Annotated in this window: 55 protein-coding genes (1 of these 55 only partly in view); 24 read left to right on the forward strand and 31 right to left on the reverse strand. The window is 69.6% G+C overall.

Features of this window, described 5'->3' with window-relative positions:
• Positions 1-552 (reverse strand): reactive chlorine resistance membrane protein RclC (gene rclC / locus ACTJK8_RS24930; RefSeq protein ID WP_440762684.1); only part of this gene is annotated, 552 nt, incomplete at its 3' end.
• 395 nt (positions 553-947) lie between these two features.
• On the opposite strand from rclC, the gene ACTJK8_RS24935 reads away from it, so the two are divergent.
• Positions 948-2,330, forward strand: a complete 1,383-nt coding sequence (locus ACTJK8_RS24935) for a mercuric reductase (RefSeq protein ID WP_024830646.1) — start codon at positions 948-950, stop codon at positions 2,328-2,330.
• A gap of 27 nt (positions 2,331-2,357) precedes the next feature.
• Here the strand turns inward: ACTJK8_RS24935 and ACTJK8_RS24940 are convergent, their stop codons facing one another.
• The gene (locus ACTJK8_RS24940) at positions 2,358-4,880 is read right to left on the reverse strand and encodes an MFS transporter (RefSeq protein ID WP_024830647.1); all 2,523 of its coding nucleotides are present in this window, start codon (positions 4,878-4,880) and stop codon (positions 2,358-2,360) included.
• Positions 4,881-5,209: 329 nt separating this feature from the next.
• Between ACTJK8_RS24940 and ACTJK8_RS24945 the strand changes: the two genes are divergently transcribed.
• The 5 genes from ACTJK8_RS24945 to ACTJK8_RS24965 all read left to right on the forward strand — a co-directional run bounded on the left by ACTJK8_RS24945 (position 5,210) and on the right by ACTJK8_RS24965 (position 8,381).
• Positions 5,210-5,872, forward strand: a complete 663-nt coding sequence (locus tag ACTJK8_RS24945) for a response regulator transcription factor (protein WP_053621789.1) — start codon at positions 5,210-5,212, stop codon at positions 5,870-5,872.
• 327 nt (positions 5,873-6,199) lie between these two features.
• The gene (locus ACTJK8_RS24950) at positions 6,200-6,571 is read left to right on the forward strand and encodes a response regulator transcription factor (RefSeq protein WP_012318258.1); all 372 of its coding nucleotides are present in this window, start codon (positions 6,200-6,202) and stop codon (positions 6,569-6,571) included.
• 180 nt (positions 6,572-6,751) lie between these two features.
• Positions 6,752-7,492, forward strand: coding sequence for a sensor histidine kinase (locus ACTJK8_RS24955; protein ID WP_440762685.1), 741 nt, complete (start codon positions 6,752-6,754; stop codon positions 7,490-7,492).
• A 246-nt stretch (positions 7,493-7,738) separates the two neighbouring features.
• Positions 7,739-8,032 carry a hypothetical protein gene (locus ACTJK8_RS24960; RefSeq protein ID WP_012318256.1) on the forward strand — a complete coding sequence of 98 codons (294 nt, stop codon included), beginning with the start codon at positions 7,739-7,741 and terminating at the stop codon, positions 8,030-8,032.
• A 64-nt stretch (positions 8,033-8,096) separates the two neighbouring features.
• Complete coding sequence (locus ACTJK8_RS24965; RefSeq protein ID WP_429402974.1) at positions 8,097-8,381, forward strand: hypothetical protein; 285 nt, start codon at positions 8,097-8,099, stop codon at positions 8,379-8,381.
• 30 nt (positions 8,382-8,411) lie between these two features.
• Here the strand turns inward: ACTJK8_RS24965 and ACTJK8_RS24970 are convergent, their stop codons facing one another.
• The 8 genes from ACTJK8_RS24970 to ACTJK8_RS25005 form a co-directional block, all read right to left on the reverse strand.
• Entirely contained in the window at positions 8,412-8,624 is a 213-nt protein-coding gene (locus tag ACTJK8_RS24970) for a hypothetical protein (protein WP_440762686.1), read from the reverse strand.
• 67 nt (positions 8,625-8,691) lie between these two features.
• Positions 8,692-10,011 (reverse strand): lipopolysaccharide biosynthesis protein RfbH, encoded by a 1,320-nt coding sequence (gene rfbH, locus ACTJK8_RS24975; protein ID WP_012318253.1) that lies wholly within the window; start codon positions 10,009-10,011, stop codon positions 8,692-8,694.
• A 146-nt stretch (positions 10,012-10,157) separates the two neighbouring features.
• On the reverse strand, positions 10,158-10,697 hold the full coding sequence (locus ACTJK8_RS24980) for a dTDP-4-dehydrorhamnose 3,5-epimerase family protein (RefSeq protein WP_043343568.1): 540 nt from the start codon (positions 10,695-10,697) through the stop codon (positions 10,158-10,160).
• Entirely contained in the window at positions 10,697-11,605 is a 909-nt protein-coding gene (locus ACTJK8_RS24985; protein WP_012318251.1) for an NAD-dependent epimerase/dehydratase family protein, read from the reverse strand. Before ACTJK8_RS24985 ends, ACTJK8_RS24980 begins: the two co-directional genes overlap by 1 nt.
• The gene (rfbF, locus tag ACTJK8_RS24990; protein ID WP_024830654.1) at positions 11,590-12,360 is read right to left on the reverse strand and encodes a glucose-1-phosphate cytidylyltransferase; all 771 of its coding nucleotides are present in this window, start codon (positions 12,358-12,360) and stop codon (positions 11,590-11,592) included. Before rfbF ends, ACTJK8_RS24985 begins: the two co-directional genes overlap by 16 nt.
• A 58-nt stretch (positions 12,361-12,418) precedes the next feature.
• Positions 12,419-13,513 (reverse strand): CDP-glucose 4,6-dehydratase, encoded by a 1,095-nt coding sequence (gene rfbG, locus ACTJK8_RS24995; RefSeq protein ID WP_058607245.1) that lies wholly within the window; start codon positions 13,511-13,513, stop codon positions 12,419-12,421.
• Positions 13,514-13,549: 36 nt separating this feature from the next.
• Positions 13,550-14,518, reverse strand: a complete 969-nt coding sequence (locus ACTJK8_RS25000) for a glycosyltransferase family 2 protein (RefSeq protein WP_012318248.1) — start codon at positions 14,516-14,518, stop codon at positions 13,550-13,552.
• Positions 14,519-14,729: 211 nt separating this feature from the next.
• The gene (locus ACTJK8_RS25005) at positions 14,730-15,068 is read right to left on the reverse strand and encodes a hypothetical protein (RefSeq protein WP_012318247.1); all 339 of its coding nucleotides are present in this window, start codon (positions 15,066-15,068) and stop codon (positions 14,730-14,732) included.
• 63 nt (positions 15,069-15,131) lie between these two features.
• Here ACTJK8_RS25005 and ACTJK8_RS25010 point away from each other — a divergent pair, with 63 nt between their 5' ends.
• Positions 15,132-15,464 (forward strand): hypothetical protein, encoded by a 333-nt coding sequence (locus tag ACTJK8_RS25010; protein ID WP_012318246.1) that lies wholly within the window; start codon positions 15,132-15,134, stop codon positions 15,462-15,464.
• Here the strand turns inward: ACTJK8_RS25010 and ACTJK8_RS25015 are convergent.
• The 9 genes from ACTJK8_RS25015 to ACTJK8_RS25055 all read right to left on the reverse strand — a co-directional run bounded on the left by ACTJK8_RS25015 (position 15,449) and on the right by ACTJK8_RS25055 (position 23,252).
• The gene (locus ACTJK8_RS25015; RefSeq protein WP_234741545.1) at positions 15,449-15,895 is read right to left on the reverse strand and encodes a hypothetical protein; all 447 of its coding nucleotides are present in this window, start codon (positions 15,893-15,895) and stop codon (positions 15,449-15,451) included. The genes ACTJK8_RS25010 and ACTJK8_RS25015 overlap by 16 nt on opposite strands.
• Positions 15,896-16,026: 131 nt before the next feature.
• Positions 16,027-16,359 carry a hydroxyisourate hydrolase gene (locus tag ACTJK8_RS25020; protein WP_012318244.1) on the reverse strand — a complete coding sequence of 111 codons (333 nt, stop codon included), beginning with the start codon at positions 16,357-16,359 and terminating at the stop codon, positions 16,027-16,029.
• On the reverse strand, positions 16,356-17,789 hold the full coding sequence (locus tag ACTJK8_RS25025) for an amidase (RefSeq protein WP_440762687.1): 1,434 nt from the start codon (positions 17,787-17,789) through the stop codon (positions 16,356-16,358). Before ACTJK8_RS25025 ends, ACTJK8_RS25020 begins: the two co-directional genes overlap by 4 nt.
• The gene (locus ACTJK8_RS25030; RefSeq protein ID WP_012318242.1) at positions 17,786-18,538 is read right to left on the reverse strand and encodes an aspartate/glutamate racemase family protein; all 753 of its coding nucleotides are present in this window, start codon (positions 18,536-18,538) and stop codon (positions 17,786-17,788) included. The genes ACTJK8_RS25025 and ACTJK8_RS25030 overlap by 4 nt, the downstream gene beginning before the upstream one ends.
• Before the next feature lie 18 nt (positions 18,539-18,556).
• A complete protein-coding gene (locus ACTJK8_RS25035; protein WP_012318241.1) occupies positions 18,557-19,375 on the reverse strand; it encodes an ABC transporter permease in 819 nt (272 codons plus the stop codon).
• 29 nt (positions 19,376-19,404) lie between these two features.
• The gene (locus ACTJK8_RS25040; protein WP_012318240.1) at positions 19,405-20,310 is read right to left on the reverse strand and encodes an ABC transporter permease; all 906 of its coding nucleotides are present in this window, start codon (positions 20,308-20,310) and stop codon (positions 19,405-19,407) included.
• Complete coding sequence (locus ACTJK8_RS25045; RefSeq protein WP_029361475.1) at positions 20,307-21,350, reverse strand: ABC transporter substrate-binding protein; 1,044 nt, start codon at positions 21,348-21,350, stop codon at positions 20,307-20,309. Before ACTJK8_RS25045 ends, ACTJK8_RS25040 begins: the two co-directional genes overlap by 4 nt.
• A gap of 52 nt (positions 21,351-21,402) precedes the next feature.
• Complete coding sequence (locus ACTJK8_RS25050) at positions 21,403-22,497, reverse strand: ABC transporter ATP-binding protein (protein ID WP_024830659.1); 1,095 nt, start codon at positions 22,495-22,497, stop codon at positions 21,403-21,405.
• Positions 22,494-23,252, reverse strand: coding sequence for a maleate cis-trans isomerase family protein (locus tag ACTJK8_RS25055; RefSeq protein WP_440762688.1), 759 nt, complete (start codon positions 23,250-23,252; stop codon positions 22,494-22,496). Before ACTJK8_RS25055 ends, ACTJK8_RS25050 begins: the two co-directional genes overlap by 4 nt.
• Positions 23,253-23,419: 167 nt before the next feature.
• Between ACTJK8_RS25055 and ACTJK8_RS25060 the strand changes: the two genes are divergently transcribed.
• On the forward strand, positions 23,420-24,148 hold the full coding sequence (locus ACTJK8_RS25060; protein WP_024830661.1) for a GntR family transcriptional regulator: 729 nt from the start codon (positions 23,420-23,422) through the stop codon (positions 24,146-24,148).
• A gap of 114 nt (positions 24,149-24,262) precedes the next feature.
• Here the strand turns inward: ACTJK8_RS25060 and ACTJK8_RS25065 are convergent, their stop codons facing one another.
• From ACTJK8_RS25065 to ACTJK8_RS25080, 4 genes are all read right to left on the reverse strand, one after another.
• Positions 24,263-24,511: a PilZ domain-containing protein gene (locus ACTJK8_RS25065; protein ID WP_012318235.1), complete on the reverse strand. Its 249-nt coding sequence runs from the start codon at positions 24,509-24,511 to the stop codon at positions 24,263-24,265.
• Positions 24,512-24,717: 206 nt separating this feature from the next.
• Complete coding sequence (locus tag ACTJK8_RS25070; protein ID WP_440762689.1) at positions 24,718-26,250, reverse strand: sensor domain-containing diguanylate cyclase; 1,533 nt, start codon at positions 26,248-26,250, stop codon at positions 24,718-24,720.
• A 127-nt stretch (positions 26,251-26,377) separates the two neighbouring features.
• Positions 26,378-27,784, reverse strand: a complete 1,407-nt coding sequence (locus ACTJK8_RS25075; protein WP_440762690.1) for an ATP-binding protein — start codon at positions 27,782-27,784, stop codon at positions 26,378-26,380.
• Complete coding sequence (locus ACTJK8_RS25080; RefSeq protein ID WP_440762691.1) at positions 27,777-28,454, reverse strand: response regulator transcription factor; 678 nt, start codon at positions 28,452-28,454, stop codon at positions 27,777-27,779. The genes ACTJK8_RS25075 and ACTJK8_RS25080 overlap by 8 nt, the downstream gene beginning before the upstream one ends.
• A 302-nt stretch (positions 28,455-28,756) precedes the next feature.
• Between ACTJK8_RS25080 and ACTJK8_RS25085 the strand changes: the two genes are divergently transcribed.
• From ACTJK8_RS25085 to ACTJK8_RS25100, 4 genes are all read left to right on the forward strand, one after another.
• Entirely contained in the window at positions 28,757-28,954 is a 198-nt protein-coding gene (locus ACTJK8_RS25085; protein WP_012318231.1) for a polyhydroxyalkanoate synthesis regulator DNA-binding domain-containing protein, read from the forward strand.
• Between the two features lie 76 nt (positions 28,955-29,030).
• A complete protein-coding gene (locus ACTJK8_RS25090) occupies positions 29,031-30,386 on the forward strand; it encodes an efflux RND transporter periplasmic adaptor subunit (RefSeq protein WP_024830665.1) in 1,356 nt (451 codons plus the stop codon).
• Positions 30,387-30,394: 8 nt separating this feature from the next.
• Entirely contained in the window at positions 30,395-33,568 is a 3,174-nt protein-coding gene (locus ACTJK8_RS25095) for an efflux RND transporter permease subunit (protein WP_440762692.1), read from the forward strand.
• Between the two features lie 116 nt (positions 33,569-33,684).
• Positions 33,685-33,912 (forward strand): hypothetical protein, encoded by a 228-nt coding sequence (locus ACTJK8_RS25100; protein ID WP_012318228.1) that lies wholly within the window; start codon positions 33,685-33,687, stop codon positions 33,910-33,912.
• 19 nt (positions 33,913-33,931) lie between these two features.
• Here ACTJK8_RS25100 and ACTJK8_RS25105 read toward each other — a convergent pair whose 3' ends face one another.
• Positions 33,932-34,207, reverse strand: coding sequence for a hypothetical protein (locus ACTJK8_RS25105; RefSeq protein ID WP_440762693.1), 276 nt, complete (start codon positions 34,205-34,207; stop codon positions 33,932-33,934).
• Between the two features lie 206 nt (positions 34,208-34,413).
• Between ACTJK8_RS25105 and ACTJK8_RS25110 the strand changes: the two genes are divergently transcribed.
• Complete coding sequence (locus tag ACTJK8_RS25110) at positions 34,414-34,704, forward strand: hypothetical protein (protein ID WP_116656880.1); 291 nt, start codon at positions 34,414-34,416, stop codon at positions 34,702-34,704.
• A gap of 459 nt (positions 34,705-35,163) precedes the next feature.
• Here ACTJK8_RS25110 and ACTJK8_RS25115 read toward each other — a convergent pair whose 3' ends face one another.
• Positions 35,164-36,345: a type II toxin-antitoxin system HipA family toxin gene (locus ACTJK8_RS25115; protein WP_440762694.1), complete on the reverse strand. Its 1,182-nt coding sequence runs from the start codon at positions 36,343-36,345 to the stop codon at positions 35,164-35,166.
• A 761-nt stretch (positions 36,346-37,106) separates the two neighbouring features.
• Here ACTJK8_RS25115 and ACTJK8_RS25120 point away from each other — a divergent pair.
• The 3 genes from ACTJK8_RS25120 to ACTJK8_RS25130 all read left to right on the forward strand — a co-directional run bounded on the left by ACTJK8_RS25120 (position 37,107) and on the right by ACTJK8_RS25130 (position 42,493).
• A complete protein-coding gene (locus tag ACTJK8_RS25120; RefSeq protein ID WP_440762695.1) occupies positions 37,107-37,994 on the forward strand; it encodes a hypothetical protein in 888 nt (295 codons plus the stop codon).
• A gap of 568 nt (positions 37,995-38,562) precedes the next feature.
• A complete protein-coding gene (locus tag ACTJK8_RS25125; RefSeq protein WP_440762696.1) occupies positions 38,563-40,287 on the forward strand; it encodes an AAA family ATPase in 1,725 nt (574 codons plus the stop codon).
• A 1,081-nt stretch (positions 40,288-41,368) separates the two neighbouring features.
• On the forward strand, positions 41,369-42,493 hold the full coding sequence (locus ACTJK8_RS25130; RefSeq protein ID WP_440762697.1) for a hypothetical protein: 1,125 nt from the start codon (positions 41,369-41,371) through the stop codon (positions 42,491-42,493).
• A gap of 746 nt (positions 42,494-43,239) precedes the next feature.
• Here the strand turns inward: ACTJK8_RS25130 and ACTJK8_RS25135 are convergent.
• From ACTJK8_RS25135 to ACTJK8_RS25150, 4 genes are all read right to left on the reverse strand, one after another.
• Complete coding sequence (locus ACTJK8_RS25135; protein WP_440762698.1) at positions 43,240-43,569, reverse strand: hypothetical protein; 330 nt, start codon at positions 43,567-43,569, stop codon at positions 43,240-43,242.
• 10 nt (positions 43,570-43,579) lie between these two features.
• The gene (locus ACTJK8_RS25140; protein ID WP_440762699.1) at positions 43,580-44,332 is read right to left on the reverse strand and encodes an FkbM family methyltransferase; all 753 of its coding nucleotides are present in this window, start codon (positions 44,330-44,332) and stop codon (positions 43,580-43,582) included.
• Positions 44,333-44,350: 18 nt separating this feature from the next.
• A complete protein-coding gene (locus tag ACTJK8_RS25145) occupies positions 44,351-44,713 on the reverse strand; it encodes a hypothetical protein (RefSeq protein ID WP_440762700.1) in 363 nt (120 codons plus the stop codon).
• A 138-nt stretch (positions 44,714-44,851) separates the two neighbouring features.
• The gene (locus tag ACTJK8_RS25150; protein ID WP_440762701.1) at positions 44,852-46,267 is read right to left on the reverse strand and encodes a phosphomannomutase; all 1,416 of its coding nucleotides are present in this window, start codon (positions 46,265-46,267) and stop codon (positions 44,852-44,854) included.
• Between the two features lie 243 nt (positions 46,268-46,510).
• Between ACTJK8_RS25150 and ACTJK8_RS25155 the strand changes: the two genes are divergently transcribed.
• The 5 genes from ACTJK8_RS25155 (at position 46,511) to ACTJK8_RS25175 (ending at position 51,084) form a co-directional block, all read left to right on the forward strand.
• Complete coding sequence (locus ACTJK8_RS25155) at positions 46,511-46,933, forward strand: DUF4214 domain-containing protein (protein WP_287080725.1); 423 nt, start codon at positions 46,511-46,513, stop codon at positions 46,931-46,933.
• Positions 46,934-47,166: 233 nt separating this feature from the next.
• On the forward strand, positions 47,167-48,168 hold the full coding sequence (locus ACTJK8_RS25160; RefSeq protein WP_331314229.1) for a GHMP family kinase ATP-binding protein: 1,002 nt from the start codon (positions 47,167-47,169) through the stop codon (positions 48,166-48,168).
• Between the two features lie 67 nt (positions 48,169-48,235).
• A complete protein-coding gene (locus ACTJK8_RS25165; protein WP_029360390.1) occupies positions 48,236-49,168 on the forward strand; it encodes an NAD-dependent epimerase/dehydratase family protein in 933 nt (310 codons plus the stop codon).
• 79 nt (positions 49,169-49,247) lie between these two features.
• Positions 49,248-49,835, forward strand: coding sequence for a D-sedoheptulose 7-phosphate isomerase (locus tag ACTJK8_RS25170; RefSeq protein ID WP_071000651.1), 588 nt, complete (start codon positions 49,248-49,250; stop codon positions 49,833-49,835).
• Between the two features lie 10 nt (positions 49,836-49,845).
• Positions 49,846-51,084 (forward strand): HAD-IIIA family hydrolase, encoded by a 1,239-nt coding sequence (locus ACTJK8_RS25175; RefSeq protein WP_245295916.1) that lies wholly within the window; start codon positions 49,846-49,848, stop codon positions 51,082-51,084.
• A gap of 56 nt (positions 51,085-51,140) precedes the next feature.
• On the opposite strand, the gene ACTJK8_RS25180 is transcribed toward ACTJK8_RS25175, so the two are convergent.
• Both ACTJK8_RS25180 and ACTJK8_RS25185 read right to left on the reverse strand, forming a co-directional pair.
• The gene (locus ACTJK8_RS25180) at positions 51,141-51,290 is read right to left on the reverse strand and encodes a hypothetical protein (protein ID WP_199825833.1); all 150 of its coding nucleotides are present in this window, start codon (positions 51,288-51,290) and stop codon (positions 51,141-51,143) included.
• 98 nt (positions 51,291-51,388) lie between these two features.
• Positions 51,389-51,934, reverse strand: coding sequence for an NUDIX hydrolase (locus ACTJK8_RS25185; RefSeq protein ID WP_245295915.1), 546 nt, complete (start codon positions 51,932-51,934; stop codon positions 51,389-51,391).
• Between the two features lie 233 nt (positions 51,935-52,167).
• Here ACTJK8_RS25185 and ACTJK8_RS25190 point away from each other — a divergent pair, with 233 nt between their 5' ends.
• The 3 genes in view from ACTJK8_RS25190 to ACTJK8_RS25200 are tightly spaced (at most 2 nt apart) and all read left to right on the forward strand, a layout consistent with a single transcriptional unit that may run on beyond the window.
• Complete coding sequence (locus tag ACTJK8_RS25190) at positions 52,168-53,406, forward strand: class I SAM-dependent methyltransferase (RefSeq protein WP_440762702.1); 1,239 nt, start codon at positions 52,168-52,170, stop codon at positions 53,404-53,406.
• A 2-nt stretch (positions 53,407-53,408) separates the two neighbouring features.
• The gene (locus ACTJK8_RS25195) at positions 53,409-54,386 is read left to right on the forward strand and encodes an NAD-dependent epimerase/dehydratase family protein (protein WP_440762703.1); all 978 of its coding nucleotides are present in this window, start codon (positions 53,409-53,411) and stop codon (positions 54,384-54,386) included.
• Positions 54,373-54,795, forward strand: partial view of an NAD-dependent epimerase/dehydratase family protein gene (locus tag ACTJK8_RS25200; protein WP_440762704.1) — the beginning only. 504 nt of this gene lie beyond the right edge of the window; only the first 423 of its 927 coding nucleotides appear in the window; it begins with the start codon at positions 54,373-54,375; the stop codon falls past the right edge of the window. The genes ACTJK8_RS25195 and ACTJK8_RS25200 overlap by 14 nt, the downstream gene beginning before the upstream one ends.

Here is a 54,795-nt window from a genome sequence, read left to right on the forward strand (position 1 = left end):
GGCGCTGTCGGCGAGGACGAGCCAGGCGCCGGCCATGAGGGTGACGTCCTTGAGGACGAGGCGGCCCGCGCCCGACAGGTAGGGGAAGCCGTGCTGGGCATCGCCGAGCGCGGCGACCCAGGCCTCGGGGGTGGTGACGAGGAACGACAGGGTCACCACCGGGGTGAGGAAGGCGAGCACCGCCCCGGCCAAGCCCAGCCGCCGCGACACCAGGCCGGCGAGGACGAGCAGGCCGATCAGCAGCTCGACCGTGCCGAGGCCGCGGGAGAACGCGTAGGTGTGGTTGGCCGTCTGCCACGCGCGGGCGGCGAGGTTGAGCTCGCCCTCGTGGGTGAGGTGCTGGGCGTACTGGTCGGGGTGGGCGTAGAAGAACGCCATGACCGGGCTGTTGGCGACGAAGGGCGTGATGCTGTCGGCCTCGTAGGGCACGAACTTGAGCGCGCCGATCCAGAGGAAGACGACCGCGATGGCGACCCGCATGGCCTGGAGGCCGAGGCGGTTCGAGCCCGGCCCGGAGACGAGGCCGAGGACGCGGCGAACCTGCGTGTTCATGGATCTGATCCTTCGAAGCTGAGGGCGCGGGACGGCTTGAGGCCTCCCTGCAGAGGCGCCGGCCGGGACGGATGATCGCGCGGCGGCGATGGGAGGAGCTTCGATGATGGGCCGATCCGGCTCAATCATACGCAGGTTTGGGTCTGATCATCCGATATTCGTCCGGAACGCGGCCGCGGGTTCGGCAAGACATCTGTGTTCCGAGGTCGAGCGCAGGCATGAGCGTCCGTGATCGACTTGCCGCCGGAAGCGATCGCGCCACGCGGCGCGGCCGCGGGCGCACCAAATCTGCGCGCCGGCCGGTCAGGGCCGGTCTATCATACCGACGCATGATATCCGGCCGATCGCGATGCCTTTACGTGTTTCCGAAATCTCGGATCCGCGGAGGATGGACGATGGACGACCACTACGATGCGCTCGTGATCGGCAGCGGCGAGGGTGGCAAGTTCCTGGCCTGGCACTTAGCCAAGGCCGGGCAGCGGGTCGCGGTGGTCGAGCGCCGCTGGATCGGGGGCTCCTGCCCCAACACCAACTGCCTGCCGAGCAAGAACGAGATCTGGAGCGCCGAGATCGCCCATCTCGCCCGGCACGCCGACCGGTACGGCATCGAGACCGGCCCGGTCGCGGTGGACATGGCCCGGGTGGTCGAGCGCAAGCGGGCGATGGTCCGCGGCCTCGTCGACATGCACCTCGACCGCTACCGCGACAGCGGCGCGGAGCTCATCATGGGAACGGCCGCCTTCACGGGTCCCAGGGCGCTCACGGTCGCGCTGAACGCGGGCGGGTCGCGCGCGCTGACGGCCGAGCGGATCTTCCTCAACCTCGGCACGCGCCCGACCATCCCCGACGTCCCGGGCCTGCGCGACGCGGAACCGCTGACGAATATCGAGGCGCTCGAACTCGACGCCGTGCCCGCCCACCTCGTCGTCCTCGGCGGCGGCTACGTGGGCCTCGAACTGGCCCAGGCCTACCGCCGGTTCGGCAGCGCGGTGACGGTGATCGAGCACGGGGCGCAGATCGCGGGCCGCGAGGATCCGGACGTGGCCTCCGCGCTCGCGCAGCTCCTCGAGGCCGAGGGGCTGGCCATCCGCACCGGCACGGAGGTCGTGCGCGTGCGCGGCCGTTCGGGCGACGCCGTGGAGATCACGGTGCGCGGCGGCGACGGCGAGGCGGTCATCGCCGGAAGCCACATCCTCGTCGCGGCGGGCCGGGCGCCGAACACCGGCGGGATCGGCCTCGACCGCGCGGGGGTGGACCTCACCGAGCGGGGCGTGATCAAGGTCGACGACCGTCTGCGGACGAGCGCGCCGGGCGTCTGGGCCATCGGCGAGTGCGCGGGCAGCCCGGCCTTCACCCACGCCTCCGCGGACGATTTCCGCGTGATCCGCGACGATCTCGCGGGGATCCCGCGCTCGACCGCGGGGCGGCTGATGCCCGCCTGCCTGTTCACGGACCCGCCGCTGGCGCGGGTCGGATCGACCGAGACCGAGGCGCGCGCCCGCGGCGATGCCGTCCGGGTCGCCAAGCTGCCGATGGCGGCCGTGCTGCGCACGCGGACGACCGGGCAGACCGAGGGCTTCATGAAGGCCGTCATCGGACCGGACGATCGGATCCTCGGCTTCACGATGCTCGGCGCGGAGGCCGGCGAGGTCATGGCCGCGGTCCAGGTCGCGATGCTCGCCGGCCTGCCCTACACGGCCTTGCGCGACGCGATCCTCGCCCACCCGACGACCGCGGAGGGGCTGAACAGCCTGTTCTCGGCCGTGCCCGCCCCCTGACCCACTCCCTGACCCGCTCTCCGCGGTTCAGGCGCTCGCCGCGGCGGGTTCCGCCGCGCGGCTCTCTCGGTCCGGCTCGGCCGCCGGAAGATCGACCGCGAAGGTCGCGCCGGGACCGTCGTTGTTCCGAGCGGTCAGCGTCCCGCCATGGGACTCGACGATGGTCCGGCAGATCGCGAGGCCGATGCCCATCCCGTCGCGCTTCGTGGTGAAGAACGGGCTGAACAGCTTGGGCAGCTGCTCCGGATCGATGCCGGTGCCGCTGTCGGACACCGCGATCCGAAGCCGACCGGGCGCCGGAGCGCTGAGCGCGATCCGCAGCTCGCGGCGGGTCTCGGGCGCATCGCGCATGGCGTGCAGGCCGTTCGTCACGAGGTTGACCACGACCTGCTGCATCTCGACGCGATCGGCCAGGACGCGCGCCTCGGTCGCGGCGATCCGAGTCCGCACCGTCGCCCCGGCCGCCAGGATCTCCCGATCGAGGAGCGCCACGACCTCCGCGAGGAGGGGCTGAAGGTCGACGATCTCGGGCTGGCTCCGGTCGCGGCGGAGCTGCTCGCGCGTCCGCTGCACGATCCGGCTCGCCCGCATGCCGTCGCGGACGGCGCGCTCGGCCGCCCGCGCGGCCGCCTCCAGATCCGGCGTCTCGCGCCGCAGCCAGCGCAGGCAGGCCTCGGCGCTCATCACCATGGCGCCGATCGGCTGGTTGACCTCGTGGGCGATGGAGGCGGAGATCGCCCCGACGGTCGAGACCCGGCCCGCGCGGGCCAGCTCGGCCTGGGCGGCGAGCAGCGCCTCCTTCGCGCGCTCCCGCTCGGTCACGTCGATCATCGCGCAGGCGACGCGGTCGAAGGCCGCCGGGTCGTCCGGCAGCGCCACGACGAGGATCACGGTCACCTCCCGCCCGTCGGCGCGAACGAGGCGGCCCTGCGCCTCGAACCGGCCGCCCGCCCGCTCGAGCCGCTGCAGGAGCGGCAGGACGAGATCGTTGCCCGGCGGCAGGAAGCGGCTCATCGAGCCGAGGACCGCGTCGCGGGACCGGCAGCCGAGGAGCTGCACCGTGGCGTCGTTGACGTCGACCAGCGCGATCTGCCGCGCGCAGGCGGCGGCGAGCGCGGCATCGGCCTGTCCGCGGAGGTCGGTCCCGGGCCCCCCGGCGGCCCGCGCCTCGGCGAGGTGGGCCTGCGCCCCGGAGAGATCGACCTCGCACAGCGCGACGTGGCTCTGCTCGAACAGCGCGCGGTAGCGCCGCTCGCTCCGCGCCAGTGCCCCCAGCGCGCGCTGGCGGGCGCTCGTGTCGAAGGCGATCAGGCTGATCCCGCCGGTCAGCGCGAGGTAGAAGCCGACCGCGGTCAGGCCGCTGCGCTCGGCGAGCGCCTGCGCGATCATCGGCGAGAAGGCGCCCCCGATGATGCCGCCGACGTTGAACGCCACGGAGGTGCCCGTGTAGCGCACCTGCGGCGGGAACAGGCTCGGCAGCCACGCGCCGAGCGGCCCGTTGACGAAGCCCATCACCCACAGGGCGAAGGCCAGGAAGACGAAGATCGTCACGAGGGAGCCGCTGCCGAGCATCGGCGCCAGCAGGATCCCGGAGGCGATCGTCCCGGCGCAGCCGACGATCAGGACGCGGGCCGGGTCGAGCCGGTCGGACAACCAGCTCGCGACGACGATGGCGGCGGCCATGAACAGGATCGCGCCGAGCTCGACCGTCAGGAACGAGGCCCGGGAATAGCCGAGCGTCGTCGTGCCGTAGCCGAGCGCGAAGGCGGTGGCGGTCCAGAACAGCGAGAAGCACGCGACGACGCCGAACATCCCGGCGACGACCTGCCCGGCATGGTGGCGCATCAGCGCGACGAAGGGGACGCGCGGGGGCTGCGCGTCCTTCACGGCGGCGGTGAACTCCTCGGTCTCGCCGAGATTGGTGCGGACCCAGAGCCCGAGCCAGACGAGCGGCACGCTGAGCAGGAACGGCACCCGCCAGCCCCAGTCCGCGAACTGCTCCGCGCTGAGGGTCAGGGTCAGGACGAGGAACAGGCCGTTGGCCACGAAGAAGCCGAGGGGCGCCCCGAGCGGCGCGAACATCGCGTAGCGCGCGCGCCATCCCGGCGGGGCGTTCTCCAGCGCCAGCAGGGCGGCGCCGCTCCACTCGCCGCCGAGCGCCAGCCCCTGCCCGAACCGGAGGAGGCAGAGCAGGACGGGCGCGAGCCAGCCGGCCAGCGCGAAGGTGGGCAGCAGCCCGATCGCCGAGGTCGAGAGACCCATCAGCAGGAGCGAGGCGACAAGCGTCGCCTTGCGCCCGACCCGGTCGCCGAAATGCCCGAAGACCGCGCCGCCGATCGGCCGGGCCACGAAGGCGAGGCCGAAGCTCGCGTAGGCGCTGATCAGCTCCGCCGATTGCAGCGCCGCCGGGAAGAACAGCGGCCCGAAGATCAGGCTCGCCGCCGTGGCGTAGATGTAGAAGTCGTAGAACTCGACCGTCGTGCCGATCAGGCTCGCGAGGAGGACGCGCGCCGTCTTTTGTCTGGGAGGCGCGTTGCTCACCGCAATCATCTCCGCGCCTCGCTCCGCAGCCTGCCATACGGGTGCACGGCCGGACGGGGCGCCCGCGAGCCCGGGAGCCGGGACATGCTGATCGCGTTGGAGGTTGAGCCAGTCCCGGGGGCAGTGCAACCGCTCATAGCCACAAGCTTGGCCGCAAGTCGATAGGTTCGGCCGGGTGCGGCCCCTGCGTCCGGCCTCTGCGCCCGGCCTTTGCGTCCGGCCTCTGCGGACCGGCTGTGCCGTCCGAAGACGGTCGGCTTGATCGGGCGCGGATTCAACCTGTAAGCACTGTCCTCGCGGACAGCCTGGCAGGGGCGCGCGGGGGCTCGTCGATCACGATGTCAGGCAACGTCCGGGGTGGCGCGGCGAAAGCCGGCGCCGACACGGCCTCACCGCTGGTTGTCATCGTCGAGGACGACGAGGGCGTCCGAGAGGGGCTCCAGGATCTCCTGCGCTCCGTCGGCCTCGACACCCTCGCCTACGGCGCGACGAGCGAGCTCCTCGCGGCGACGCTGCCGGACCGCCCGGGCTGCCTGATCCTCGATGTGCGGCTGCCGGGATCCAGCGGTCTCGACCTGCAGGCGAAGCTGGCCGCGCTGGGCAACCGCATGCCGATCATCTTCATGACCGGCCACGGCGACATCCCCATGACCGTCCAGGCCATGAAGGCGGGCGCGCTCGACTTCCTGACCAAGCCGTTCCGCGACCAGGACATGCTCGACGCCATCGCGGTCGCGATCGAGCGGGACAGGACCCGGCGCGCCTCGAGCGCGGGGGTCGCCGAACTCGAGGCGCTGGCCGCGACCCTGACGGCGCGGGAGGCCGAGGTGATGGCGCACGTCGTCAAGGGGCTGCTCAACAAGCAGATCGCCTACGCCCTCGGCATCAGCGAGATCACGGTCAAGATCCACCGCGGCAACGTCATGCGGAAGATGGAGGCCGGCTCCGTGGCCGACCTCGTGCGCAAGACCGAGCTGCTCAAGGCCCGGGCGACCGTCTGAGCCCGAAGCCCCCCGCAGTCGCCGGCCCGGGCCGGGCCGATCGGCGCGGAACGATGCCGGGCATCACCGCGTTGGCACCCGCACGGGACAGATTTCGTCGGCACGTTCGAGTCGGGAGTCGACGGAAAAGTCCTGACTAGACTCGCCAAACCCGTGTCTACCGGCTCGCGTCGTGGCGCTCCGAGGCCTGCTTTGCTGTGGTGGGACTCGGTTCATCAGGATGTGCGTCCGTCGCGCGCATCAAACCATCGTATAATATCGTCGGCGCGGCCGCTGGCCCACACAGGTGGGATCGACGCGCCTCCGAGAGGCTCCGGAGGGAGATTCGTGCCGGTCGGGAAGAAAGCGGTCGCGGTCGTGGACGACGACGAGGCGGTTCTGGACGCGACGTCCAGCTTCCTCGAAGCGTTGGGCTACGACGCGCGGGCCTTCAACTCGGGCGAGGCCTTCCTGGCCTCCATGGCCGGCAGCGATGTCTCGTGCCTGCTGACGGACGTGAATATGCCGGGGATCAGCGGCATCGAGTTGCAGGACCGCGTCCGGCAGCAGCGCCCTGCCCTGCCGGTCATCATGATGACGGCGCTGACCGACGACGCGCTCCGGCGTCGGGCCCTCGCCGGCGGCGCCCGCGATCTCCTGCGCAAGCCCCTCGTGGCCGACGAACTGATCCGCTGCCTGGAAGAGACGATCGGCGCCTGAGGATCGGCCGCCTGAACGTCGGCCGGGCTGCGCGCGGCCGTCACGCGCCTGCGCGCCCGGACGATCCGATTAGGACATCAAACCTCCGTATGATTCCGGCGCGAACGGCCACGGTGCAAGGTCGCGCCATGGAAGGGGCGCCGCACGCGCGCCGCACGCGGGCCGGACGAGGAGGCGGGGATGGGACTGACGATGGCGAGCCGGAGCGGTGCGGGGTCGGACGAGGCCGTGCTGCGCGCGGAGACCGCCCGCAGCGCCATGGCCCGGCTCCTCGCCGTCGCCGGACACGATCTCAAGCAGCCCCTGCAGGTGGCCCTCATGGCCATCGACCGCGCGGTCTCGGACGGCGTCGGTCCCCGGGCCGCGGCCCGGCTCGGCCTCGCCAGCGACGCGCTGGTGCGGCTGGGCCGCGAACTCGACGACTTGGCCCGCTCCTCCCAGACCGGCGCCGTGCCGCCCCGGCTCGGTCCCGTCGCCCTCGTCCCGCTCCTGGAGGCGGTGGCGGCCGAGTGGCAGCCCTACGCCGACGCGGTCGGAGTGCGGGTGCAGGTCTGCGCCACGGCGCTGACGGTCCAGAGCGAGGCCGCCATGCTGACGACCATCCTGCGCAACCTCGTCGGGAACGCCGTGAAGTATGCGGGCCCGGGCGGCCGCGTCGTCGTCGGATGCCTCCGCCGGCAGGGGCGGGTCACGATCGAGGTACACGATGACGGTCCCGGCATCGCGCCCGAACGGCTGGCGGGCATCTTCGACGCCTTCGACCGCGCCGGGCGCCGGGACGGGGGCGGTCTCGGGCTCGGCCTGCACATCGTCCGGCAGACCGCCGCGGCGCTCGATCACCCGATCACCGTGCGATCCCGGCGCGACCGGGGCTCCGTCTTCGGCGTGACCGCGCCCCGTCACTGTCCGGCATCCGCGTAGATTTCCCGGGTCGATCCCGACGGCGCTGCCGCCGCGGAGCAGGTCCGCCGTCCCGGCACTGGAGGCCGCGAAACGCCCGGACCGCGTGCGCAGCCCACCGAAATCCGCGGCGTCCACGGCGACGCAGGCGTGCCGCGCCCGCACGGCTTGCTCGCCAGGGTTGCTTGTGGAACCGTGTCGGCCTGAGACCCCGAAGAGGCGACGGATGCTCCGCACCGTGCTTTCGCAGACGGAGCGTGACCTGACATGACGGCTGGCGATCCGCCCAACAAGATGGCCGAAGTCGCCGGACTGGCGGCCGCGATCGCCGACCACATCCTCGCGCAGCACGAGGCAGGGACGACGATCCCGCCAGACCAGTTCCGGATGCTGGTGAGCGCCGCCCGGATGCTCCTGGACAACGGCGTGCCGTGGCCGCCGTCGGTGACCTACCTCGTCATGGAGGTCGCCCGGCGGGTCGAGGAGGCCGAGCCGCCGCCCAAGGGCGACGAGGTCGTGGAACAACTGACGCAGGCCCTCGACGCGGCCAGACCCACCTGAGACCCACCTGAGGCGGACCGTCACGCCGCGGGCGCGCCGATTTCCCGCGGGATCCGCGCCCTATATGGGCCCTATGCCCACACTCGGCCTCAAGCTCCCGCTCCGGATCTGCGTCCTCGAGAACGCCGCCTGCGTCGAGGATGCCGGCGGCCGGCGCACCGGCTACGTCTACTGGGACGAGGGCCGGCCGGGGGGCGGCGACAGGCCCTTCACCCGCGCCGAGGCCATCGAGCAGGTCCGGATCATCGCGGGCGCCTGGGCCGGCGCCCTGGTCCACAGCGGCACCCTCGACACCGGCCCGGCGCCCGAGCCGGGTGCCGCCGCCGCCGAGCCGTCTCCGGAAGGCTGACCCGCCGCCCCTCGCGGAGAGGGATCGCCGCTACAGGCCGGTGCCGCTCGCGTACGGGACCGGCGCGCCCGGGCCCGAGCTCGTCGCGGAGGCCGCGACGGTGGCGGCGATCCAGTCCCCGTCGCTGGTCCCGGACACCCGGCACGCCCGCGCCAGGGCCCGCACCTGGCGGCGCCAGAGCCAGAGGCGGAGGTTGTGGATGAAGTCGTACATGGTCGGCCCCGCGCTGTCGCTCTCGTCCATGTGGGGCGCGCGCGCGGCCCGCTCAAGCGCGCGGCCCGCGCGCGCGGCCGCCGTGGCCGGAGGGGCGTCAGCCGGCGCCGAGTTCCCGCGTCACCGCCGCCAGCGTGTCGGCCATGTAGTCGAGCATCGGGTCCGTCAGGCCGGGCCAGACGCCGATCCAGAAGCTGTCGCGCATGATCTTGTCGGTGTGGGTCAGCGCGGCGTGAACCCGGTATGTCACGTCCCGGAAGGCGGGCTGCCGGGTCAGGTTGCCGGCAAACAGCAGCCGTGTTCCCACGCGCTTCTCTTCCAGGCGCGCGACGAGGGCGTTCCGATCGATGCCGACGCCGTCCCGCACCGTGAGGAGGTAGCCGAACCAGCTCGGCTCCGAACCCGCGGTCGCCCGCGGCAGATGGAAGAGCCGGTCGAGGCCGCGCTCCCGCAGGCGCCGCTCCAGGCCGACGAAGTTCGCGCGGCGGCGCGCCACGAAATGGTCGAGCTTGGTCAGCTGGCTCACCCCCAGGGCGGCCTGCATGTCGCTGACCTTCAGGTTATAGCCGATGTGGGAGTACGTGTACTTGTGATCGTAGCCGCGGGGCAGGTCCCCGAGTTTCCAGCCGAAGCGGTTGCCGCAGGTGTTGTCGGTGCCGGGCTTGCAGTAGCAGTCCCGCCCCCAGTCCCGGAACGACTCGACGATCTTGGCGAGCGGACCCTTGTCCATCAGCACCGCGCCGCCCTCGCCGGTGGTGATGTGGTGGGCCGGATAGAAGCTCAGGGTGGCGACGTCGCCGAAGGTCCCGACTCCCTGCCCGCCGATGGTCGCGCCGAATGCGTCGCAGCAATCCTCGACCAGCCAGAGGCCGTGGCGGCGGCAGATCTCGGCCACCCGGACCACGTCGAAGGGATTGCCGAGCGAGTGCGCGATCATCACCGCGCGGGTCTTCGGCGTCACGGCCGCCTCGAGCAGGTCGACATCGACGTTGTGCGTCTCGACGTCGACGTCGACGAAGACCGGCACGCAGCCGTGCTGGACGATCGGCGCGACGGTGGTCGGGAAGCCCGCCGCGACGGTGATCACCTCGTCGCCCGGCCGCAGGCGGCGCGCGCCGTGCTTCGGCGAGGTCAGCGCCGCGAAGGCCAGGAGGTTCGCGGCCGAGCCAGAGACGGTCAGCCGCGCATGCTTCCGTCCGAACGCCGCCGCGAGTTCCCGCTCGAACCGGTCGGCGTAGCGCCCGGCCGTCAGCCACATGTCGAGGGAGGCGTCGACGAGGTGGGCGCAATCCTCCGCGTCCATGACCTTGCCGGAGGGCGGGATGTAGGTCTCGCCCGGCACGAAGGCCGGCCTCCCGCGCGCCTCGAAATGCGCCCGGGCGAGGCTCAGGATCTCGGTGCGCAGGGCATCGGTCATGGGGGCGAAACACCGTTGTCCGGTCGGGGGGCTCCGGCAGCTATACCGCGGGATCCGCCGGGTGTGAGACTGCCATCGGCGACGAGGCCCGGCACGATCGGGGCCGCCGCCCTGTCGGAGCGCCTGTCGTCGACCGGGCCCATGGCTCAGAACGGCGTGGCGAACGCGTCGAGGCCGGGATGCAGGCGATCCCGGTCCGACAGGGTCGGGTGCGGGATGCCCCAGTCGAAACCGAAGCTGTCCCAACGGATGCCGGCATCGGCGGCGGGGGCGTGGACCGACGTGACGAGGTAGAGCAGCGTCGCCGCGCCGGAGCGCACGGCGAAACCGTGGGCGCAGCCCTCCGGGATGTAGACGCCGGCGGGCGCCTCCTCGTCGAGGTCGAAGGCGACGGCGCGGCCGTAGCCGGGCGAGTCCCGGCGCAGGTCGAGGACGACGTCTGTCACCGCGCCGCACAGGCACCAGACGAGCTTCGCGTGCTGGTGGGGCGGCACCTGGAAATGCATGCCGCGGATCACGCCCCGCGCCGAAGTGGAGCAGTAGACCTCGGCGAAATCCGTCCTGAGACCAGCGGCAGCGAGGCTCGGCGCGTGCATCAGCTTGTGGAAGCTGCCGCGGGCATCGCGGCTGCCGGGCGCGCGGAGGGCCAGTACACCCGGAAGATCGCTGGTTCGGATCTCGAACATCACTGGGCCGCTATCAACTCGGTGAGGCCGCGATCCAGGCCGATGGCGGCGGACCAGCCGGGCAGGAGCGATCCGATCCACGGCCGCATCACCTCCCGGGGCCTGTAGGGCCGCGCGCCCCAGGCGACCGGGACGGGCCGCGCGCCGAGGCGCTCGATCCGCGCCACGAGATCGCGCAGCGACAGCGTCTCGGGGCCGCGGAGGGCGAAGGCCTCCCGCGTATGCGGCGGCACCGCGCGGATCCTGTCCAGAGCGGCGCGGCTGCCCGAGAGGACGTCGTCGACGTGGAGCAGGTTCAGGGTCTGCTCGCCCGGGGACAGGTCGAGCCGTCGTCCCTCCCGCTGGGCTTGGAGCAGGGCCGAGACGAGCTTGCCGCGGCGATCCGCCGGTCCGTAGGTGTCCGTCAGCTTCAAGGTCAGGACCGTGAAGCCCTCCGCCTCGGCGTAGTAGGCCGCTATGTCCTCGAAGGCCTGCTTGGTGGCCGCGTAGAGGCTCGCCGGATTGTAGCGATCGTCCGCGAAATGCTGCCAGCTCGTGCCGAAATTGACCATGTGCCGGACCCCGCAGCGCGCCATCGCGTCGAGGAGCTGCGTGCCGAACAGCAGGTTGGCCTGGATCAGCGGTGCGACATGGTCCGGCCCGTGCACGCCGACGAAGTGGGTGGCGGCGTGGATCACCGCCTCGGGCGCGAAGGCGCGCATCGCGGCGTGCAGCGTGTCCGTCGCGCCGTCGTGGCGCAGGATCGTCGCGCGCGGGTCGAGGAACTCGGTGGCCGAGCCCGCCCGCACCAGGGCGCCGACGGCGATGCCGGCCTCGGCGAAGCCCCGCGTCAGGCGTCCGCCGACGAAGCCGGTCGCGCCGGTGATGAGCAGGCGGCCGAAGGGCGGCGGCGCTACCACGTCTTCCACGGTGCCCGTCCCGACGCCCAGAGCGCCTCGAGGTTGGTCTTGTCCCGGAGCGTGTCCATCGCCTGCCAGAAGCCGTCGTGGATGAAGGCCTGCAGGTCGCCTTCCCGGGCCAGGCGCTCCAGGGGCTCCCGCTCCCAGACCGTCTCGTCGCCCGTCACCGTGTCGATCACCGACGGCGCGAGGAGGAAGAAGCCGCCGTTGATCCAGCCGCCCTCGTTGTCGGGCTTCTCCTCGAAGGCCGTGACCCGGTCGCCGTCGAGGGCGAGGTAGCCGAAGCGCTTGTCGGGCCGCACCGCCGTCACGGTGGCGCGCTTGCCGTGGGCGCGGTGGAAGGCGATCTGCGCGGTGACATCGACGTCGCTGACGCCGTCGCCGTAGGTGAGCGCGAACATCTCCTCGCCCTCCAGGTGATGCCGGACGCGCTTCAGGCGGCCGCCCGTCATGCTCTGGTCGCCCGTATCGACCAGCGTCACGGTCCAGGGCTCGGCGGTCTTCCGGTGGATCTCCATCCGGTTCTCGGCGATGTGCATGGTCACATCGCTCATGTGTAGGAAGTAGTTCGCGAAGTATTCCTTGATGATGTACCCCTTGTATCCGAGGCAGATCACGAAGTCGTTGATGCCGTGGTGGCTGTAGCCCTTCATGATGTGCCACAGGATCGGCCGGCCGCCGATCTCGACCATCGGCTTCGGCCGCGTGGCGGTCTCCTCGGACAGGCGCGTGCCGAGGCCGCCCGCCAGGATCACGGCCTTCACCGGCCGTTTCCCCGGCCCGCGGGGCGGGAGCGGAGGGAGGGGCGACGTGCGTGCATGGTCAGGCGCTGTCCTCGTCTGCGTGGCCGGAAGCGGCCGCGATCCGGGCGTATTCCGCGATCTGGGCCTCGACGAGCGCCCGGGCGTCGGTGGGACGCGCGCTGTAGTCGCGATACCACTCCATGGTCAGGCGCACCGTGCGGGCGAAGCCGAGCCGGGGGCGCCAGCCCAGCTCCGCCTCCGCCTTGGCCGCGTCGAGCTTCAGGATCCCGGCCTCGCGCAGGGCCGAGGCCTCGATCTGGACCGGGATGGGGTCGCCGCCCCAGGCGGCCAGCGCCTGCTCGACCAGCCGCCGCACCGCGACCTCGCTGGCGCGGGCCGGGCCGAAATTCCAGGCGCCGACCGCCGCGTCGTCGGCGGCGAGGAGTCGCGCGCCGAGCAGCAGGTAGCCGTGCAGCAGTTCGAGCACGTGCTGCCAGGGCCTGACCGCGTCCGGGTTCCGCAACACGAGCGGCGCGCGGCTCCGGATGGCGCGGACGAGGTCGGGCACGAGCCGATCCTCGGACCAGTCGCCGCCGCCGATCACGTTGCCGCCGCGGGCGGTGGCGAGGCGCAGGCGCGATCCCGGCATCAGGGCCTGCCGGTAGCTGCCGGCCACGATCTCCGCGGCGGCCTTGCTGGCGCTGTAGGGATCCTTGCCGCCCATCGGGTCGGATTCGCGGTAGCCCCAGACCCATTCGCGGTTCTCGTAGCACTTGTCCGACGTGACGCAGACGACCGCGCGGACCGAGTCGGTGTGGCGCGCCGCCTCCAGCACATGGGCGGTGCCCATGACGTTGACCGCGAAGGTCTCGAGCGGGTCGGCGTAGGAGCGCCGGACCAGCGCCTGGGCCGCGAGGTGGAAGACGATTTCCGGACGGAACGCCGCGACGGCCTCGCGCACCGCCTCGGCGTCGCGGATATCCACGACGGCGGACCGCATCCGGTCGGCGAGCGCGAGATCGCGGAACAGGCTCGGCCTGTCGGTGGGGGGGGCCAGGGCGAGGCCCATCACCTCGGCGCCCTGGTCGAGCAGCCAGGCGACGAGCCACGCGCCTTTGAAGCCGGTATGACCCGTGACGAGGACACGGGTGCCGCGATAGCGCGCGAGGGTCATCTCAACGGTCCGGACCGGTTGGGCATCGATCGGGGCTCACGCGACGGCCGGATCCGCCGGCCGCATCCGGGCCAGATCCGGCGGCCCCGCCGCGCCGGCCTCCGGGGGTGAGGGACGGCTCAGCGCGTCCCAGAAGAACCCGTACAGGTCGGGCGCGCTGATCTTCTGCTCCGTCGCGAACGGACCGCACGCGTTGAAGAACATCATCAGGACATACCGGATGAGCGCGGATTTGAGCGCGTCCGAATGGGCAAGATCGCCGAGCTTCGGCTTCAGCTGCTCGAAGAACTGGAACATGCCCGCATAGGCCTGCTTCGCCGCCGCGGTCGCCTGATGACTCTCCTGATTCTGGTGCAACCGATACAGGAAGACCGCCTCGGGCGCGTAGAACACCTTCGACGCGCGGTTGAGAACGCCGACGAACGGGATCGTGTCGGAGAAGTAGGAGCCCGACAGCGTCGGCTGCCCGCCGGCATCCAGCCAAGCGGAGCGCCTGTAGAAGGTCGAGAAGACGGTGTTGATCTGGGTGTGGGCCGTCGGACTGGCGAAGTACCGCGTCAGCCACGGCTCCGCGGCCTCGATCTGGGCGCCCGCGGAGAGCGGCTCCGCCTGATGCAGGATCTGGCTCGCGCCGTCGATCAGGACCCGGCGCCCCAGCCCGACCTGAATCGCGTCGTCGGCCTCGAACGCCGCCACCATCGTCGAGACGTAGGTGTTCGAGATGAGATCGTCGTCGCTCAGCAGCAGCATGTACTTGCCGCGCGCGTGCTGGACCGCGTCGGTGACGTTCGCCTCCATGGGCAGCGTGAACGACCGGGTGAGGACCGTGAGCCGATCGTTCCGGAGCTGCGCCAGGAAAGCGCCCGTGGCATCGGTGCTGGCGTTGTCGCTGATGATCAGCTCCAGGTTGCCGTAATCCTGCGCCGAGACGGAGCTCAGGGTCTGCGCCAGCAACTCGAGACGGTTCAAGGTCGGCACGATCAGGGAAACGAGCGGCAGCGGCATCGAACGGCTCTCTGACTGGGTCGACCGAGGCGCCGGGGCCGGGCGGCTCGGCTGCGCGCCGCGCGGTTCGGACGGATCAGACCGGGAACGGCGTGACGCTGGGCAGACCTGCCAGAATCGAAGACCTGTGTCGATCAGGGCGCATGGATTCCGCCGACCCGGGGCGTGATCCTCCATCGGCCGGCGCCGCGCTCCTTCGGGGGACGAACCCTCACGCCCCCGCCCCGGGCAGCCCGGTCCAGGCCTCGCGGACGAGCGCGAGGCGCCGCTCGGCCCGCGCCGCGTCGGCGTCCGCGACTTGGTGGAGGACCGCCTCCAGCGCCTCGGACCCGCCGAGCGCCGCGGCCGCCTCGCCCTGGCGGCGCATCGCGGAGCGGTGCGCCCGCATCGCCGGTCCCGCCTTCGGCCCGGCCTCGATCGCCTCCAGGGTGGCGATCAGGGCGGCCGCGAGCGGGGCGACGTCGCGCCAGGACGCCGCGGGCGCCGATTCGGGCGGGCGGGCCTGCTCCGGCGGCGGCGCGGAGAAGCTGGTGGTGAGCGGGCGCTTCATGACGAACCTCCACGGGCGCGGTATAGGGGGCCATCGGCCGGCGCGGAGCTGTACGAGGAGCGCATGGCCGAAAGGCGGAAGGCCACCGGATCCGGCGAGGATAGCCTGTCGCGCCACATCCTCCCCAGTGCCGGCACGATGGTCGGCGTCTGCACCACGCTGATCGGCCTCGTGAAGATCGCCGAGGGCTGGATCGGGCCGAGCCACGTCGACGAGGCCGCCGCCCTGACGGCGATCCTGTTCCTGGTCAGCGCGATCGCGTCGTACCTGTCGATCCGCCTGGGCGACGGCGGCGACCTCCCGGTCAGCCTGGAGCGCTGCGCCGACGTCTGCTTCGTCATCGGGCTGATCGGCCTGACGCTGATCGCGGTCCTGTTCGCCTACGAGACGATCTGACGGCGCGCCGCGCGGCGCCGGTCGGGCAGGGCTTCGCGGTCGGTCAGCGCCGCCGCGAGGACCGCGAACAGGCCGAGATGCAGGCCGAGCGCCGCCGGCCCGGGATCGCGCAGGGACCACAGGCCGGCCGCCCCGAGCGCCATCAGCGGCGGTCCGGCCACGTAGACGAGGCTGCGCCATCCGGCGGGCCGGCCGAGACGCCAGAAGCAGCCGGCCAAAGCCGCCAGGGCGAAGCCGCCCTTGAGCAGCGCCATGAAGCGGATCACCCGCACGAGGTCGGGGTCGACGGGCGCCGCGGGGACCCGCCCGGCCGCGAGGAAGGCCAGCGGAAGCGCGAGGATCGTCAGCGCGGCCAGCAGCAGGCGCGCCGGCGGGGCGCCGCGATGCGCGCGGCCGGCCGCGGCCGGGATCGTCATCGCCTGAACCCGCATCGGCTTCCTCCTGCGCGTGCCGCGACGGGGCCGAGTCTAGGCCCTCCGGAGGCTCCGGTCACCGCGCGGGGGAGGGCGGCGGCCGGGCCGCGCCGTCGCAGGGCGGGCCGGTCCCAAGGGCGGCCCGCGGCTCAGCAGCCTCGGAACAGCGCCACGCCGAAGGCGGTGAACTTCAGCGGCAGGTGGCAGTGGCGGTCGGGGTCGTCGAGCCGGAAGCGGATCGCGGCCTCCTCCAGGAACCCCTCCCCCGCGGCCCCGACGAAGTCCCCGATGACGAACACGACCTCGTAGAGCCCGGCCTCGAGCCGCGTCCGCACGACCGGATGGTCGAGGGTCCCGTCCGCCCCGAGGCGGCCCTCGGCGATCACCCGCCGCCGTCCTCCGGCCGTCAGGACGCGCACGCGCATCCCCTCGGCCGGCCGGCCCGTGGCGGCGTCGACGGCGTGGAGGGACAGGCCGGTCACGGGGCCTTGCCCTCCCAGACCATCCGCCAGGGATGGGCCGCCTCGTAGGCCGCCGCCATCGCCACCAGGGTCTCGTCGCCGCCCCAGGGCGCCACGAGCTGGAACCCGATCGGCAGCCCGGCGCTCGACGGTCGGCAAGGGATCGAGATCCCCGGACAGCCCGCAGCGTTGACGAAGCCCGTGAAGGTCGCCGAGCCGCGGGGCCCCACCGGCACCCCGGCGATGCGCGGCGGATGGGTGTCCTCCGCCCGCCAGGGCAGCGCCGCCGCGGCGGGCGTCATCAGCAGGTCGTGGCCGGCGAACAGGGCGGCGAGGTCCCGGCGCAGCGCCAGCGCCATCCGCTGCACGTCGAACAGGTCGGCCGCCGAGAGGGCCGCCCCGGCCTCCGCCAGGGCGCGGATGTCCGGGCCCAGGTCGTCGTTGCGGCCGGGATGCGCGCGCATCAGCCACGCGATGCCCGCTTGGCCGAGGACCGGCCACGCCTCCGTGATGGCCGTCGCCGCGTCGAAGCGGCCGGTCTCGACCCGGTGGCCGAGGCCGGCGAGGCGCCCGGCCGCCTCGGCGACGCTGTCGGCGATCTCGGGATCGACCGGGGCCGTCCCGAAGGCCGGGACGTGGAGGATCCGCATCGGGCGCTCCGGCACGGCTTCGCGCCCGAACGGGCCGAAGCCGTGCGGCGCGACGGAATCCGGGTCGGCCGCCCCGAGGACCCGCATCGCCGCCGCGAGATCCTCGACGGTGCGCGCCATCGGCCCGACCACCTCGAGGTCGAGCATGATCGGCGGCAGCCCGCCTTTCCGCGGCACCCGGCCGGCGGTGGGTTTCAGGCCGATGAGGCCGGTATGGGAGGCGGGGCGGCGGATCGAGCCGCCCGCGTCGGTCCCGAGCGCCAGGGGGCCGATCCCGGAGGCCACGGCCGCGACGGCGCCGCCGCTGGAGCCCCCGGGCGTCAGCGCCGGATCCCACGGGTTCCGGGTGACCCCGTGGACCGGGTTGCCGGTGTAGCCCTGGACGGTCAGCTCCGGGACGTTGGTCTTGCCCAGGATCACCGCCCCGGCCGCGCGCAGCCGCGCCACCGGCGTCTCGTCCCGGTCGACCGCGCGCGCGGTCCCCTCCCCCGCGTAGAGCCGGCTGCCCCAGCCGGTCGCGAACCCGGCGACGTTCAGGCTGTCCTTGACGGTCAGCGGCACGCCGTCGAGGGGCCCGAGCGGGCGTCCCGCCCGCCAGCGCGCCGCGCTCGCGGCGGCGGCGCGCTCCGCGCCCTCGGGATCGACGGCGACGAGGGCGTTGAGCGTGGGGTTCACGGCCTCGGCCCGCTCCAGGCAGGCGCGGGCGGCCGTGACCGGGCTCGCCGTCCCGGCGGCGTAGCGGCGGCCCAGGGCCGCGGCCGAGAGGGTCCAGAGCGGGCCCGCCGCGTCGATCCGGGTCATGACTCCTCCTCGCGATGCGCGATCCAGCGGGCGAGCGGCCCGGTCAGGCCCGTAGCGGGCTTCGCGGGCGGCCGGGCGAAGCGGCCGGCCCGGGGCGGCCGCGTCCCGAGCCGCACCAGGGCCTGCGCCTGACCCAGGGCGGCCGCGAGCGGGTCGACGAGCGGCACCGGCACCGCGTCCCGCAGGGTCGCGGCGAGGCCGGCGAGCGGCGCCCCGGCCAGGATCACGACGTCGGCCCCCTCCCCGACCGCCCGCTCGGCCAGGGCCAGGATCTCGGGCCGCAACTCGTCCTGCACCTCGGTCACCGCCGCGAACGGCCGGCGCACCGCGTGGAGGCCGGCGCAGCGGGCCGACAGGCCGGCTAGGGCCACCGCGTCCTCGTACCAGGGCAGCAGGGCGGGCGCGAAGGTGACGATCGCGAACCGCGCCCCGAGCTGGCAGGCGGTCAGCATCGCGGCCTCGGCCATGCCGACCACCGGCAGGTCGAACAGCTCCCGCGCGGCGACGAGCCCGGGATCGCCGTAGGCCGCGATCACCGCGGCGTCGTGGCCGGAATGGTGCGCCGCCAGCGTCTCCAGCACCGCCGCCCCGGCGAGCTGCGCCTCGGCCCGGCTGGCGATGTAGGGCAGGCCCGTCGCCGCGGTGAGCGCGGTGATGTGCGCGTCGGGGGCGAGCGCCGCCGCGGCGGCCCGGGCCATGCGCGCGGTCATCGCCGCCGAGGTGTTGGGGTTGAGGAGCAGGATCCGCATGCGAGGGCTCCGGGCACTTCAGCCGGCCATCCGGCGGGACAGGCCGGCGGCCCGCTCCATCACGGCGGCGAGCACCACGGTCGCGAGGATCAGCAGGCTGGAGGCCGCCGCCACCGTGACGTCGAGGCGGCCCTCCAGGTCCTGCCACATGCGGATCGGCAGCATGTCGGTGGCGGCGTCGCGCAGGAACAGCGAGACCGGGACGTTGTCGAAGCTCGCCATGAAGGCGATGAAGCCCCCGGCCAGGATCCCGGGCCGGATCAGCGGCAGGGTCACCCGGCGGAACGTGTAGAGGCGCGAAGCGCCGAGGGAGGTCGAGCTCTCGAGGAGCACCGGGTCCATCTGCGACAGGGCCGCCACGGTGGTGCGGACCACGTAGGGCACGCAGACCACGGTGTGGCCGAGGACGAGGGTCAGCGGCGAGACCGGGATCCCCGCGAGGCTGAACAGCATCAGCGCCGCGAGCCCGAAGGCCAGGGCCGGCAGGACCAGCGGCGACAGGAACAGGCTGTCGAGGAGCCGCGCGGAGAGCCGCCGCGACCGGGCGATGGCGAGCGCCGCGGCGGTGCCCAGAACCACCGACAGCAGGGTCGTCCAGCCCGCCACCACGAGGCTGTTCCAGGCGGCGGCCTGCAACTGCTCGGCCTCCGCGAGCGCCGCGTACCAGCGCAGGGCGTAGCCGGGCGGCGGGAAGCGCAGGGAGAAGCCGCTGGTGAACGACACCACCACGACGATCACGGTCGGCGCCGCCAGCAGGACGAGGCAGAGCCCGGCGAGCAGCAGCACGGCGCCGTGGAAGCTGAACCAGTCGAGATCGCGCCGCAGGCTCGTCCGCATGGTGACCTCCCGGTGACCTCCAGGTGACCTCAGGCCTGCGCGTAGCCGCGCGACAGGCGGCCCGCGAGGTTGAGGAGCGTGACGCAGGCGAGCACCGCCACGAGGAAGACGATCGCGATCGCCGCCGCGAACGGCCAGTTGTTGAGCGATGAGGCCTGCTGGTACAGGTACATGGGCATGAACAGCATCTGCCCGCCGCCGATCAGCGACTGGGTGATGAAGGCGGTGATCGCCGCCGCGAAGGTCAGCAGGCAGCCCGCCACGATGCCGGGCAGGCAGAGCGGCAGGGTCACCCGCACGAAGGTGCGCCACGCCCCCGCCCCGAGCGCCGCCGAGGCGTCGGCGAGGTTGGGGTCGATCCGCGACAGGGCGGTGACCAGGGGCAGGACCATCAGCGGCAGCTGCACCTGCGCCAGCGCCAGGACGAGGCCGCCCTCGGTGTAGAGCAGCTTCAGCGGCGCGTCGGTGAGGCCGAGGCCGAGGAGCGCGGCGTTGACGATGCCCTGGCGCCCCAGGATCACGATCCACGCGAAGGTCCGCACCACCACGCTCGTGAGCAGCGGCAGCAGCACGATCAGGGTCAGCAGGCCGCGCAGCCGGCCGGGCGCCCAGGTCAGGAGCAGCGCCAGCGGCAGGCCGAGCAGGAGGGTCAGCGCCGTGACCTCGGCGCCGAGCCACAGGGTCGCGCCGAGCACCCGCAGAGAGAACGGGTCGAGCAGGAACCGGGCGTACTGGTCGAGGCCGAACCGGGTCATGGCCGGATCGGCGTAGAAGCTCACGAGCAGCAGCAGCGCCAGCGGCGCCAGGAAGAAGACGAGGAAGAACGCCCCGAGCGGCAGCGCGAGGCGGATGTCGTAGGCCGCCGTCCAGGCGCGGCCCGGGCGGAGGGGCGCGGCGACCGGGCCCGCCGCCGCGATGGCCGGCCCGGCCGTCACACCCGGATCTCGCGGTTGAAGCGCTCGATCCAGGCCGGCCGGCCGCGGTTGATCGCGGCCCAGTCCTGGAACACCGACTTGCGCTTCAGCTCCTCGGCGTCCTTCGCCAGGACCTTGGCGACCTCGCCCTCCATCGCGACCTTCCGGTTGGTCGGCACGATCAGGTAGGGGCTCTGCATCAGCTTGGCCTGCACCTCCGGCGACAGGGCGGCCTCGATCAGCTTGAAGGCCAGCTCCTTCACCGGGGTGTTCTTGACGATGTGGATCGTCGTCTTGAAGGCGATGATGCCCTCCTTGGGCGCGGCGAACTCCACCGGCACGCCCCGGGCCTTCAGGATCTGGATCGCGTTGAAGTTGCCCGGCCCGATGTCGACCTGCTCCTGCTGGTAGAGGGCCGCCAGGGCGCCCGGGTTGGCCGCGACGGCGGCGAGGTTCGGCTTGAGCGCCTCCAGCGCTTTGAAGCCCGGCTCGACGTCGGTCTCCGAGCCGCCGTGCATCCGGGCGATCTCCACGAGGAAGCCGGTGCCGAGCGTCGAGTTCAGGTTGGTGATGCCGACCCGGCCCCTGTACTCGGGCTTCCACAGGTCGGCCCAGGAGGTCGGCGGCGTCTTCACCTTCTCGGGATTGTAGGTCAGGCCGACGATCTGGAAGAACGGCGCCGGGCCCATCGGCTCCTGCGCGTCGGCGATCAGGTCGCCGTAATGGGCGGACTGGGCCGTTGGGTAGGGCTCGACGAGGTCCTGGGCGATGGCCGTGAGGGCGGGGCCAGGATCGTGCAGCATCACGTCGATCGGCGGGTTGGCGCGGGCGGCCTGGACCTTGGCGATCTGGTCGACCGAGAGCATCGGATCGAGGATGACGTCGCCGCCCGAGCTCTTGCGGAAGGCCGGCACCAGCACGGCCCGGTGCGCCTCCTCCCAGCTCCCCGTGAAGGTCGCGAAGACGAGCTTGCGCGCCTGCGCGTGGGACAGGCCCGGGAAGGCCTGGGCGGCGCCGAGAGTCAGGGCGCCGGCGAGGAGGCTGCGGCGGTGCAGGGTCATGGTCGGCTCTCCTGGCTCGGTGTCGACTGGCGCGGCTGCGGCGGGCGCGGCCTCAGTGGCGGGGATCGGGGAAGACGCTGACCCGCTCGGGGGCGGTCGGGCGCAGGCGCACGCGGGTTCCGGGCGGCCGGGGCCGGGCGCCCGCCGCGCGCGGCTCGGCGGTCTTCAGGCGGGCGCCGCCGTCGAGGCGGATCTCGTGGACCAGGGTGGCGCCGAGCGGCAGGCCGACCTCGACCGCGCCGTCGAGCCCCTCCCCGTCCCCGGACCCCGCTCTCTCTTCCGCGAAGGCGACGTGCTCGGGTCGCAGGCAGGCGGCGACCCGGGTCCCGTCCGGCAGGGACGTGGCGGCGGGGAGCAGGCCGCCCGCCTCCAGGGCCACCACGCGGGCGCCGCCCGGCTCCGTCGCGAGCCGGCCGTGCAGGACGTTGGCCGTGCCCACGAAGGTGTTGACGAACAGCGTCTCGGGGCGGTCGTAGACGTCGGTCGGGGGGGCGAACTGCTCCAGCCGGCCGGCGTTGAGCACGGCGACCCGGTCGGCCATCGACAAGGCCTCTTCCTGGTCGTGCGTGACGATCAGCGTGGTGGTGCCGGCGCTGCGCTGGATGCGCTTGATCTCGATCTGCATGTCGAGGCGCAGGTTCTTGTCGAGGGCCGCGAAGGGCTCGTCGAGGAGCAGGATCGACGGGCGCACGGCGAGCGCTCGGGCCAGCGCCACCCGCTGCTGCTGGCCGCCCGACATCTCCCGCGGGTAGCGCCCGGCGAGGTGCTCCAGCCGCACCAGCGCCAGCATCTCGGCGACCCGCGCCCTCTGCTCGGCCCGACCGACGCCCCGCGCCGCGAGGCCGTAGGCAACGTTGTCGGCGACGCTCATGTGGGGGAACAGGGCGTAGTTCTGGAACACGATGCCGACGGTGCGCCGGTTCGGCGGCAGGTGGTCGACCGCCTGACCGCCGATGATGACGCGCCCCTCCGTGGGCTTCAGGAAGCCCGCCACCGCCCGCAGCAGGGTGGTCTTGCCGCAGCCCGAGGGCCCGAGCAGGGCGACGAGTTCCCCGCCCCTGATGTCGAGGGTCACGGTGTCGACGGCGAGGGCCGAGCCGTAGCGCTGCGTGATCCCGTCGAGGATCAGGGTGGTCCCGGCGCTCACGGACGGCCCTCCCCGCCCGCCGCGAAGGCGCGGCCGTGCGCGGCGAGGTGCGCGGTCGGGCAGCCGGCGAGGTCCAGGCCCTTCCACAGGGTCACGGCCACCGAATCGACCACCGGCACGCCGAGTTCGGCCTCCAGGGCCGGGGCGAGCGCGGCGCCCGCGAGGTTCGTGCACACGATCGCCACCGCGTCGACGCCCTCGGACGCCACCGCGCGGACCATGCCGGCGATGGCCTCCGGACCGGCTTCCGCGAAGGCGAAGTTCTCCGACAGGCCGAGATGGCGCTCGGCGCCGCAGTCGAGACCGGCCGCGCCCCAGTTGGCCTGGATCCGGCGCTGCACGTCGCCGGTATAGGGCGTGACGAGGCCGATCCGCCGGAAGCCCCGGGCGCGGAACAGGTCGCGGAAGGCGAGCGCGGCGGTGGAGGCCGGGCATCCGGTCCGGTCAGTGATCGCGGCGCTCAGGCGCTCGTCCGCGTCGAAGCCGAGCCACGCGCCGGAGGTGCCGTTCCACAGGATCGCGGCGACCCGGGCATCGGCGAGCAGGTCGGCCGCCACCAGGATCGGCTCGGGGTCGAACTGGTCCAGGGCCGCCGGCGACAGGCCGATCTCCGTCACGCGGAAGCGGGCGAAATGGGCGCTCACGCCCGCGAGCCCGGCCAGCAGATGGGCGGTGGCCGGCTCGAGGACGCTGTTCGACGAGGGCGTCAGCATGCCCAGACGCGTCGTGCGGTTCGGTCGTTCCATCGCATCCATCCCCGATGCACCGAGCATCCGACAGGCCCGGACGGGCGACAAGGTATTTTCTGCATGTTGCATGCAATTTGCGCAACTGCATGATATGACACCGCAACAGGCTAAAAAATGGATCACCGATCGGGTGGCCGGACGCGCTAGGCTGGCGCGGTGGAACGGGAGGATCGATGGACGTGGTGGCACGCCGCCGGGGCCGGCCCCGCAAGGCCCTGGTCGTCCCGGCCGCGCAGGTGCCGCGGACCGCGCTGCACGCGCAGGCGGCGGCCCGGCTCAAGGACATGATCGTGCGCGGCGCGCTGCCGGCCGGCGCGACCCTGGTGGAGACGGACCTCTCCGCGGCGCTCGGGATCTCCCGGACCCCGCTGCGGGAGGCCCTCAAGCTCCTGGCGGCGGAGGGGCTGGTCGAGCTGCACCAGAACCGCAGCGCGCGCGTCCCGGACTGGACGCCGGAGGAGATCCTCGAACTGTTCGAGGCGCTCGCCGGGATCGAGCGGCTGACCGCCGAACTCGCGGCGCCGCGGATCTCCGAAGACCTGATGGACCTGCTGCGCGGCAAGCAGGCGCAGCTCGACCGGATGCACCGGGACCAAGTGCTCGACGCCTATTTCGCCCTGAACCAGGAGATCCACCGGACGATCGTCACGGCCGCCCGGAACCGCCCGCTGGCGGAGGCCCACGCGCCGCTCCAGGCCCGGGCCCAGTGGGCCCGCCTGCGCGCGCTCTCCAGCGGCAGCCGCTGGGAGGAATCGGCGCGCGAGCACCGGGACCTGTTCGAGGCCCTCGCCGCGCGGGACGCCGCCGCGGCCGGATCCGTCGCCCATCGCCACGTCCTGCGGACCGGCGTGGTGATCGCCGAGACGCTCCAGGCGCGGCGCGCGGACCCCGCGGCCCGGTAACGAAGCGTTAACCCTGTCGCCGCATCGGTGGGTCACCAGCCGGACGCTGGCCTTCCACGCCCATCCGATCCGCCCCTCAACACGGGTGGGCGTGGAAGCCTCGGCCGCCGCCCGTCAGGCGTCGCCGAACGCGACCCCGAGCTCGGTCTCCTGGCGCCACGTGACGCGCGCCGGCCGCCGCTGGCCGTCGGCCCCGTAGGCCAGCACGAACGCGTCGGGCACGCCGATCACGCTGACGACCCTGAGGCGGGCGCCCCCGTCCGACATGTTGCGGATCGTGCAGTCGATCACGCCGCCTCCGGCGAGTTCGATATGGCCCTCGAGCAGGGTCCGTCTGCGGGGCGCGGCGCGTCTGTCGTCCATCCTCGTTACCCTATGGTTGCGGGCCGGACCCCACCGGATCCGCGCGCGCTCCGCAGGTCCGCGGCACGGAGGGTCGCCACCCGCCCGCCTCGTCCCGACGCGACGACGTCGGGCCCTCTCCGGGCCGGCCGCCATCCCGCCCAGGAGACCACGGAGTTCGTGTCGATTCCGTCAAAGCGCTCCGCGAAAGCGCGCCGGCGCGCGGGTCAGGACGTCCGCACCAGTTGAAGGGCTCCCCGCGGGGGCGGGGGCGCGACGCTGCGGGTCTGATTGCGGCCGCCGTTCTTGGCCTCGTACAGGGCGCCGTCCGCCAGCCGGTACGGGTCCGGCAGGGGCGCGCTCCGGTCGCTGCCCGGTCGCACGGAGGCGAGCCCGATGCTGACCGTCACGGTCCCCGCCCCGAGTCCGGCCGACTCGACGGTCAGCTTCGCCACCTCGGCATGGACCGTGTCGGCGACCCGAAGGGCGCCGGCCTCGTCCGTCTCGGGCAGGAGCAGGGTGAACTCCTCGCCGCCGATGCGGCTGACGAGATCCTGGGGGCGGTGCACGCTCGCCGCGAGGCAGCGCGCCAAGCCCTGCAGGATCGCGTCGCCCACCGGGTGCCCGTAGCGGTCGTTGAAGCGCTTGAAATGGTCCGCGTCGACGATGAGCAGCGACAGGGGCTGACCGTCGCGCCGGGCCGCGTCCAGGTTTCGCCGGAGGGCGTCCTCGAAGCAGCGGCGGTTCGGCAGGCCGGTCAGGGCGTCGGTGCGCGACAGTGCGGCCATCTCGGCCCTCAGCGCCTCGCGGCGGCGCAGCTCCCGCCCGAACAGGAGCGACAGCGCGATCGTGAGGCCGCACAGGGCCAGCACGATGCCGCCGATGATGGCCGCCTTCGCGGCCCAGTCCGCCTCCACGTCCTTCGTGGACAGGGCGACGTTCAGGATCAGCGGCAAGGTCCCGATCCGCGTGAACGTGTAGCTCCGCTCGACGCCGTCGCGCACGGAGACGCTGACGAAGCTGCCCCGCCCGTCCCGCAGGAATCGCCTGAAGGTCGGCGCCTGCGCGATGTTCGCCCCGATGTCAGCCTCCACGTAGGGATAGCGCATGATGCGGGTGCCGTCGGTCAGGTATAGGTTGATGGCCCCGCCCGGCCCGAGGTCGATCTCACTGAACAGGTGCGTGAAGTAGGACAGCTTCACGGTGCCGAGAACCACGCCGCCGAAGCTGCCGTCGGGCTTGTCGATGCGGCGGCTGAACAGCAGCATCCGCTCGCCGTTCAGCCGCGACACGATCGGGCGCCCGACGTAGAGGCCGAGCCCGGCGCTCGCTTGGTGGACCTGGAAGTACTCGCGATCCGCGTAGTTGCCCTTGCGGGGCGGGACGGCCGCGATGTCGGCGACGACGTCGCCCCGCTCGTCCAGGATCAGCATCACGCCCATGTCGCGGGCGGTCGCGGCGCGGTCGAACAGGATGAGCTGGCGCAGGCGCGGATCGGCCTCGGTCAGGCCCGGCACCTTCAGGTTGTCGACGGCGGCGCGGATCGAGAGATCGTACATCTCGATGTTGCGCGCGATGTCGCGTTCGAGGACCTGCAGGAGGTTCCAGGATGTCTGGTCCGCGCTGGCCCAGGCGTCACGCCGCAGGTCGGCCAGCATCAGGCCGGACGTCACGACCATGCCCAGCGGGGCCAGGATGCCGAGGGCGATCCAGGTGCGCGCCGAGCGGAACCACGGGGCGACGCGTCGCCAGACGTTCATCGGCCCTCCGCGGACGGCGTTTCGTCGCCGCGCTCTGGCATGGAGAGCCTTAACCGCGGCTTTCGCGGTTTTCCGGCCGAGGCCGATGGGTGCGAATCGCGGTGGACGGCGGCAATCCGCGCCGCGGTCATCGCGCCGCCGCCCCCTCGAGATCGGCGCCGGCCGGCGGGAAGCGCAGCGTGACCAGACAGCCGCCGCCCGCCGCCTCGGCGATGGTCACGGGGGCCCCGTGGAGGTCGGCGATCGCCGCCACGAGGCTCAGGCCGAGGCCGTGGCCGGCGGTCCGGCGCGCCGCCTCCGCGCGGTAGAAGCGGCGGAACACCTGGCTGCGCTCCCCCGGCGGCAGTCCCGGGCCGGTATCGGCGACGGTCGCGACGATCGCGGTCTCGGTGCGCTGCAATCCGACCGCGACGCGGCCGCCGGGCGGCGTGAACTTCAGGGCATTGTCGAGGAGGTTCGAGAAGGCCTCGAAGCACAGGTCGCGGTCGCCGTGGACGGGATGCGGCCCCGGCGGCGCTGCGAGCGCGAGGTCGATGTCCTTCTCCTCGGCGAGCGGCGCGTGGAACTCGACCGCCACGGCCGCCACCTCGCCGAGATCGACTCGCGCGAACGCGCCGCGGCGCCGGCCGTCCTCCATCTCGCCGATCCGCAGGACGGCGGTGACCATGGCGAGCGTCTGGTCGATCCACACGAGCCCCTGGTCGATGGCCTCGTGAAATTCCGCGACGGTTCGGGCCTGGGACCGGGTGCGCTCGAGCCGGGCGCGCAGGCGGGTGAGCGGGGTGCGCAGGTCGTGGGCGACGGCGTCGCCGACGCTGCGGACCTCGCCCATGAGGTGCTCGATCTCGTCGAGCATCCGGTTCACGGTCCGGGTCAGCCGGTCGAACTCGTCGTCCCGCGGTCCGACCGGCAGGCGCTTGCCGAGATCGCCGCGCATCACCTCGGCCACGGCGGCCTCGGTGGCGGCGAGGCGGCGGCGGGCGCGGCTCGTGAGCAGCAGGCCGCCCAGCAGGGAGAGCGCAAGGGTCGGGACGAGCCCGAGGCCGAGGGCGCGCAGGGTCGTGGCCCGCACCCGGTCGATCTCGTCGGTGTCGTGCGCGATCACCACGGTGCTGCCGTCCGGCAGCTTGAGCGCGGCCGCCCAGATCTCGTCCTGGAGCCGGCGCCCGGCGAGGTCGACCGTCGCGCTCACCCGGTACGCGTCGCCGTCACGCGCCAGGCGATCCGGGATCGCCCCGAGATTGCCGACCCGGCGCGCCCCGTCCGGGGCGAACAAGCCGCCGTAATGGGTGGCGTGGACATCCATGGCGATCCACGTGTCGACCCGGTTCGCCGCGGCGGCGGGGTCGGCCGCGGCCGACCGCACCTCCAGCCGGAGCGTCTCGGCGAGTTCCTCGCGCAGGTAGTCGGCCGTCTGCCAGTAGACGAAGGCGAACATCGCCAGGGCGAGCAGGGCCGACCACAGGGCGATGCCGAGCGCCCACCGCAGCGCGGTGGAGCGCAGCAGGTCGGCCGGGCGGGGCAGGTCAAGCATCGGGCGACAGCGTGAACCCGGTGCCGCGCACGCTGTGGATCAGGGGCGGCTCGCCGGCCGCCTCCAGCTTCCGGCGCAGGCGCCCGACATGGACGTCGATCAGGTTGGACTTGGGCGTGAAGCGGTAGTTCCAGACCTCCTCGAACAGCATCGCCCGGGTCACGATCTGGCCGGGGCGGCGCATCAGATATTCGAGGAGCTTGAGCTCGCGCGGCAGCAGCTCCAGGTCGCGGGCGCCGCGCCGGCCCGTGCCGGCGATCAGGTCGATCGCGAGGCTGCCCACGTGCAGCACGGTCTCGCGGCTGTCGACCGGGCGCCGCAGCAGCGCCTCGATGCGCGCCGCCAGTTCGCCGAGCGCGAAGGGCTTGGCGAGGTAGTCGTCGCCGCCGGCCCGCAGGCCGCGGATCCGCTCGTCGACGTCGCCCAGCGCGCTCAGGACCAGGGCCGGGGTCCGGTCCCCGTCGCGGCGCAGATCCTGGAGCACGCCCAGGCCGTCCTGCCCGGGCAGCATCCGGTCGAGGATGATCGCGCCCCAGCCGCCGTCCCGGGCCGCCCGGGCCCCGTCCGGTCCGGTCGCGGTCCAGACGACGTCGTGGCCGCGCCCGCGCAGGTCGTCGCGCACGTCCGCGGCCGTCTCCGAATCGTCCTCGATCAGCAGCAGCTTCGCCACGCGCGGCCCCCGCTTCGGTGCGTGCTTCGCCCCGATGCCCCGCCCCGATGCCCCGACGCGGGTCACCGACGCGCTTCCCTTGTGCCGGACTTCGCCGCGCAAATCGCCCCGGGCGGGCCACCATGAACCCGAATTTAATGGCACCGCATCGGCTTGGCCCCCTTTATTGGAATGACTCTATCCCGTACCGGCGCCCCCCTCGGCCGCCGGACGGCGCGCCTGCCGGATACCCCCGATGCCGACCCGGTCCCGCCGCCCCTGCCCGCCTCGCGGCCGCATGCCCCTCGCGCGGATGGCGGCGCATGCCTAGGAAGCGGCGCCCCCGGCGCCTGATCAACCGCTACGCCGGAAGCCGCCTCTACGATGTCGAGACCGGGACCTACGTCACCCTCGACCGGCTCAAGGAGATGCGCGGCGCGGGCTACGAGGTCGTGGTCCGCGAGGTCGAGACCGGCCGCTTCGTGACCGAGGACGTGCTCCGGCCGGGCCTCGACGCGTGAGCGGGCGCGGCACGAGAGCGCGCGCGCGGCGGCCCGGGGGAGCCGCCGGCGGCAGGAAATCCCGGCGGTCGTGCCCATGGCGCTGACCACCGAGACGGATGCCGGCGACCGTGACGTCGACTGCCGCGACGCCGGGCGCGCCGACGCGGGCGCAGCGTCCAGGCGGGAGCCGGACGCGGCCGGCGCCGCGGAGGCCCGCGACGTCGGCCGCCGCGGCGGCGCGCGGGTCTGGCTGGCCCTCGTCCTCGTCGTCCTCGCGGCGGCGGGCTGGGTCTATCGGGACGCGCTCCGCGAGCGGCTCGGCGTGGCACCCGCGGCGCCGCCCGTGACCGGCGCGGCCGACGCCGCGCCGGCAGATCCCGACCGCGTCACCCTCGACGCGGCGGGACAGAAACGGATCGGCCTCGCCTTCGGGACGGCCGAGACCCGCCGGATCGTGCTGCCTTTGCGCGTCCCCGGCACCGTCGCCTTCGACGAGCGGCGGGTGACCCATCTCAAGCCGCGCACGCAAGGACGGGTGCTGAGCCTCGCGGTCCAGCCCGGCGACCGGGTCCAGGCGGGCGAGACTCTCGCGACCCTCGACGCCGCCGGCCTCCTCGACGCGCGCAACGGCTTTCTCGCCGCGCAGGCCTCCCTCGGCGAGGCGCAGGCCTCCGAGGCGGTAGCCGCGCTGCAGCTCAAGCGCGGGCAGGAGCAGCTCAAGTTCGGCGGCGTCGCGCAGGCCGAGGTGGAGCGGCGGCAGGTCGACCTCGCCAAGGCCCAGGCGGCGGTGAAATCGGCCCAGGCCAACGCCGAGATGTACCGGGCGCAGTACCAGCGCCTCGCCCCGACCGAGGGGGCGGCCCCGGGCACCAGCGCCGTCGTGACCCCGATACAGGGCGTCGTGACCAGCGTCGGCGTGACCCTGGGCGAGGTCGTCGACACCACCCGCGACGCTGTCACGGTCGCCGACCCGACCCGCATCCTCGTCCTGGCCAACCTCTACGGACCCGATCTCGGGCGGGTGAAGGCCGGCGACACCGCCTCCGTGGAGAGTCCGATCCCGGGCCAGGCTCCCCTCGACGGCCGCGTCCGCTCGGTGAACGCCGCCCTCGATCCGAGCACCAACACGGCGCCCGCCCGGATCGAGCTCGACAACCCGGGCGATCTGCTGCGCGCCAACATGTTCGTCTCCGTGACGATCGCGGCCGATCTCGGCCGCGACGGGATCACCGTCCCGGCGGCCGCGGTGCAGCAGACCGAGCAGGGGCCGATCGCCTTCGTGCGCGTGGCCGAGGACCGGTTCGAGCGGCGCGCCCTCAAACTCGGGATCCAGCGCTCCGACTGGGTCGAGGTGCAGAGCGGCGTCGCGGCCGGGGAGAGCGTGGCGACGCAGGGCAGCTTCGGGCTCAAGGCGATCCTGCTGCGCAGCCTGCTCGGCTCGACGGATTGAGGCTCCCGATGCGGTCGTGGTTCGCCCTCCTGGTCCGCCGCCGGTTCCTGGTCCTGATGATCGCGCTCGCCGCGGCGGCGGGCGGCGTGGCCAACCTCGAAGGCCTGTCGATCGACGCGGTGCCCGACATCTCACCCAAGCAGGTGATGATCCTGACCCTGTCGCCGGGGCTCGGCGCGCTGGAGGTCGAGCGGCTCGTCACCTTCCCGGTGGAGAACGCCATGGCGGGGGCGCCGAGCCTGACCGGGATCCGCTCGACCTCGCGGGCCGGGGTCTCGGCGGTCTACGTCACCTTCGCGGACGGGATGTCGATCACCGAGGCGCGCAGTCAGGTGTTCCAGCGCCTGCCGGCGGCCAAGGGCATGATGCCGGCGGGCATCGGCGACCCGCAGATGGGCCCGATGGCGACCGGTCTCGGCGAGATCTACCAGTTCGAGCTGCGCGGGCCCGCCTACACGCCGATGCAGCTCCGCCGCACCCTGCAATGGACGATCGCGCCGAAGCTGAAGCTCACCCCCGGCATCGCCGACGTCAACATCTACGGCGGCCAGATGCCGACCTACGAGGTCCGGGTCTCGGCCGACGCGCTCCGCCGCTACGGCGTCGGCCTCGCCCAGGTCTTCACGGCGCTCGCCGACAACAACGCCGCCCGGGGCGGCGCCTATATCGAGCACAACGACCAGCAGGAGACGATCCGCGGCCTCGGCCTCGCCAAGGGGCCGGAGGACATCGCCAACATCGTGGTCGCTACCGGCCCGGGCGGCGTGCCGGTGACGCTCGGGACGCTGGGACAGGTGGTGGAGGCGCCGAAGGTCCGGCTCGGGGCCGTGACGCACGACGCGCAGGGCGAGACGGTCGTGGGCATCGCGCTGATGCAGCTCGGGGAGAATGCCAGCGCGGTGGTCGGGCAGGTCAAGAAGACGATCGACGACCTGCGCCCGCAATTGCCGCCGGGCATGGAGATCGTGCCCTACTACGACCGCAGCGCGCTCGTGGACCGCACGATCCGCACCGTGGAGCACAACCTCCTCGAGGGCGCGGTGCTCGTCATCGTCGTCCTGCTGCTGCTGCTGGGCAACCTCCGCGCCGGGCTGATCGTGGCGGCCGCGATCCCGCTCGCGATGCTGATGGCCTTCGCCGGCATGCGGCTGCTCGGCCTGTCGGGCAACCTGATGAGCCTCGGCGCCATCGATTTCGGCCTGATCGTCGACGGGGCCGTGGTAATGGTCGAGAACGTCCTGCGCGCCCGCGGCGAGCAACCGGACCGGCCGCCCCAGGACCTGATCCGGGACGCCGCCGCCGAGGTGGCCAAGCCCGTGATGTTCGCGGTGGCGATCATCATCCTGGTCTACGTGCCGATCCTCGCGCTGGAGGGTGTCGCCGGCAAGATGTTCGTGCCGATGGCGCTGACCGTCATCCTGGCGCTCTCCGGCTCGCTGGTCGTCACCATGACGCTGATGCCGGCGCTCGCCGCGATCTTCCTCTCCGGCCGCGGCGTCGGCGAGCGCGAGACGCGCCTCGTCCACTGGGTACGGGCCGTCTACACGCCGCTGCTGAAGGCGGCCGAGCGGCACGCCCTGATGACCGTGCTGGCGACGCTCGCCCTGTTCGCCGGCTCCTGCGTGCTGGCGACCCGGCTCGGCGGCGAGTTCCTGCCGAAGCTGTCGGAGGGCTCGATCGTCATCACCTCCGAGAAGCTGCCGGGCATCGATCTCTCCGCCTCGCTCGCCACGGTGACCCGCATCGAGCGGGTGCTGAAATCGTTTCCGGAGGTGAAGCGCGTCGTCTCGCTCACCGGCAGCGCCGAGATCCCGACCGACCCGATGGGCGTCGAATCGACCGACAGCTTCATCACCCTCACCGATCCGGCCACGTGGAAGACCGCCGAGACGCAAGAGGGCCTCGTGGCGGCGTTCGACAGGCGCCTCAAGGAGGAGGTGCCGGGGGTCGCCTACGCCTTCTCGCAGCCGATCCAGATGCGCATGGACGACCTGCTGGAGGGCGTGCGCGGCGACGTGGCGATCAGCCTCTACGGCGACGACCTGAAGGTCCTCAAGGATACGGCCAACGCCATCGTTCGCGCGGTCTCCGGGGTCGATGGGGCGGCGGACGTGAAGGCCGAGGCGCAGGCCGGCATGCCGGCGCTCACGATCCAGGTCGACCGCGCCAGGGCGGCCCGCTACGGCATCAACGTGTCGGACGTGCTCGACATGGTCGAGAGCATAGGCGGCCGCACCAGCGGCGTCGTCTACGGCGACGACAATTCGATCACCGAGATCGTGGTCCGGCTGGATCCTGCCGACCGCAGCGACATCGAGCGGATCCGCGCCCTGCCGGTCGGCCGGTCCGGCAATGGCGATCCGGGCCGCGAGGCGGGCAGCCGGATGATGGTGCCGTTGTCGATGGTCGCCAGCGTGGATGTGGCCTCCGGTCCGGCGCAGATCAGCCGCGAGCGCCTGCAGCGGCGGATCTCCGTGCAGGCGAATGTCCGTGGCCGCGACGTTCAGAGCTTCGTGGACGCCGCCAAGGCTGCGGTCGACCAGCAGGTCAAGCTGCCGCCGCGCTACGCGTTGGTCTGGAGCGGGCAGTTCCAGAACCTGCAGGAGGCGACCGCCCGGCTGACCGTGGTGGTGCCCGCGGCGCTCGCGGCGATCCTGGTCCTGCTGGTGGTGATGTTCGGCGACATCCGCCTCGCCGGGCTGATCTTCCTCAACGTGCCGGTGGCGGCCACCGGCGGCATCCTGGCCCTCACCCTGCGCGACATGCCGTTCTCGATCTCGGCGGCGATCGGCTTCATCGCGACCTTCGGCATCGCGATCCTGAACGGCGTCGTGCTGACGAGCTACATCCGGGACCTGGAGGCGTCCGGCCTCGGACCCCGGGCGGCGGCGACGCGGGCGGCCGAGATGCGGCTGCGCCCGGTGATGATGACGGCCCTGGTGGCGGCGCTGGGCTTCCTGCCGATGGCGCTGTCCACCAGCGCGGGCGCCGAGGTGCAGCGGCCGCTCGCCACCGTGGTGATCGGCGGACTGATCTCGGCGACCCTGCTCACCCTCGTGGTGCTGCCGGCAATCTACCCCGCGGTCGCCGGTCTGCGTCTGCCCTTCGCCCGACCTACGCCATCCGCCGGGCGACGGCCCGGCAGCGGCGAGGCGCACCGGCGCGCGGTGGCCGACCCGTGACCGCGATCGGAACGCGACAACGTATCCGCAATCGGTATGTGGATACGCAATTCTGTGCTGATGCCCGGACGATCCACAGAGGCCTATGCTGACCCGACACGGAGCGGGAGTCCGGCATGTTGGACGGCGACGCCTTTGCCCACGAGATCGCGGCGCTCCTGATCGCCGACATCAAGACCTCCGGCGCGCGCACGCGCGGCGAGCTCGAGGAAGCCTGCCGGATCTCCCTCGAGAGCCTGCTCGGCGACGCCGCGGTGCCGCCGCAGATCGCCGTGCTGATGCCGATCGGCCTGGAGCGGTGGCCGCGGGTGGTCGTGAAGGGGCGGCCCCTGCCGGACGTGTAGTCCGGCGCGGCCTGCCCGCTCAGCGGCCGATGACGCCGGTGCCCCCGGTCGGGCCGACGGTGTTCGGCCCGGTATTCGGTGCGGGCGTCGCGGCTTGGTTCCGCTGGATGTCCATCCGCAGCGTATTGCCCTGAGTCGTCTGCTCCTGGCGCAGGGCACGGATCTGGCCGCTGGTTTCCATGGATTGGTTGGCGGCGTTTGGGTTGTTCTGCTGCACCTGGGCTAGGGCGGGCGTCGCAGCGATCGCAGCGAGACCGAAGCTCGTGGCGGTGAGCCTGGCGATGACGGGGCGCATTGATAAGCTCTCGCGCTGAGGGATGCTGCGGCGTTGACCCACCGACGGGCCGCAAAGTTCCATGCCGGTCGCGTCACGTGGCCGTCCTTGCCGTTTGCCGGGACAGTTAGCTAATCCCTGCCGACCGACGGTGTTCTTCACTCCTTGTTAATGTATCGGGGCAAGGCTGCCGGCGGCGTCAAGCGCGGGACGTTGAGAGGGGCGTGATGCGAGCCTTGTCGGCGGAGGATGAACAGGCTGTCGATCGGCTGACGCTGCAGCTTCTTCACGACGCCTATTGCGACCTCGCGGCGGTCCTGCGCGGCGCGCAGCCCCAGGCGGCCGCGGCGATCCTTGGCGTCATGGAGCAGCGCGTGACTGACGTCTTGACCCGGATCTGCCGGCAGGGTTCGGAAGGGGCGGCCTCGGTAGAGATCGCCGTCGCCGTCGGCGAACGGATCGGCGAGATCATGGATCAGGCGCACGGGCGCGACGTGGTCGGCACGCGAGCCGCTTAATTCGAAGAGGTTACAGACACCGGCGCTACCAGCAGGTTCAACGCGTTGCGCATAGTCTATCGTCATAATTTGGATAAAGTTACGAGTCGCGCAGAGATTTAGATTGTAGACTGGCATAAGCTATATCTGTCTTTCGAATGCACGCGCCCTAGATCGCTAGTTTCTCGGTTTGCGCGCATGAATTTAAATCCGCTGCAAGGTCTATATGCAGAGAAAGTGCGCCTATAATTGCATAGGCCCAGTTCTAAAGAAAACGTATCGGTTCGGGTGGGCGATCCAAGCGTCTTTGAAGATCGCATATTAATTGGCCACATGATTTTGATGGAAATTTTAAATCGATTCCTGATTATTCGCGGTGCATGTAATTTGCAGCTCGGTTGTGCCTCTCAGGTGTGAAAAATTCCGTCTAGTTGTTCCGTTTTGTCTTGGGGCGTGGCGCCAATTTGACGGCGTGGAATTTCATTGAGACGCGACGGTCCTAGTTAGCGAGCCGAAGCATGCCAAAAGTATTTCCCGATCCCGTCGCGACACGCCTCGGGCGTCGAAAAAATCTGGGATGCGTGAGGTGGCTTCATGAATTTCTTCGAGAATGAAGCTGGTTTCGGCAGCGGAAAGGCCAAATTTTGTGTAGGTCGCGAATGCGGTGCTCGGGTTGCACTCCCGGCTGATACCGGGAACTGGGGCATAGACATACTTGGTGCCTGAAGGATGCGGGACAACATCGAACACCGGTGAAAGACTCCAGCCGGTCCCATCGTTGATGAAAGCGTGGTTGCGCAAATGATCGTCGGTGTTCCGGAGATAGGCATTAACCAGGAGCCTGCGAAACATCTCGCGTTCCGGCTGGTGCACACCGATACGGCGCGCGGCTTCCGCGATGTCCAAATAGATCTTGCTTGTCGCATAACCATAAGCGAGCTCGCCCAGCAAAGTGCCGGCGCTGAGGTAAGACAAGCACGTTCCAGCCGAGGATCGGTCAAAACGCGACACCAGAAGGACCGGCCTGTCGTTCACGACACGAAGCTCCCGTTCCGGGACTTGAAGGCCTGCAGCCTCAGCAAGGTCGAGGCAAACCGCTTCAGCCCTAGGATTGTCGAACCTGTCGTCCCACGCGGCAAATTTAGCTATCCATTCTTTATCTAAAATCCGAATGCGCGCCTTCAGTCGAGCTCCTCCAATGTCCGAGCTATGCATGAATAGCTGAGTGAGTTGGTCCGCCGACGCGTCGCCTCCTTCATAGTTTTCTGCTGCGATGAGCACCTCTTCGAGAACGTCTTCGCTTTGGACTAATTCAAGCGCCGCGTCCGCTCTGGGTTTCCACCTCTCGGGAGCCTCGGGCGTTGAGCCAAAGGCCAGATCGCCAGTGCGCGACAGCCCGCCCAGAGCCAGAAATTCCGGCATGCCGAGTTCCAGTTCTGGGAATACCTGTGTCAGGATTCCTTTGCCCCAGCCGTCGGGGCCGGCATCGTGAAAGGCCAGATGGACCTCTCCCAGGGCCGCAGGCCGCCATTTGTTTTCGAGCGGCAGGCCAATGGGGTCAATTGGCTTGCGTCCTTCTGAAGCTAGATAGTCGGAGCTATAGGCAAAACGACCGACGCGCCGCGAGGAGCCACCTTCGAAGACCAAAAGGCCGATGGGCATATAGCCGCTCTGCCCTGACCGAAACACGTGCATTTCCTCAATGCGGTTGTACTTAGAGGTTCGCCACATACCCGCTCACAATGATCCCGCGGCGATACAGCATGGCATCCGCTGTGTCTCTGATGTGGTCACACAGGCAAATGCGGCCAGGTTGATCTGTGCGGATCCGTGAGATCGGCGCAGTGTGCAAGACTTTGCTGGCGACAACCTGCCATCCGGCCGTTAGGCGATCACGCGATGTGAAGCGCTCACCCGCAACAAGGAAAAGGGCGCCAGGCTTCCGTTAACGATCACGAGAGGAAGGGCTTCCTTGAGATCATATTGCCGCATCTGCGGCCTTCTCAAAGGCGCCGATCCGCGCCACGTTCGTCCCTGGCAGACCGCCCGCACCCGCCGCGCCGCTCTTTAGCAGAGGGCGGCCGGCACCGGTGTTAGCAGCACCGAGTGCCGGCCTGACCACGATCAGTATCGGACAAGGATACCGAGACCATGGCTGCGATCTTCCCTACCGGCGTTACGACGCTGGCGAAACTGGCCCGATGCATGAAATCCGGGCAGTCCCAACCCTCCGTCCCGGCAACCCGCCTGATCGTCTGAGGGTGCGCTGGCACGCGATAAGCCGTGCCTCAGCGTCCGCTCGCAATCCCGCAATCCTGACGCCTTCGTCGCCGCAGGCCTGAGGCCGCGGAAACGAGCCCCTTCGTCGCCCTGCCATTCGGTGAGGCGCGCGCGGGTTGGCGTCTCCTGGACGGAAAAAATCCATGACGATCGTTCCCCACCCCGCCGCCCAGCGCGGCGGCCGACAGCGGTTGTCCGCGCGTGGGCAGCCTAGCTCCGCGCCGACCAGCCGTATCACCGTCCCGCTCGGGAGCGCCGCGGCCCTCGGCTGCGGCCACGTTCAGCCCGCGATCCCGCAGATCTGCGCACCCGAACTGATGGCCGCGGCCGAGGCAGCGCTCAACGGCGCGTTCCGGGCGACCTTCGTGCCCGATCCCCTGCTCGGACCAGGCTTGTCGCAACTCGGCTCCGTGCTGGCCTCCATGGTCAAGAGGCACGGGTCTCTCATCGAGGCGTCCATCACTGACGTCCTCGAGCGAAGCGGGCGCTACATCGTGCTGCGCAACGTGGCTATGCCGATCACCGTGCCGACCCAGGAACTAGTCCGCGCCAGCAGCGTCGCCCAGCTCAACCAGACCTCGATTGAACTCGCGGGCGCCGTCGCGCAGTCGGTATTTCTCGACCTGATCGTCGTCGACCGGAAAGAGAGCCGAGCCATCATCGCCGAGGTCAAAAGAGGCTCCGGGAAAAACGAGGCTAGGAAAATACACCAAGTCGAATGGGTGCTTCGGTGCGCGCAGGTCCAGGGCCGCTCGTTTCTGGCCTCACTCGGCTATGAGGTCGCGCAGATCCGCGCGGTGCTGATCGATGTTTATGGACGGGCCGGGTACGGCGACGACCTTACGGTGAGCGGACCGGCCATAGATCAGCTGTTCGCGACCCCGGTCTTGGCAGCGCTCGAGACTGTGACGGCGGCGCTTCAAGCCCGATTGCGCGCGGCTGTGCCGGACCTTCTTACGATGGCGTTGGCGAGCCTCGCCGTTCCTGAGAACGTCAAACACCCGCACTCGCCCGGGCCGCTCGCGCCCTGATCGCACCACGCTGGCATCGGGTCGCGACCGCGACCTGATGCGTCCATCTCGCTCTCCATCAATCCCGCACCGTGCGTCTGCGCGCCGGCGCGCTCTCCAGGTCTGTCTCAATGACACTCGCTCGTGACCCCGATGCCCACCCCTCCGACACAACTGACGCGGCCAGCCTCTCGCTGCCGCTGTCCTGGTGGCGCGTGCTCGCCCCTGAGGCGCTCGATATGGCGGCGCAGTGCCGCCTGTCCGCTGCCCTGAATGCCACGCAGCCCCTGCCATCACCCGACTGGTCCGCTGCTTGCCGGGGCGATCCAGCGGCTGCGACCCATATCGCGCTCAAAGTTCTCGCCGAGGCTGTCGCCTTTCCTGGGCGCCTCGATCCGGCGATGTCGGCGATCTGCCTCTGCGCCGTACGGGGTGACGGCTCCTGCGTCGACCTGCTCGTGCACGTGCTCGGGCGGCGAGCCCGACGCCGGGCTGATCTCAAGGTGCTCTGCCTCGCTCGGGCTTGGTGCTCCGTTCCGCGCCGCGGTTCCGAACGCGTCGGCGTCGCCCGCTGAGAGGGAGGAAGCCGATGGCGTTCTCTTCGACCCCGCCTGCCCTGCAGATCGATCCCGAGGGGGCACGTCGCCTGCTCGAACCGATGCTTCCGCGCCGCCTGCGCGCCTGCCTTGCACAGGATCTGCGCGTGGATTCTGCCTGTTCTGAACTCGCCCTCGAGATCACCACCCTCGCCCCGGATGCCGAGGCGCTGGTCTCCGCCTGGATCGCTGCGGCCTCTTCGGAGGGCGGCTTGTGGCGTGACCGTCGATGGATAGCCCGACGATCCGCTCTGATCCGGTTCCTCGACGTGCGGGCCGTGGAGCACGATCAGCCTGTGGCGCGGGCGTTGGCCGATGTCGCGACGCTGTTGTCCTGCGCCGGCGATGATCGCAGAGCTGCAGCGCGCTTGGCCCAGCCCCTGTGGCTGGAACGCGAAGCGGTTCTCGACCTCCGGCAAGGGGTTGCAGCGCTGGCCGAGGCGCAGACGCGCCTCACTATCGGACGCGTCGCTGGGCAGGGTGCCGATTCGGACGTTGCCGGCGCGACCGATCTCGCTGTCGCGCTGCAGGCAGCTTGGCACGACGCGCTCACGGACGCGCTTCTGACGTTCTCCGAGAAGACGAGCAGCGCCATCGCCGCTGCTGCCACCTTGGCCTGTGGCGCCGATGATGCCTTCGCCAGCGACGTGGCACTCGTCCACGCGCTCGTGCCCGTCGGGGAGGTCTTGACACGACCCGTCGCAGACAGCGCGGCGACGCGGGAGCGGCGCAGATGGAAGAAGATCGAGGCTCAGCTCGTCAAAAAAAGCGAGGCGCGCCGGCGCGAGAAGGCGGCGACCGTCGACACCATGCCACAGCTGCCGGATGCCGATGCCCCACCCGCGGAAGTGCCCAAAGGCCACGTCCTCGTCGTTCCGGCGATCCAGGAGACCGGGAGTGACCGCGGCAAATCCATCGCCCGCGGTTATGAGCACATCATCGGCAAGCCGCTCCCGCTGGTCGCCGTGCCGGATCTCGCAGCCGTGCGCACGCGGCTCGTCTTCGAATTTCCTTACGCTCAGGTTACGATCGACAGGCTTCTGGCCGACCTGATCGGACGTGAGTACACCACGTTCCGGCCGACCCTGCTGATCGGCCCGCCGGGAGCCGGCAAGACCCGCCTCATCGCCAGGATTGCCTTCCATCTCGGGCTGGGGTTGTGGCGCGTCGATGCGACGCGCGACGCCGGCGCATCGCTGGGTGGCCTCGACCGCCGTTGGGCGACCTCGGAACCGGCGCATCCGATCATGGCGGTAGCTCGGACCGGTAGTGCCAACCCGCTGATGCAGATTGATGAACTGGAGAAATCCGCAACCCGTTCGGATCACGGTAGGCTTTGGGATGCCCTGCTTTCGATGCTCGAACCGGAAACCGCCCGAACCTACCAAGACCCTTGTTTCCAGACGGAGACTGATATCAGCCGCGTCTCGTGGCTGGCCACTGGTAATGAGATCGGCAACTTGCCCGCCCCTCTGCTTGATCGCCTGCGCGTGTTGGAAATGCCGGCCCCGAGCCACGCAGATCTCGATGCTCTGCTCGAACCGGTCCTGGCAGGAATCGCGGCCGATCACGAGCTCGCTCCCGCCTTCATTGCGCCGCTCGACGGCGAGGAGATCGCGTTGCTTCGACGGTCCTGGCGAGGCGGCTCGGTCAGGCGACTGATTCGCTTGGTCGAGGCTGTTGTCAATGCGCGCGAAACTCTCGCTGTGCGACAGTAGATTAACATGATCGATTGCCGGGGAGGGTCTATCGCTGTCCGGTTCTATTCTGGCACCCGCATGAGCCGGGAATCTGCAATGATCGTGCATTCTGCCGTGCTGAATAGGTTGCGAATAGATTGCACAATCATCGAGACTGTAACTTCTAGTTATTTCTGATGAATTTTCGTAATCATTAACGATTGCAACTGATATCGAGATTTCTTCTCTAGATTCGTTTGAGCCCTCTCGGATCCTCCCTTGAGACACTTTTTCCCCGACGCCGCCAGCCTGCCAAACTGCGCTGCCGGAAACACCGACCTTTACAGAAGTCTCACGCCACAAGGGATCGAATGCTCGGCGTGCACGGAACTGTTGATCCTCAGGTTCGAGCATGACTACGACGATAGGTTCTGGCCCATCACGGTGGAGAATCGCCGCACGGGCGGCTTCCCCGTGTTGTGCCAGGATCGAGGCGCGAATCGTGGATGGCGATAGTTCGCCGCCCGTGCTGGCGTCGAGCGCCGGGCCGATATCGACAGTTGCGACCTTCATGTGGGCCGGCAATCGCTTGACGACGCCATTCGTGGTCACGGTCCGAGCCTCATGGACCCGCGCGTCGAGATCAGCGGCATATCCAATGGTGTCGCCAAGGATGGTGATCGAAGCTCGGGCGCCCTCTCCGCGTGGACTCAGAATCCGGGAAGCCTCCTGCAACGCCGCTGCCTTCGCAACGAAGAAGCGCTTCAAATTGAAGGTTCCGGCAGCCATGGTTGGGACCTCGCGGTATGCCGGGAGGATAGGCGCTGACGGCGATGAAAATCGGAAGCGAAAAATTTAGATCGGCGTGACCTCGGCCATGGCGCTCACTAGGTCCCCTAGTGGGTCCTGAACCTATCCCTGAACCCGCTCGGGATTGGGATAAAATTTTTCCGCTTCGCATCGGACGGGGGATGTTGCCCAGGAGCGATCCCTCCAAGCATGAGGTGCTCATGAACGAGGTCCGACGCTGACCCTTGAGGTTACGACTCATCAGGGACCATCGCGATTTTCGTCGCACCTGGCCAAGCTAGAGAAACGAACAGGCCAGGGGGCGCGAACCATGACACATTTCACATGTGTCCGTGTCGAACGTATCCGAGACCGCAGTGAGCTAGCCCGCATCGCGTCGCACGGTCTGCGGCTTGATCCCAGCAGCAAGGCGCGTGTGGACCCGGCTCGAACGCCGCTCAACCGCTCGGGATCGGACTATGCGGAGAACCCGCTGGATCTCTCGAAGGCGCTCGAAGGCTTCCTCAAAGCAAACGGTGCCCGACTATACGGACGCGCGCCGATCGGTCTCCACGTCCTCGTGAGCGTCAGCCCCGGCTGGATCACTGAAGTCGGCGAATTGCACGATCCCCAAAACACGCGGAACGTTCAGTTGGCTCAACAAGCTGTGGACTGGGTCCAGCGAGCACTTGGCGGGGGGAGGCCCTGCATCGTGGCCTGGCGGCAGGATCTCGATGAGAAGGGCGGCGGGGTCGTGGACATCGTGGCCGCGCCGACCCGCGCTGCAAAGCTAAATCGGTTCAAAGATGATGTCACCATCGTGTCGGTGACGGCCGCGCTCGAAGCGCACCGTGCTCTACATCCAAAGGACCCAACCGCGTTCGGCGCGCTTCAGACTTCATGGGCAGCTCACGCCGCCAAGACTCTGGATCGCACGCTTCATCGCGGCACGCGCAAGGTCGATCAGCCCGCCGAGCACCTCGATCCAGAGCGTTACGGCCGGCTGGTAGATGCGGCTCGCGACGAGGCCAAGGCCATAGCGGCGCGGGATCTCGCCGAAGAGCGGGCAGTTCTGGATGCCCGCGAGCGACGGCTGGAAATCGCAGAGGAGAAGATCACTCGGTTCGTTGCTGGGATGGCAGCGGAAAGAGAAGGGATCATGGCGGAGGCCCGAGCTAAGGTTGACGACGCCCTCAACGCTATCGCGATCGGGATCGATGCGCTGACCGATGGTAGGATCGTCGCCGTTGAGCATTGTGCAGAGAGCGGTGAGCTTCGCCTCCGTCCCAACATGAATCTTGATGCCGCCGAAAGATCCGCGTTGTGGGAGGCAATCACTCCGGGCCTGCCCGCTGGACTAATGACAGTCCTTGGATACATCCAAGCTGAGGCGGCTCGATCAGGAGAGGCCAGAAATGGCGACCACGCTAGGCATCCTTCCCCGAGCCAATTCTGAGTTTGATTTCAAAATCTATGTGGCATGCGCTTCGATAATGGGTCTGGCCACGCCAGATATGCGGCTGTTGCGGCGGGAGAAAACCCGGATGGTTGCGGCCAGATCGTCCTGGCTATGATAAACTGCAATGCTTGCAGCTTCGCGTTAGGCCGAAGCTCAAGCACTCGCTCGGGCAAGCCATGGACTGTGCGTTGGAAGATGCATTGTAGTCGGCGAGCCATGCTGCACTATTCAGATTCGATTGCATCGTCATCGCGCGTACTGAGATTTGCGCAGGTGATGCATATAGTTCTGGTCGGACCATCGACCAAAAATCGCTCCGCGTCTGTCTGCAACCTCGCAGCGCCGTATTTGGTGATAGAGAGGGATAATTTTTCAACTGCTCTGCCACGAGCTCATGCGCAAGCCTGCCTGCTCCGCCGAATAGTCCGCCAGCCAGGCAGCGTTCTCAGCCACCGAGCTGATGTCAATTTCATTAATAATTGAATATTGATTGCGTTCTGCTCACGCACCAAAGATAGACATGCAATTTTGATTGATAGGGCGCAAAAATTTGGAATCTTTAGAATTAACGATCAATTGTCGAAATCGTCTGCGCCAAAATATTCCATATTGATAGGCCTTCGTTAAATTGGGCGCGCATTTATATTGTCATGCCGGCTCGCGCTAAACGTATGTTCTCATTCTAATTTCGCCGGCTTTGATCGACTTACGACCGATCTCAATTTTCGATTTAAATTGCACGTCTAGACATGCTGAGCTAACGGAATTTGTTGCTCGAGATGTGCCCGTAGGATCGAGTAGCATTTGACAACCTCCTCGAGTCTCTCGGTGTTGAGTCGCCGCATATGCTCGGACCCGTTGGGCTGCCTGTAGGTCGTGGCATAATAGGCAGCTTGAGCCTTTAGCTTGGTGGCGACAAAATCCAAATCGCCCGACCAAGTCGCTTCGGCGCGTACACGGTGAAGGCGCTGGGCGATCTCTAGCCAGTGCAAGTCGAGTGCGATCCCGCTACCCATCTGCTTAAAAAGGTCGAACATCGAGTCGAGGATCTCGATCGCGGTGTGTGCTGACATGCCGGCTCCGTTAGGTCGATGCTGCGACCAGATCAGGTCGGACGTACCAATCATCGAACAGAGAGAGTTGCCGGAATCGTCGGCGATAGCCGAGCCTGGTCAGAAGGCCATATATCTTGTCGCGGCTGTCGGAGAAGTTGTGTTCGACGCTTATTAGCGCGATGTCGTAGCTTGTAAAATCGAAGCTCTCCAGGACGTCGAACTCTCCGCCCTCCACATCGATGCTCATGTAGTCGATCTGCTTCGGAGCCCGCGCCTCCGAGAGAAAACGGTCCAGCGAGATTGTTTGGACTGAGTATTGTCGACCCTCTTGACGAAATTGAGAATGAAAATCGCTTGCTGCGAATTCATCCATCCCAGACAGCTCGCCGATATCAACCTCATTGAACAAGACTTCGATGCCATTGGTCTTGTGAACACACTTGTCAGTGATGTAGCAGTTTCGGTTCGCATACAATGCCGCATGCCAAGCGCGGGCAGGCTCGGCGAGAGCGCCCTGCCAGCCATACGCCTTCTCGAGAAGAAGCGTATTGCTCAGGCTTATACCATCGCAGGCACCAAATTCGACGAAATATCCATTCCGCTTCTCATTCAATTCGTACAGCGCCCAAAGATCCTGTAGAAGCTGCGCGTTGGAAAGGGGCGCTCTCTTTGCCGCGAAAGAAAGGAAATCAAGCTCCGAGCTTACGATATGCGGCGGCGCTTCGAGATTATCCCTGAGATTGACCAGTGCATTGAACACCGTCAGGAGCTCGACATCCATGGCTCTCTGCTCAACCTGTTACTTGGGATCGATGGGGCGGGTCTGGAACGGGCGGATCGAGGCGCCGTGCCGCGTCTGCAGGATCCGATTTGAGCCGTCGAACAGGACCGTGTGCTGAACCGAATCAACGCCGTGATCGGGGATGGTCTGGGCCACCTTACGAATAGCGGACAGGAACCCCTTACGGCTGAACCCGTAGGGACGAAGGCTCTCCAACAAGGCGTCGATGAGCTTCGTATGGCCTTCGGACCGCGCCTGGGCCAGATCGCGGTCGCGCACGGCGCTGTCGCGTTCGGCCCGCAGCAGCGACAGTTCGATCTGTTGCTGCTGGATCTGACGAATGAACTTCGTGTCAATGTCGTGAGCGAGATTCTTCGGCATTCGGTAGCTCAACAGGCCCGGGAGGGGACGGGTTCGGAACGCGGTTGGTGACACCTCGGCGTCAAGTGGAAGCGGCCTTCCGTGATCACAGCCACCGAGGTGGACCGGTTATTGAGATGGCACGGCAATCCCTGTTCTCTAGATCGCTTCGGCCATGGCGGTGGCGGCTGCCGCGAGGCCCCACCGGACGAGGTCCTGGGCCTCCCGTGCCGACTTGGCCTCCGCGTAGCAGCGCAGTTCCGGCGCGTTGCCCGAAGCTCGGAAGTGGATCGTCCGCCCGCCGTCCAGCTCGATCCGGATCCCATCCTGCTCGTCGATGGATTCCGGCGCCCCGATCGGTCGGAGGAACGACACCCGGAAGGCCTCCTCGCGCAAGCGGCCCAGGAAGGCGCTGCTCCGTTCGGACGGCGTGTTGGGGAGCCGGTCGCTCGCCATCTCCCCCGCATCGAGGGAGGTCACGAGGTCGGCCAGCGAGGTGCCGGCCGCGCGCGTCGCGGCCAGTGTCGCCAGGATCGGCAGCATGGCATCGCGCGTCGGCAGGGCCGGGAGGGTCCTGCCGTCGCGTGCGATGTCCGAGCCGAGCAGGAAGCCGCCATTCGCCTCGAAGCCCGCCACGATGGCCGCACCGGAGCGCCGCGCCTGTTCCATGCCGGCGATGACGTAGGGCGAGCCCACTCTCGTGCGCAGGACCTGCTTGAAGCCGCCGGAACGCTCCAGCGCCGAACCGGCCGTCACGGGCACCACGACCGCGTCGGCTCCGAGGAAGCGTGCCGTAATCAGGCCGAGCACGTCGCCACGCACGATCCGGCCCGCCTCATCGGCGACGAGAGGCCGGTCGGCGTCGCCATCGGTGGTCACGAGCGCGTCGAAATCGCCCGAGGCCATCGCGTCACGGATGAACGCGATATCCTCGGGCCGATGCGCCTCGGTGTCGATGGGCACGAAAGTCTCGGACCGGCCGATCGTCGTGACCTGTGCGCCGAAGCCGGTGAGCAGATCGGCCAGGAGATCTCGGGCGACGGAACTCTGCTGGTAGACCGCGATGCGCAGGCCAGCCAGCATCTCGGACGGGAATGCGTCGATGTAGCGGTGCTGGTAGCGGGCCAGGGCGCGGGGTTCGGGTGTGGCGGGGGTCCGTTCCGCCGACACGCCGGCGTGCGCGCCGCGGTCCAGGGCGGCCAGGATTGCGGCCTCGTCCGCCTTCGTGATCTCTCCGTCGGGCCGGTAGAACTTGAGTCCGTTGCGATCCTCCGGGATGTGGCTGCCCGTGATCATGACTGCCCAGGCGCCGCGCCGCATCGCCTCGAGGGCGAGGGCCGGTGTCGGGAGGGCGCCGCATTCGATCGCCGTGAAGCCCGTTGCCGCAGCGGCATCCGCCACCGTCGCGGCGATGCTCGGGCTACTGTCGCGCAGGTCCCGCCCGATCACGACTGCCCGGGGGGCTTCGCCCGACATGGAGCGGAAGAACGCGGTAGCATAGGCGTAGGCCGGCCCTCCGACGAGGTCCGTCACCAGACCCCTCAAGCCACTCGTACCGAATCTCAGGCTGCTCACGGCGGTTCCGTCAGTGTCGATTGAGTTGGGATCGATCACTGATGCCGCGAAACGCCGTCCATCACAACGTCCCGCGACGGGAGCCGGGCTCGCGCACGGGATCCTTCACGAAAGCGCCGCACGCGCCTCTGCGCAATACCGTTTACCCTCTCTTAACCATGATCCCAGCATTGAGTCCTACGAGCTCACCTCCAAGTTTCGGCTGTGGTCAGGATGCATTCGCAGGGTCTCGATCTCACGAACGTGGTCAGTTTGACGATTGCCTTGTCGGAGCGTGTCGCCGAAACGCGGCGACTGGGGCACCTCGTGGCCGTCGATGAGATCGAGGCGATCGGGAACGTGGCCTCCTTTCTGCGCCAGAACCTCGACGAGTGGCCCCCTCAATTGAGCCGCGCGATCTGCGACGTGATCACAAGTTCGCCGCGCGGGCGAAGCCGTTCGCTGCTGCTTGTCGAGTACATCCAATCCGGTGCCTTCGATCAGCAGCAGTCGGGGAAGCACACCATGCCGTTCGTGATGGATCTGTACCGTATCGTTCTAGGACGGGACGCGGAGGACGATGCGCTGCGGCATTGGTCTGCCCAGCTGAATGCGGGAAAGATCTCCCGGAGGCAACTTCTGGGGACCGTCATCAGTTCAGAGGAATTCCGTGCGTCGCTGAATTAATCCAAGGTCGACTATATTCGTTGTGTGCAGGTCAATGCATGTGATTGAGATATTTGTGGCGATATGGCGCCTCGCTAGGCCGTATTCGATGCCGCGCTAAAATATGTCACCCGCGCACAAGAATGTGTTGATAGAGTCGAGATATGGATCGATAGATCGCGCGCTGTCGCCTTTCGCGTGGGGGCTGTGCGTCTGAGATCTGCCTGGGCGGATAGGAGCGGCGGAATATCTTCATGCTGACCGTGACTCGGACGCCGCTTCGAATAAGCTTGTTCGGCGGCGGCACAGATTACCCGGAATATTTTGAGCGGGCGCCTGGAGCGGTCGTCGGTGCCGCTATTGACAAGTACATCATCATAGCTGCGCTGGATTTGATAGGATGTCAGGATTATAATTATAGATTGAGCTACTCCCGCGTCGAGCACTGCGGGCACATCGACGAGATCGAGCATCCGGTGGTGCGAGAGGTGCTCAAATATTTTGACGTCAATCGACGGCTCGATATGAGCATCATCTCCGATTTGCCTGCGGCAGGTAGCGGTCTCGGTTCGTCCTCAGCGTTCACCGTGGGATTTCTGAGAACGATATACGCGATTCAAAATCAGAAACCTACGAAGATCGAACTCGCCAAGAAGGCGATACACGTCGAGCGCGAGATCCTGCGCGAGAACGTCGGCGTCCAGGACCAGCTGCACGCGGCCTTCGGCGGGATCAACCGGTTCGATTTCAGCGGCTCCGCCATACGGATCTCGCCCGTTCAGATGAGTTCTGCCGCCATTCAGCAACTCAACGCGTCGATGGTGCTGGTTCATACGGGCATCGCGCGGCGCGCGACGACGACGGTCGCCGCGCAGATCGCCGTGACGCGCGCGCGCGCGATCGACAAGGAATTGTCCGAACTCTACCGCCTCGTCGAGGAATGCGTCTCTCTGCTCGAAGCGGGAACGAGCGGCTGGCTCGCGCAGCTCGGCGAGATGCTCTCCGCCTCGTGGCGCATCAAGCGGACCCTGTCGCGTGAGGTCTCGAACGCGGTGCTCGACGATCTGTTCGAAGCGATCACCGCGGCGGGGGCGTACGGGGCGAAGCTGTGCGGCGCGGGCGGGGGCGGCTTCTTCCTCGCTCTGATCGATCCCGATCGGCTTCCGGCCCTGATCGAGCGGGTCGCGCCGCTGTCCGTCGTTCCGATCGGCATCGACGTCGACGGGTCCACCCTGATCTATCGCCAGACACGCTGAGCGGCGTCCTCACAGGCCCCAGCCCGGCCGCAGCCGGGCCGCGGACCCATCGCGACGAGAGGCAACGATGCGAATTCTGATCACCGGCGGCGCGGGTTACATCGGGACCATCCTGGTGCCGATGCTGCTGGAGCGCGGGCATCACGTGACGGTGCTCGACACGTTCAAGTCCGGCGCCCCGGACCTGTTCTCGGCCTGCCAGTACGACACGTTCGAGCCGATCAAGGGTGACGCGCGCGACACGCGCATCCTGGACGAGCTGATCTCGAAGCACGACGTGCTCATCCCCCTCGCCGCCCTGGTCGGCGCGCCCCTGTGCAAGGAGGACGCGATCGGCGCTACGACGCTCAACCGCGACGCCGTGGTGGCGCTGGCGCAGCGCGCGGGCGGCGACCAGAGGATCGTCTACCCGACGACCAACTCGGGCTACGGCGTCGGCGAGGCCGGCAAGTTCTGCACCGAGGACTCACCCCTGCGGCCGATCTCGCTCTACGGCACCACCAAGGTGGAGGCCGAGAAGGCCGTGCTCGACAGCGGGCGCGGCGTCAGCCTGCGTCTCGCGACGGTGTTCGGCATGGCGCCGCGCATGCGGCTCGACCTCCTCGTCAACGACTTCACCCACCGGGCCGTGACCGACCGGGCGCTCCTGGTCTTCGAGGGCCACTTCAAGCGCAACTACATCCACATCCGCGACGTCGCCAAAGGCTTCATCCACGCGATGGACAATTTCGACCGGATGCGCGGCGAGGCGTACAATCTCGGCCTGTCGAGCGCCAACCTGTCGAAGCTGGAGCTCTGCGAGCGCATCAAGGCGCACGTTCCGAACTTCGTCTACGTCGAGGCCCCGATCGGCGAGGACCCGGATAAGCGCGACTACATCGTGTCCAACGAGAAGCTGGAGGCGACCGGCTGGTTCCCCGATTTCGACCTCGACCGGGGCATCAAGGAACTGATCAAGGGCTTCCGGATGATCCGCAACTCGCGGTTCGCCAACGTTTGATCGGGATGGGCGGCCTGCAGCGAACGCGCCGCCGGTCCGCCCGACACGGCGGCCGACGCGGGAACGGACCGAGGTGATCATGAGCGCGATCGTCGATTTTCTCACGCGGACCCGTGACACCTTCCAGGCCGCCCTCGACGATTCCCGCTTCCACGCGACCCTCGCCGAGACCGCCGATCTCGTGACCGCGTCCCTGCGCGGCGGCGGCAAGCTCTTGACGATCGGCAACGGCGGCAGCGCCGCCGACGCGCAGCACATCGCGGGCGAGTTCGTCTCGCGGCTCAACTACGACCGGGCGCCGGCCGCGGCCGTGGCGCTGACCACCGACACCTCGGTGATCACCGCGATCGGCAACGATTACGGCTACGAGCACGTGTTCGAGCGGCAGGTTCTGGCCCTCGGGCGGCCGGGCGATGTCCTGCTCGCGCTCTCCACGTCGGGGCGGTCGCCGAGCGTGCTGAAGGCGATGGACGCGGCCCGCGGCCTGGGTTTGCGGGTCGTCGCCTTCACGGGCGCGACGGGCGGGGCGATGCCCGAGCGGGCGGATGTCTGCCTGCACGCGCCGTCGGACGCCACACCGCTGATCCAGCAGATCCACATCACCGCCGCGCACATCGTCTGCGGCCTCGTCGAGGAAAGCCTGTTCCCGCGCGGGACGGCAGCGTGAGGGACGGCCTGTGACCGAGCCAGAGTGGAAGGGTGGAGGCCCCGTCCGGCAAGCCATGATCCTGTGCGGCGGCTTCGGCACGCGCCTCGGCGCGCTGACCTCGGCGATGCCCAAGCCGCTGCTCCCCGTGGCTGGGGAGCCGTTCCTGGACTTGCTGTTGTTCGAGCTCGGCCGCCACGGCTTCACCGAGATCGTGCTGCTGGCCTCCTTCCACAGCGAGAAGATCCGCGCCTACGCCGCCGACAACCCGGTCGCGCGACGCTTCGGCATGACGCTGCGGGTCTCGGTCGAGCCGGAGCAGGCCGGGACCGGGGGCGCCGTCGTGCACGTCCTTCCCGAGGCCGACGAGACCTTTCTCCTGCTGAACGGCGACTCGTGGTTCGACGTGAACCTACTGTCCTTGCCCGCTATGGCGGCGCGTCACCCCGATGCGGCGATGGTCCTGTCGCTCCGTCGGGTGCCGGACGCCGCGCGTTACGGCGTCGCGCTCCTCGACGGCGTCCGGATCACAGCCTTCCTCGAGCGGCCGCCTGAGCCGGGTCCCGGTCTCGTCAACGCCGGCGTCTACTTGGTGCGCCGCGACGCGCTGACCGGCCTGCCGCCGGCCTGCTCACTGGAACGGGACGTCCTGCCCGCGCTGGTCGCCGAGGGCCGCGTGGTGGGCGTGGTCCACGACGGCTACTTCCTCGATATCGGCGTGCCCGAGAGCTACGCCCGCGCCCAGGAAGAGATCCCGGCCCGTCGGAAGAGGCCCGCCGCTTTTCTCGATCGGGACGGCGTTCTCAATCACGACCACGGATATGTCGGTTCCGTGGACCGGTTCCAGTGGATGGCGGGCGCGCGCGATGCCGTCCGCGCGCTGAATGATGCCGGCTACTTCGTGTTCGTCATCACGAACCAAGCGGGGGTCGCCCGCGGCTTCTACACCGAGGCCGACGTCGCCCGTCTGACCGCCTGGATGCGGGACGATCTGCGCGAGGCCGGCGCGCATATCGATGATCTCCGCTACTGCCCCTATCATCCGGACGGGACGGTCGAGGCCTACAGGGCGGTCCACGGATGGCGAAAGCCCGAGCCCGGCATGATCCTCGACCTGATGGCCCATTGGGACATCGACTGCGCGCGCAGCTTCCTGGTCGGCGATCAGGAGACGGATCTCGCCGCCGGCCGTGCGGCGGGGCTCGCCGTGCACCACTTCAGGTCGGACGACCTGCTCGCCTTCCTGAGAGAGGTCGCGCTGACGGGGTAGGAAGGGACCCAGGAGGGGTGGGCCCTCGCCGGGGCGCGCTTCGCCGTCCGGCACGCTCAGTCGTGCGACTGGATCGAGAGTTCCGCTTCCGCGGCCTCGCGCATGGCGCGATCCCAGTCGAGCTTGCGCTTGGGCGGAGTCTCGCGCTCCGCGTCCGCGGCTTTCCGATCTCGCGGATCGACGATCTTGATGTCGTACTCGGGCACGCTTGGATCCGCTCTTTAACCGACAATTAATTGTATTGGCGGAACGCGCGGGTCTTGTCAGCGGTTCGATCGCTCGATCCACAATCCGGTGATGGACATCATCCTGTGTCGGACAGGCCGATCAGGAGCATGGCGGCGTGCACGGCTCCGACGATGGCGCCCGACTGGGCAAGCTGTAAGGCCTCGGCCCGCGGTACGCGCAGCACGGCGATGTCCTCGTCGGGATCCGGCTGCGCCGGTCCGGCCGCTGTCAGGCGCGCGCGGACGAGATGCATGCGATTGGCGTAGCGGGCCGGATCCGCATTCAGGGTGACCACGTGCTCGGCATCCGCGAAGATGTAGCCGGTCTCCTCGCGCATCTCGCGCTCGGCGGCCGCGAGGATATCGGGGTCGGCGGGGTCGATGGCCCCGCCCGGAAGCTCCAGGCTCGGGCCGCCATAGGCGTGACGGTACTGGCGTACGAGGATGACGTGATCGGCCGCGTCGATGCCCAGCACGAGGGCGATGTCCGGCGTCTCGAGCACGTAATAGGGATCGACGATGTGACCCGACGATGTCACGCAGTCGTCGGCACGGAGGCCGAGCCAGCGATCCTTCATGACGTGGTGGGATTTGCGGACTGTCCAACTCAGTGTCGAGATCATTGCTCTCTGCGGACCCGGGGTTTGTGCTTGCGGATATCCCCCCACGGTCATTGTGGATCTTCGCCGCTGAGGGACATGCGCGATGGCAAAACTGTCTCGTCTTTCGGCTCTGACTTCGATCGAGCTGCGACCGCGCGTTGCGCTGCCCTGGCTCAGCCGATAAGCCTCGCGGGGTCGTAGAGCCTCGCGCCGCGGATGTCACAGGTCGTAGGATGACGGGAACGAAACTCGCCATGGCATGCCGCGTCTGCGATGGACGCGATGTCGAGCTGTTTCTCGACCTGACCGATCAGCCGCACTGCAACCGCCTGATCCCGCCGGAACTCGCGGACCGCCGCGAGCCGCATTTTCCCCTGCGCGCCGGCTTCTGCCACGACTGCACGCTCGTCCAGATCGATCACACGATCCCGAAGGAGAGCATGTTCAGCGACTACCCCTACGTCTCGGGCACGACGAAGACGCTGGTGGAGCATTTCCGGCAGACGGCGGCCCGTCTCGTGGAGCGGTACGGCCTCGGGCCGCAGGACCTCGTCGTCGACATCGGCAGCAACGACGGCACGTGGCTGCGGCAGTACGAGCCCTTCGGCCTGCGCCGCTGCGGCGTCGAGCCCGCCTCGAACGTGGTGGAACTGGCCCGCGCCGCCGGCGTGCCGACGCTGAACCGCTTCTTCAACGCCGAGACCGCCGAGATCGTCCGCGCGCAGGACGGGCCGGCGAGCCTGATCACCGCCGCCGGCGTCTTCTTCCACCTGGAGGAGCTGCACAGCGTCGTGAAGGGCATCGTCACGCTGCTCAAGCCGGACGGCGTCTTCGTCGTGCAGGCGATCTACCTGGGCGGCATGATCGAGAACACCGCCTTCGACCAGATCTACCACGAGCACCTGTGCTACTACACGCTCCGCTCCCTGGAGCAGCTGTTCGCGCGCCACGGCCTGGAAGTCTTCGACGTCAGCGTCGTCCCGGTCCATGGCGGTTCCCTCGAGGCGCATGTCGGCTTCCCCGGCGCCCATCCGGTCAGCGACGCGGTCAAGCGCATGCGCGCCGACGAGGAGGCCCGCGGCTACGGCAAGTTCGAGACCTATGTCGGCTTCGCCGAGAACGTCCGCCGCCTGCAGGCGGCGCTGCTCGACCTGCTGGAGCGCATGCACGCCGAGGGGAAGACGGTCCACGCCTACGGCGCCCCGGCCAAGGGCGCGACGCTGCTCAACGCCTTCGGCATCGGCCCGCGGCTGGTCCAGGTCGCGGCCGAGAAGAATCCGCTGAAGTTCGGCCGCCTGATCCCCGGCGCCCGCATCCCGATCGTCGAGGAGGGCAGCGTGCCCGCGCCCGACGCCTACCTGGTGCTCGCCTGGAACTTCATCGACGAGTTCCTGGCGCGCGAGCGCCGCTACCTCGAGAACGGCGGCGCCTTCATCGTTCCGGTGCCGGAACTCAAGGTGATCACCGCCGCCGACCTGCCGAAGGCGGTCTGAGCGTGGCCATCCTCCCCTTGTCCGCGTTGCCCGACACCGTCGTCGTCGTCGGTGCGTCGGGCTTCGTCGGCCGCAACCTCGTCGCGCATCTCGCCGGCCGCGTGCCGCGGCTGATCGCGGTCAGCCCCTCCGGCCAGTCGGTGCCGGGGGCGACCGAGGCCGCGCGCTTCGACGCCCTGGAGGCACTGTCGGTCCCCGCCGACGCGATCGTCGTCAACGTCGCCGCGCAGCGCTACGACGCCGACAAGTTCGAGACGGCGCAGAGCGACCTGCTCACCGGCAACGCCGAGATCGCCAACCGCCTCTACCGGTTCTGCCTGACGAAGGGCATCCGCGAGGTGCGCGCGGCCTCGAGCGTCGCGGTCTACCCGGCGGCCCTCGATCCCCTCGACGACGCGCAGGCTGTCGACCTCAACGCGCCGCCCAACCGGAACGAGGCCTTCTACGCCTGGTCGAAGCGCTGGTCCGAGGTGATCGCCGACCTCCACGCCGAGCGCTACGGCATCCACACGATCAGCTTCCGCCTGAGCAACCCCTACGGTCCCCACGACTCGACGGATCCGCGCAAGGCGCACGTCCTGCCGGCCTTCGTGATGCGCGCGCTGGCACCGGGAGAGCGCTTCGAGATCAAGGGCAACCCGCTGGTCGAGCGCGACTTCATCTACGTCGGCGACGTCGTCGACGTGTTCGCCCGCTCCCTGGAGATGCGGGAGACGAGCGACGCGCTCAACCTCTGCCGCGGCGAGACCACGACCCTGCTCGACCTCGCCCGAACCATCCTGGAGGTGGCCGGGGAGGACCGGCCCGTGCACGCCCCCGACACGGCGACGCACGGCGTGCTCGCCCGCCGCTCGACCAACCGGCGGCTGCGGGAGCGCTTCGGGCTGTCGAGCTTCACGGGACTCGCGGACGGGCTGCGGCCGACGATCGCGTGGTATCGCGAGGCCTATCGCGGGGGGGCTGACCATGCCGGGGCCTGAGCGCGACATCGTCATCGGGGCGGACGGCTTCCTCGGGCGCAACCTCGTCCCGCGGCTCCGGGCCGAGGGCCGCGAGGTCGTCGGGATCGGCCGCGCGGCGGGCGACCTCTCCGACTGGGCGAATGTCGAGCGGGCGCTGCGCGCGGCGCCGCCGGCCGGCCGGATCTTCCACGTGGTGACCCGCCAGCGCACCGGCGCGGTGCAGTACGACATCCAGGGCGAACTCCTGGCGATCAACGCCCGGGTCCACCTGAACGTCCTCGAGGCCTGGCGGTTGTTCCAGCCGCAGGCCAAGCTCGTCTCCACGGGCTCGTCCTGCACCTATCCGGAATCGGCGGAGCCGCTCCCCGAGGCGCGGTTCGGCCAGGGACCGACGCATCCGTCCGTGATCGGCTACGGGCTCGCCAAG

The organism is Methylobacterium sp. 22177, from assembly GCF_052045615.1.
Taxonomy (GTDB): domain Bacteria; phylum Pseudomonadota; class Alphaproteobacteria; order Rhizobiales; family Beijerinckiaceae; genus Methylobacterium; species Methylobacterium radiotolerans.

Bases quoted from the DNA above. Each gene is read 5' to 3' on its own strand.
- ACTJK8_RS24935 (WP_024830646.1), top strand. From the start codon at position 948: ATGGACGACCACTACGATGCGCTCGTGATCGGCAGCGGCGAGGGTGGC.
- ACTJK8_RS24940 (WP_024830647.1), bottom strand. From the start codon at position 4,880: ATGATTGCGGTGAGCAACGCGCCTCCCAGACAAAAGACGGCGCGCGTC.
- ACTJK8_RS24945 (WP_053621789.1), top strand. From the start codon at position 5,210: ATGTCAGGCAACGTCCGGGGTGGCGCGGCGAAAGCCGGCGCCGACACG.
- ACTJK8_RS24955 (WP_440762685.1), top strand. From the start codon at position 6,752: ATGGGACTGACGATGGCGAGCCGGAGCGGTGCGGGGTCGGACGAGGCC.
- ACTJK8_RS24960 (WP_012318256.1), top strand. From the start codon at position 7,739: ATGACGGCTGGCGATCCGCCCAACAAGATGGCCGAAGTCGCCGGACTG.
- ACTJK8_RS24965 (WP_429402974.1), top strand. From the start codon at position 8,097: ATGGGCCCTATGCCCACACTCGGCCTCAAGCTCCCGCTCCGGATCTGC.
- ACTJK8_RS24970 (WP_440762686.1), bottom strand. From the start codon at position 8,624: ATGGACGAGAGCGACAGCGCGGGGCCGACCATGTACGACTTCATCCAC.
- rfbH (WP_012318253.1), bottom strand. From the start codon at position 10,011: ATGACCGATGCCCTGCGCACCGAGATCCTGAGCCTCGCCCGGGCGCAT.
- ACTJK8_RS24980 (WP_043343568.1), bottom strand. From the start codon at position 10,697: ATGTTCGAGATCCGAACCAGCGATCTTCCGGGTGTACTGGCCCTCCGC.
- rfbG (WP_058607245.1), bottom strand. From the start codon at position 13,513: ATGACCCTCGCGCGCTATCGCGGCACCCGTGTCCTCGTCACGGGTCAT.
- ACTJK8_RS25000 (WP_012318248.1), bottom strand. From the start codon at position 14,518: ATGCCGCTGCCGCTCGTTTCCCTGATCGTGCCGACCTTGAACCGTCTC.
- ACTJK8_RS25005 (WP_012318247.1), bottom strand. From the start codon at position 15,068: ATGAAGCGCCCGCTCACCACCAGCTTCTCCGCGCCGCCGCCGGAGCAG.
- ACTJK8_RS25010 (WP_012318246.1), top strand. From the start codon at position 15,132: ATGGCCGAAAGGCGGAAGGCCACCGGATCCGGCGAGGATAGCCTGTCG.
- ACTJK8_RS25015 (WP_234741545.1), bottom strand. From the start codon at position 15,895: ATGCGGGTTCAGGCGATGACGATCCCGGCCGCGGCCGGCCGCGCGCAT.
- ACTJK8_RS25025 (WP_440762687.1), bottom strand. From the start codon at position 17,789: ATGACCCGGATCGACGCGGCGGGCCCGCTCTGGACCCTCTCGGCCGCG.
- ACTJK8_RS25030 (WP_012318242.1), bottom strand. From the start codon at position 18,538: ATGCGGATCCTGCTCCTCAACCCCAACACCTCGGCGGCGATGACCGCG.
- ACTJK8_RS25035 (WP_012318241.1), bottom strand. From the start codon at position 19,375: ATGCGGACGAGCCTGCGGCGCGATCTCGACTGGTTCAGCTTCCACGGC.
- ACTJK8_RS25045 (WP_029361475.1), bottom strand. From the start codon at position 21,350: ATGACCCTGCACCGCCGCAGCCTCCTCGCCGGCGCCCTGACTCTCGGC.
- ACTJK8_RS25055 (WP_440762688.1), bottom strand. From the start codon at position 23,252: ATGGATGCGATGGAACGACCGAACCGCACGACGCGTCTGGGCATGCTG.
- ACTJK8_RS25060 (WP_024830661.1), top strand. From the start codon at position 23,420: ATGGACGTGGTGGCACGCCGCCGGGGCCGGCCCCGCAAGGCCCTGGTC.
- ACTJK8_RS25065 (WP_012318235.1), bottom strand. From the start codon at position 24,511: ATGGACGACAGACGCGCCGCGCCCCGCAGACGGACCCTGCTCGAGGGC.
- ACTJK8_RS25070 (WP_440762689.1), bottom strand. From the start codon at position 26,250: ATGAACGTCTGGCGACGCGTCGCCCCGTGGTTCCGCTCGGCGCGCACC.
- ACTJK8_RS25075 (WP_440762690.1), bottom strand. From the start codon at position 27,784: ATGCTTGACCTGCCCCGCCCGGCCGACCTGCTGCGCTCCACCGCGCTG.
- ACTJK8_RS25085 (WP_012318231.1), top strand. From the start codon at position 28,757: ATGCCTAGGAAGCGGCGCCCCCGGCGCCTGATCAACCGCTACGCCGGA.
- ACTJK8_RS25090 (WP_024830665.1), top strand. From the start codon at position 29,031: ATGGCGCTGACCACCGAGACGGATGCCGGCGACCGTGACGTCGACTGC.
- ACTJK8_RS25095 (WP_440762692.1), top strand. From the start codon at position 30,395: ATGCGGTCGTGGTTCGCCCTCCTGGTCCGCCGCCGGTTCCTGGTCCTG.
- ACTJK8_RS25100 (WP_012318228.1), top strand. From the start codon at position 33,685: ATGTTGGACGGCGACGCCTTTGCCCACGAGATCGCGGCGCTCCTGATC.
- ACTJK8_RS25105 (WP_440762693.1), bottom strand. From the start codon at position 34,207: ATGCGCCCCGTCATCGCCAGGCTCACCGCCACGAGCTTCGGTCTCGCT.
- ACTJK8_RS25110 (WP_116656880.1), top strand. From the start codon at position 34,414: ATGCGAGCCTTGTCGGCGGAGGATGAACAGGCTGTCGATCGGCTGACG.
- ACTJK8_RS25115 (WP_440762694.1), bottom strand. From the start codon at position 36,345: ATGCCCATCGGCCTTTTGGTCTTCGAAGGTGGCTCCTCGCGGCGCGTC.
- ACTJK8_RS25120 (WP_440762695.1), top strand. From the start codon at position 37,107: ATGACGATCGTTCCCCACCCCGCCGCCCAGCGCGGCGGCCGACAGCGG.
- ACTJK8_RS25125 (WP_440762696.1), top strand. From the start codon at position 38,563: ATGGCGTTCTCTTCGACCCCGCCTGCCCTGCAGATCGATCCCGAGGGG.
- ACTJK8_RS25130 (WP_440762697.1), top strand. From the start codon at position 41,369: ATGACACATTTCACATGTGTCCGTGTCGAACGTATCCGAGACCGCAGT.
- ACTJK8_RS25135 (WP_440762698.1), bottom strand. From the start codon at position 43,569: ATGTCAGCACACACCGCGATCGAGATCCTCGACTCGATGTTCGACCTT.
- ACTJK8_RS25140 (WP_440762699.1), bottom strand. From the start codon at position 44,332: ATGGATGTCGAGCTCCTGACGGTGTTCAATGCACTGGTCAATCTCAGG.
- ACTJK8_RS25145 (WP_440762700.1), bottom strand. From the start codon at position 44,713: ATGCCGAAGAATCTCGCTCACGACATTGACACGAAGTTCATTCGTCAG.
- ACTJK8_RS25160 (WP_331314229.1), top strand. From the start codon at position 47,167: ATGCTGACCGTGACTCGGACGCCGCTTCGAATAAGCTTGTTCGGCGGC.
- ACTJK8_RS25165 (WP_029360390.1), top strand. From the start codon at position 48,236: ATGCGAATTCTGATCACCGGCGGCGCGGGTTACATCGGGACCATCCTG.
- ACTJK8_RS25170 (WP_071000651.1), top strand. From the start codon at position 49,248: ATGAGCGCGATCGTCGATTTTCTCACGCGGACCCGTGACACCTTCCAG.
- ACTJK8_RS25185 (WP_245295915.1), bottom strand. From the start codon at position 51,934: ATGATCTCGACACTGAGTTGGACAGTCCGCAAATCCCACCACGTCATG.
- ACTJK8_RS25190 (WP_440762702.1), top strand. From the start codon at position 52,168: ATGGCATGCCGCGTCTGCGATGGACGCGATGTCGAGCTGTTTCTCGAC.